The sequence below is a fragment of the Bacillus sp. UNC322MFChir4.1 genome (assembly GCF_000746135.1).
GTDB lineage: Bacteria > Bacillota > Bacilli > Bacillales > Bacillaceae_G > Bacillus_A.
In genome coordinates this window covers 57,672-101,181 of sequence record NZ_JQKQ01000024.1, presented here as the reverse complement: position 1 = coordinate 101,181, position 43,510 = coordinate 57,672, and the positions used below count along the sequence as shown (strand labels likewise).

Sequence of the window (43,510 nt, the reverse complement as noted above, 5' to 3'; positions counted from 1 at the left end):
GGGCCTATAGCTCAGCTGGTTAGAGCGCACGCCTGATAAGCGTGAGGTCGATGGTTCGAGTCCATTTAGGCCCACCATATTCCGCAGTAGCTCAGTGGTAGAGCTATCGGCTGTTAACCGATCGGTCGTAGGTTCGAGTCCTACCTGCGGAGCCATGGCCCGTTGGTCAAGTGGTTAAGACACCGCCCTTTCACGGCGGTAACACGGGTTCGAATCCCGTACGGGTCATTATAAAAAGAGTCAGCAGAATGCTGACTCTTTTTTGTAAAGAAAAATAATATTATGTATTATACCTTCCATATTCCTTCTTTGATTAATGAGCTCCTTATACATATGTTTATTTGGCTACTTTTGTGCAGTAAGAAGTAGTTGAATATAGCAATCCTACTGATGGTCGTTTCACGCTATGATAACAATTAGTATATTTTTTATTATAAATAATGAAGGATTTTGTATGGTTTTGTGTAATTAGGAAAGAATATAGTACATTATTTTATTACTAATTTATTATTTTAGCTATACTTAGGTTACAGTTTAAAGTATTTCTTTTACTAGCCTCAACTTACTTATTGCTCTGTATTTTTACAAGTTGTTTTCTGAAATCAGAACGATAAAGTTATATTTACTCTCCGTAATTCTAATGTTTTTAGAATTGATCATTATAGCAACGAATATCCAATTTATTTTATGGTTAGTAGTTAAGCATCTGATTGGGATTTTAAACAATGATGTTTCGTTTCCTTCGTTTTCTACATTTGTTTTTAGTGAGAGATGGTGTCAGGTTTACCTTTTAAGGAACTTGCGAATTGAAATGTAGAGGGTTGGAAATGCTAAGGTGTGTAAAGGAGGGTAAACGATTTATGACAACTGTTCGAGAATTGATGAGCACAAATATTGTACAATGTACACCATTAGATAACGTATATGAAGCGGCTGTAAAAATGAAAGAAGAAGATATAGGAATGATTCCTGTCGTGGAGAATGATCAAGTTGTTGGTCTAGTAACAGACCGCGACTTGGTTGTGCGGGGAATTGCAGAAAAGCATCCAGGTTCCAATCAAATTACAAATATTATGACAACAAAAATTATTTCCGTATCACCTGATGACGCTATTGAAAAGGCGACTGAGTTAATGGCACGTTACCAAATAAGAAGATTGCCAGTAGTTGAACATGGGCAACTTGTTGGAATGCTATCACTTGGTGATTTAGCAACGACTAAATATGCAGATGATCAGGCAGGCGAGGCCTTAAGCGAAATATCAGAACAAACAGACTAAAGAAAGCAAAGATGTAGTGAAGGATAAACTATTTACATGGACTCCATTCGTTTCATTCATAATCTGTGGGGGCTTCCCCGCAGATTAAATTAACTTTTTATATAATCACTTTTGACGTTTTTGTTAATAACTATTAATATATGAAAAAAATGGTATACTTATGAATATAAGTATTATATGTTATTTTGAATATAGTGATATTCATAATTAATTTAATAGCATTCAAATATTTTATCATACATATAGAAAATGGGGGGGAATTATATGGAGATTATGCAAACCGAGCCTAATTGGAACTTGGTTACGGATGCGTATGTGGAGCCGAAAAATTTTGCTGATTTACTTTCTTTGCTTATACCAGAGTATCCAAAGGGAGAAGGAAAAGAACGAACGATTCTGGCTTGGAAAGAAAAAGAATTTTATAAGAAAGAAAATTTAATTCCTTTTATTTTATATGGAATGAAAAAATTACATGATTTGCCGAAGTTTCATAAAGATGAAATGCCAACTTTAGTCCGAATTATTCGTTTATGTCAACAAGTAGGATGGTATCAACAGGCTTATGATTTTATGGTTGCAGAAGGATTAGAGGAATTCGTGCAAACATCGCTAGAGTACGAATCATGGGATGTATTTACACAAGTGGTTGCTTGGAATTATTTAATTATAAAACAGAAAGTTACGGAATTAGAAAGTAATGATGCTTTTATTTGGGAAAGAATTAAATTTAATGTAGAGTGTATTGAAAAGTATAAGACACTTTTGTCTCATAAAGAAATGATGGAGATTATGTTTCTGTTTCTTTGTAAAGAAGCAAAGGGATTATCAAAAGAGCAGTTAGATGAAAATTTAATGAAGTTGGCGATATATTGCAATACATATATTTGTGATGTATATACGTTAGATTTATTAAAAAAATATAGAAAATGTACAGATTTCTTAACATATTATGAACCAAGCCGTGCTGCTGTAGCATGTCAACGTGCAGTGATTGCACAAATGTCTGATCGCCTTAATCCGTTGAAGACAATTCATGTTGATGATTATTTATTTGTTATAAAAGAGATAATGGAGCATATATCCTTTGAATTTATAACAAAATATGAGCACTTTATTGGGAAATTACTATCATATATTCCATTTTTTGAAATGATTCAAGTTCCACAACAAATGTATTATTGTGAAGAACTTATGTTTATATGCAAAGGAATCGGTTATAAGGAGGAACTACTACGCAATTATATATTTGTTCAATTACCAAATTGTTTCCCATCCTTTATTAAACAATTTTTAAAGAATAAGCGTTATGCATCAATACATGACATTTTATTTTATTGGTGCAGTGATGAACAACGTATGAATCTAGAACATAAATATAATTTAAACTTTATTTATGAGCAATATGCATGCGGTTAAAATAGTTTTATATTTATACTAGTAAAAAACTTTTTTAGAGGCGGTCACGGTCTTTTCCTGCCACGTGCGATCATGTTTTATTCTATATTGCGGTGACTTGTATGTTGAAAAATTAAAATGATATATAGTATGTTTATTCTTATATAAGGATCTGGCTAAAAAGTCCACTTTTTAGTCAGATCCTTTTCCTTTTCGGTACGATTCAGCTCAGTAAATCGACTATTTTTATATCGAATATTGTCGAAGGGTCTTTATATCATGTCGAAGCGCCGATATATTCTAAAAAGTGGTCGATATATCGTGAAAAGCGCCGATATATTGCAAAGAATGGTCGATAATGTAAAAAAGGATTCCACATCATGTGGAATCCTTTTTTAGTAGTAAAGAAAGTAATGTCAAAGAATTGCGGCGTTATTTTCCTATTTTCCACGTTTTTTCATGTTGTTGCTTTTGTTTACGATATTCTGGAACGTATATATACTGAGATACTATAAGAAGAATAGTTATAAAAAATACTGGAAACATTGCGGAGACATGGAAGCCATTATAAATAATGCTTGTTAATAAAGAACCTATAATGAATAGTGCGGTATATATGTGTGAAATATGTCGCTTTAGTCGGATCTTGAATATTTCCATAATCACTTCGCAAGCAACAAACGCAATAATAATGTTTAATAATACAATGTTTGTGTTATAAATTAATAAGCAAAAAATTAACCCGAAAAATGCTAAATACTCAATAAGTAACGAAATATTACGTGCCATAATGCGTTACCTAACTAAGAAAGGAAGTGGATTTACAGCATTTGTTTTTTTAAGATTCCATTCCCCGTTATGTAATTCAAAATGTAAGTGTTGACCAGTTGAATGGCCTGTATTTCCCATATAACCGAGCAATTGGCCTGTTGCCACTGTATCTCCTGCTTTGACAGCTCGACTTTTCATGTGAGCATATACAGTTGTGTATAACTTCCCGTTTATATGATGAGCAACAAATACAACATTTCCGTAACTTGTAGAATAATATGATTTAACGACAGTTCCAGGTGCTGAAGATTGGATTGAAACATCTCCTGTTGCTGCAAAATCTATACCATAGTGCATTGCTCCCCAGCGTTCTTCAAATCCTGAACTTATTTTTCCTTGAGTAGGATATTTAAATACAGCTGGAATAGATGGTGTAGCTTGCTGTTTGGGTTGTTGTTGCTGCTGTTGTACTATATAATGCTGTGCGACATAGCCATATCCTGATCCATAGCGAATTTTATACCATGTTCCCAAATTCTCAACGACTTGTACTTGTGTTCCATGTGTTAAAGAACCGATAATAGCTGTATTTGTTCCTGCTCCGCTACGTACTTTTAATGTAGGAGTGGCAACAGAATAAGAATTTCCACCTTGTACAGTAATTCCTTTTACTAATGGTTGATCAGCGTTAGATAAAAACTCTTTCTTTACATAGCCGATTGTTCCATTATGTACAATTTTATACCATCCTTCTCGTTCCTCTTGAACAGTAACAAATTTCCCATTTGGTAATACAGTAATAATTTTAGATTGTGTATTTGGTTCAGTGCGAACGTTTAATACATCTGTATTTACGATATACTGATTCCCACCATCGTGTGGTTTTGTTAAAGAAATTGCTTCTTTTTTGACATAGCCAGTTTTATTGTGAGCGTAAATTTTATACCATTCATTCGTTGTTTCAAGAATTGTAACGGGAGTGTCACGTGTAATGCTGTCAATAACAGAATCTGCCCCATTAGGACTATTGTACATTTGTAATGTTTCTGTTTTTACATAACCAATTTTGGTTTTTGCTGTTTGCTCTGCTGCTGCGGTATGTACATTAGATTCTGCTATAGAGGGAAGCATAGCGGCAACTGTTACAGTAGTTGCTGTTATTGCTGCGACTTTTAAATTCATATATTCATAGACCTCCTTATGTAATAAGCTATTATGAATGAAATCATAATATAAAGCTGTTGAGTTTGTAATATATTTGTTGATTCAAGACAAGTAAATATTTTTTCTCTATATACAAGTTAAAAAATCGACTTAAGGAGAGCATCTGGATGAGCTCCTACCGCACAAGCTATGCTATATTCTGCATAGTGGCGACTTACATGTCGAAAGATTTAAATGGATATATAATAAAAGGATAGCAGATTTATAGCCGTTCTGGAAATAGATAGAAGAAATTCATTTTTTTCTGAACTTACAGTATGTTTTTGAAATATTTTCGTAACTACTCATCCATACATTTCATTTAGAAGTTTGGTAAGAGGTATTATTCTAGTGAAAATAAAAAAGGCCCTAACTACTCCTATACATAGCCAATCCCTCCCAGGCCATGAAGAAATGCTTTTCTGTCTTTTTTTCATAGAGGGACTGAGTAGTTACATATTTTCTTTTGTTTAATTCAAAATGAAAAGAGTTGCCGATGAGATATGGTGATGGTATACTGACTATGTTAAATGAATATACTGCTAGGGGAGCTAGTGTTGCTAGCTGAGAGTAGACCGATAGTCTTTGACCCTTGAACCTGATCTAGATGATGCTAGCGTAGGGAAGCAATTTGGACGATATAAATAACGTCCCCGTTTCTTTATGCATAGAAACGGGGATTTTTTCTTAACAATTTTATAGAACACCACTAGGGGTGCTTAAAAGCTGAGAGAGGTAAAAACCTTAACCCTTATAACCTGATCTAGGTGATGCTAGCGTAGGGAAGTGGAAACAACAAATGAGTTTTTCTTTTGTTTGCTGTGGCCACTTCTTATATGGAAGTGGCTTTTTTATTTGGAAACATACATACAGGAAGGGGAAGCGGAGATGACATTTTGTGAAAGACTATTTGAAAAGGTGCAACCTATTTGGGAGAAGAGTCACAATCATCCATTTGTAACAGGGATGGGAGATGGAACGTTAGAGAAAGATAGATTTCAATATTATATTGTTCAAGATTATTTGTATTTGTTAGATTACGCAAAGCTATATGCAATTGGTGTTGTCAAAACAACAAATCCAAAAGTGATGGCGAAATTTGCTGAACAAATTGATGGAATTTTAAATGGGGAAATGACGATTCATAAACAATATGCAAAACGCTTAGGAATTTCTGTTGAAGAGATGGAATCCGCAAGGCCATCAGCTATGAATCTAGCATATACAAACTATATGATGTCTGTTTCTCAAAACGGTACACTGGCTGAGCTAATTGCAGCATTGCTTCCATGTATGTGGAGTTATTGGGAGATTGGAAAGCGTTTAAATGCGATTCCAGGAGCACGCGATCATGAATTTTTTGGTGAGTGGATTCAAGGATATAGCTCTGAGGAATACGGGAATCTTTGTGTATGGTTAATTGATTTATGTAATGAAATTGTAATTGGGAAAACAGAAGAAGAACGAAATCGTTTAGAAGAGATCTTCTTATATTCCAGCCGTTTTGAATATTTATTTTGGGATATGGCATATCGTAAGGAGATGTGGGGGTTTGAAGAGCAAGAACATACTACAATTTCATAACGTTTCTTTCCATTATGATGAGAAACCGATTATAGAGGGTCTTAATGCTGCAGTACAAGAAGGGGAATTCATTAGTATTATTGGGCCAAGTGGCTGCGGGAAAAGTACATTGTTTCGGCTTATTACGGGACTTGAGAAAGAAAATGCTGGCACGATTGATGTAATGGGAACAACTCCTGTTGGCTATATGCCGCAAAAAGATATGTTACTCCCGTGGCGAACCATTATTGAAAATGCAGCTTTGCCTCTTGAATGCCAAGGAATGAAGAAAAAAGAAGCGCAAATGAAAGCACTAGAGCTGCTGGCGCAGTTTGGACTGCAAGGATATGAAAAGAAGTATCCAAAAGATTTATCAGGCGGAATGCGGCAACGCGTATCGTTTATTCGGACGTTGTTAACGGGAGGCGACCTCTTACTATTAGATGAACCGTTTAGTGCACTTGATGCATTAACGAAGGCATCTCTGCAAGAATGGTTGTTTGAACAATGGAAACATTGGCAAAAAACGATTTTGTTTATTACACACGATGTTGATGAAGCGCTGTATCTTTCTAATCGTATTTTTGTCGTAACAGAGCAGCCAATTACATCATTAACTGAGCGAGTTGTACCCCTTGGACAAGAGCGCTCTCGAAAGGATTTGCATCGCCTGGAAATGCTGGCGTTAAAAGATGAACTTATTGGCATGTTGCAAAGACAGGTGCTTGTATGAAGCGAATTATAGATTATGTTCCGGCTATTATTGTAACTGCTATTTTGCTGATTGGATGGGAAATAGGGGCACGGATTCTTGATGAAATGTACATTTTGCCGTCTCCAAGTGCCATTGTTCGAAAAATATGGGATTTGCGGGATATATTGCTTACGGTGCATTTACCAGCAACGCTTTCTGTTACAGTGATCGGCATTGTCATTTCTATCGTATTAGGCGTTGGGTTAGCGATGTTGATGAGTATGAGCTCATTTGCTGAGAAGGCATTTTATCCGCTCTTAGTTGCTTCACAAACGATTCCCGTTACAGCTTTAGCACCATTATTTGTTTTATGGTTTGGTTATTCGATTTGGAGCAAGGTTGTTGTCACAGTACTGATTACGTTCTTTCCTATTGCAGTGAATACGTATGATGGCCTTTGCAGTACGAAAAAGGATTGGGAAGAGCTTTTAATTACATATGGTGCAACAAAAAAAGATATATTTTTCAAATTGAAATTGCCGTCTGCGCTTCCCTATTTTTTTTCAGCTTTAAAGGTAGCTGTGCCATTTAGCGTGATTGGGGCAGCAATTGGTGAGTGGCTCGGGGCACAAGCGGGGCTAGGCTATTTTAGTAAACGAATGATGACACAAATGGATGGTGCGGGTGTGTTTGCGCCAATTGTTTTATTGTCATTACTCGCTATTTTCTTTGTATTACTCGTTTCGATATTTGAGAAGAAATTGATTAGTTGGAGGAAGCATTCATGAAACTAGTAAAACGCATCTTTGTGTTTACATTATTAATTGCGATGATTGCTGGGTGTTCTAGTAATTCAGCATCAGAAAAGAAAAAAGGTGAAAAAGAAGTAACTGTTATGCTCGATTGGTACCCAAATGCAGTGCATAGCTTTATTTATGCAGCAATTGAAAAGGGCTATTTTAAAGAAGAAGGTGTGAAGGTACATATTAAATTCCCTTCTAATCCAACTGATCCATTAACGTTAGCAGCAGCAGGAAAAGTAACGGTTGGATTGTATTATCAGCCTGATGTTGTAATTGCGAGAGCGAATGAACACATTCCAGTGAAATCTATCGGTGCCGTTGTTCGTTCTCCTTTAAACCACGTTGTCTCGCTAAAATCAGCAGGTATTTCTTCTCCTAAAGATTTGGAAGGAAAAACAATTGGATATTCAGGGACACCGCTAAGTGAAGAATATGTAAAAACGATGATTAAAGGAGACGGGGGAAACCCAAATAACGTAAAAGTAGTCGATGTTGGTTTTGATTTAGTACCGGCTCTTACTACGAAAAAAGTAGATGCTGTTACAGGGGCATACATTAACCATGAAGTTCCAGTCATGCGTCATGAAGGTTACGAGCCAGCATATTTTAACCCAGCGGATTACGGTGTACCGAACTATCATGAACTTGTATTTGTAACAGGCGACAAAGCATTGAAAAAAGATAAAGAAACATTACAAGCCTTTTTACGCGGGGCGAAAAAAGGTTATGAATTTATGAAAAAAAATCCAGATGAAGCATTAAACATTTTATTAAATCATCAAGAAAAAGAGAATTTCCCGTTGATTCCAGAAGTTGAAAAAGAAAGTATGAAAATTTTATTAGACAAAATGGAAACGAAAGATGAACCATTTTTATCAGATACAGCAAGTTCGTGGGAAAAACAAAACAAGTGGTTAAAAGAAAAAGGAATGACAAAAGAAATGGTTCCGGCAAATGAGTTGTTTGAAAACATTTTAAAGTAGGCGAATGGATATGAAAGCTGAGCTTCACGTTATATCAAATGGTCGTATGTCATTTGAAGAGTTAGCGAATATAGCAACTGATATTGAAAGTGAAATAGATTATTTGCACATTCGTGAGCGAGAGAAAAGTACGAAAGAGTTATATGAAGGTGTGGAAAAGCTCTTATATAATGGGTTTCCTTCTTCTAAACTTGTCATCAATGATCGGATTGATATTGCAATTTTATTCAATATTAGACGTGTACAACTTGGATATCGCAGCGTGGATGTAAAGTCTGTTAAAGAAAAGTTTTCTTATTTACATGTTGGTTACTCCGTTCATTCATTTGAAGAAGCTGTATTTGCTTTTCAAAGTGGCGCAGATTCTCTTCTATATGGACATTTGTTTCAAACGAACTCTAAAAAAGGAGTTCCGCCAAGAGGATTAGCTGGGATTACTGAAATAGCAAAACGCTTAACAATCCCAATCAACGCTATTGGAGGGATTACTCCTAATCATACAGCAGAAGTACTTGGCACCGGGGCTAATGGTATTGCAATTATGTCTGGAATTTTAAGTGCCGCAAAACCAAATGAGCAGGCCAAATTATATAAGGAAACGATACGAAAGTGGGCGAGAAATCATGAAAAAAATATATGATGTTGCCATCGTTGGCGGCGGTGTAATTGGAAGTTCGGTTGCACATTTCCTTGCTGAAAGAGGTTATAAAGTTGCCATCATTGAAAAACAAAAAATTGCTTCTGAAGCCTCTAAAGCAGCAGCAGGATTATTAGGTGTCCAGGCGGAGTGGGATGAATACGATCCGCTATTTGAATTAGGCAGGAAAAGCCGCGCAATGTTTCCGAAACTTGCAAGTCTATTACGTGATAAAACCGGAATTGATATCGGATATGAAGAAAAGGGGATTTATCGCATTGCTCAAAATGAAGAAGAGAGTGTCCGGCTTCTTCATATTATGAAATGGCAGCAGCAAACAGGAGAAGAGTCCCATTTTATCTCAGGAGAAGAACTACGAAAAAAAGAACCCTATTTATCTACTTCGATTATTGGCGCAGTTTACCACCCAAAAGATGGTCATGTCATTGCCCCGGAGCTGACGAAGGCATTCGCTCACTCCGCTGCGATATCTGGTGCGGACATATATGAAGAAACGGAAGTGTTTGATATTCAAATGAAGAATCAGCGTGTCACAGGATTACTGACATCAGAAGGTGCGATCGCCTGTGAAAACGTAGTAATTGCTGGAGGTTCGTGGAGCACAAAACTATTACAATATTTTCATCATGAGTGGGGGACATATCCTGTAAAAGGTGAAGTCGTTGCGGCGCGCAGTCGTAAGCCGCTTCTACAAGCTCCTATTTTTCAAGAGCGATTTTATATCGCACCGAAGCGCGGCGGACGTTATGTCATCGGGGCAACAATGAAACCTCATACATATAACAAAGCGGTGCGCCCTGAAAGTATTACTTCTATATTAGAGCGTGCATATCGGATTTTGCCAGCATTAAAGACAGCAGAATGGGACGGAGCCTGGGCAGGGTTACGTCCGCAATCGAATCATAATATGCCGTATATCGGCAGGCATGAAGAGATTACTGGTTTATACGCCTGTACGGGCCATTATCGAAATGGAATTTTATTAAGTCCCGTTTCAGGAGAATATATGGCTGATTTGATAGAAGGAAAGCAAGAGAATCGTTTACTAGATTCGCTGCTTTCACAATCTATATAAATCAATCTAAAACCTCTTTCTTTCTTTTGGAGGGCGAGAGCAAGAAGCGGTTAGGGCCTATTAAAACAAAGGGAGAAAGCAAACAGCGGTCGTGTTTTGCTTTGCATAACCGCGATGTATATTTTTCGTAAGGAGATGAAAGCTTGAACTTAAAAATTAACGGAAGACAAGTAGATGTACCAAGTGAGGTTAAAAGCGTAGCTGATTTGCTTGTTCATTTAGGATTAGAAACGAAAATTGTTGTTGTAGAACGCAATCAAGATATTTTACAAAAAGAGGATCATCAAGATACATCTGTTTTTGAGGGAGATCAAATTGAAATTGTAACATTCGTAGGAGGCGGTTGATTATGTTAAAGATTGGGCCATTTACTTTTCAGTCTAGATTGTTATTAGGAACAGGGAAATTTTCCGACTTTGATGTGCAAAAGAAAGCGATTGAAGTATCAGAAGCAGAAATTTTAACGTTTGCGGTGCGTCGGATGGATATTTTTGATGCAGAGCAGCCCAATTTACTAGAAAAAATTGATGTAACAAAGTATACACTTCTTCCAAATACAGCGGGAGCAAAAACAGCAGAAGAAGCAGTGCGCATCGCGAAATTAGCGAAAGCGTCAGGGTTATGCGACATGATTAAAGTAGAAGTAATTGGTGATGATAAAACGTTATTGCCAGACCCAGTTGAAACGTTAAAAGCGTCAGAAATGCTATTAAAAGAAGGGTTTATCGTCCTGCCGTATACGTCTGATGATGTTGTGTTAGCACGTAAATTACAAGAGTTAGGTGTCCATGCAATTATGCCTGGTGCATCGCCAATCGGCTCTGGTCTTGGGATTGTAAACCCATTACATTTAAGTTTTATTATAGAGCAAGCAACTGTTCCCGTTATTGTTGATGCGGGCATTGGTAGTCCAGCTGACGCAGCATTTGCGCTGGAATTAGGTGCAGATGGTGTGTTATTAAATACAGCTGTTTCGGGAGCAAAAGATCCTGTGAAAATGGCAGAAGCAATGAAGCTTAGTATCCAGGCAGGAAGATTAGGCTTTGAAGCAGGACGTATTGCCCGGAAGCGCTGTGCGATTGCAAGCAGCCCGTTAGAAGGAATGAGCGTTCTTGAATAATCGATATTCTCGTCAAGTGTTGTTCTCTCCAATTGGAGAAGAAGGACAGCAAAAAATAAGAGAAAAACATGTACTGATTATTGGAGCAGGAGCACTTGGTAGTGCAAATGCAGAGATGCTCGTTCGCGCTGGAGTTGGCAAAGTGACGATTGTTGACCGTGATTACATTGACTGGAGTAATTTGCAGCGTCAACAGTTATACTGCGAAGATGATGTGCAAAACCATTTACCAAAAGCAGTGGCAGCTAAACGGCGCTTACACGCCATTAATAGTGATGTAGTTGTAGAAGCTTACGTACAAGATGTAACAGCGGAAGAGTTAGAACAACTGATCACAGGTGTAGATATTATCATCGATGCAACAGATAATTTTGAGACGCGTTTTATTGTAAATGATATATCCCAAAAGTATTCTGTTCCATGGATTTATGGAGCTTGTGTTGGTAGTTACGGTCTTTCTTATACAATTTTACCAGGAAAGACGCCGTGCCTCTCTTGTTTATTACAATCGATCCCGCTCGGCGGAGCGACATGTGATACGGCGGGAATTATTTCGCCTGCCGTATCCATTGTTGTATCACATCAAGTTGCGGAGGCATTAAAAATTTTAGTAGAAGATTATGAGGCACTTCGTGATGGACTTGTTTCATTTGATGTATGGAAAAATGAATATTCATGCATGAACGTACAAAAATTGCGAAATGAGCACTGCTTATCGTGCGGAGAAGAAGCCGTTTATCCGTATTTAAGCAAGGAGAATACTTCTAGGGCAGCTGTTTTATGCGGTAGAAATACAGTACAAATTCGTCCGCCGCATAAAGAGCAGCTTCATTTGTCTATGTATCAAAATTTGCTGCAAAATCGGGTAACGGATTTAACAGCAAACTCTTATTTACTATCATTTTCTGTTGAGAATAAACGGTTAGTGGCATTTCAAGATGGCCGTGTGCTTGTGCACGGAACAAAGGATATAGCGGAAGCAAAAACGATTTATCATCGTTACTTTGGGTAAAAAGGGTGAGGGAAATGAAAGTGAATAAAGCATTAACGATTGCGGGCTCTGATAGCGGCGGCGGAGCCGGGATTCAAGCAGATTTAAAGACGTTTCAAGAACTCGGTGTGTACGGAATGACAGCCATTACAGCGATTACGGCCCAAAATACGCTCGGTGTACAAGGAGTGTATCCTGTTCCTACAGAAGGAATTGAAGAGCAGTTACATTCTATTGGGACGGATTTAACGCCTGATGCGGTAAAACTTGGAATGTTATTTAGTAGTGAAATTATTAGAGTCGTAGCTGAAAATATTAAATCATTTTCATGGAATAATATTGTGCTAGACCCTGTAATGATTGCTAAAGGCGGAGCGTCATTATTACAACAGGAAGCTGTTACAGCATTAAAAGAACATTTGCTGCCGCTTGCAACGGTAATTACGCCAAATGTCCCTGAAGCAGAAGTATTAACAGGAATGAAGATTGATACGATTGAAGATAGTAAAGAAGCTGCGAAAATGTTGCATGATTTAGGGGCGAAGTTTGTCGTCATGAAAGGCGGGCATGCAGCATATCAAGGGAATAAAGTAATTGATTTATTGTTTGATGGAAATAAGTTTATGGAATATAGAAGTAAACGGATTGCGTCTCTTCAAACACATGGAAGTGGTTGCACGTTTGCGGCAGCTGTAACAGCCGGACTCGCGAAAGGTTATGAAATTGAAGAGGCAGTTCGGGAAGCGAAGAGCTTTATTAGTATAGCGATTGAAGATGAGTTGAACATTGGAAGCGGTCACGGACCAACGAATCATTTTGCATATGGACGTAGAAATATGCGTGTATAAATATGTATTTTTGAAGAAAGCCAGTTGGAAAAATTGGCTTTTTTCATGTTTACTTTTTCCAAAATCAGGAGTAATATATCAGCCAGAATCTATTTTTTTGAACGCTGAATCTGAAATTTGGAGCGGAGGAACCAATTTTGTGCATTGTCACTTGGGGTGAATCTTTTTTGAAGGTAGGGCTACTCTCAAAGCCCGAATCCGACAGCTAACTCCGTAAGCGTGTTGAGAGAGGATGGTGCAAGTGAATACATCAATTCATCGATCCGACTAGCATAAAAAGAATTTTAATCGATAGTTAAAAATTCTTTTATGTGAAGGAGAATCCAGTGCATGGATGAGGAAAAAGAGTACATGCTCATTTGTGTAGGTGAAGTTGCGAAAGTAAAGAGTTTGCATGATTTAATACCTTTTCAAAGTGAAATGGTTATTTTTACAGCAAGTGAATATGTGGCAAGTGAAGTGAAAGCATGTGGATTTCAACAAGCATATTGTTGCCCAGATGACCCGAGCATGATTGTGAAAGTATGCAAAGCAGTTAAAAAAATCATTTTGCTAGGAGATGAATTATCCACAATTAGCTTCTTCGCCGAACGTATTCGCTCTTCATTTACCGCGCCTATTACAGTCGTCACGCGAAATAAACAATATCCTAAGCACCTCTATAAAACGATTGGAATTCAATTAGTGGTGTTTACAACTTGTGATAACATTTCGTTTTTGACTTTAGAGTAGGGCGGAGGAATCGGATATGAAAGTATTACTTTGCCGTGAATTAGCAAAGCGCTGGGCGTTATCGTTAGAGCGAGTACAGGAGTTAGCTGAACATGATCCATTCTTTCCGAAGCCATATGTAATTCTTCCGCCAGAAGGTATCTGTTTATATTTAGAACAAGATATTATTGAATATGAGAAGCAACATGCGGAATTGGTGAGAGTATGTATTCGGGGGCGTAATTTACGGTCTTTTTTATGATTTAGCCCCTTTCTTTTTAGGGTGGGCGAGAGGTTCTGGCCGTGCATAGTAGCGGCCAGGGCCTTTTTTGTGCCACGAGCGGGGTTTAAAACAAAAGGAGCAAGCGAGTACGAGGTCTTGGCCGTTTATAGTAGCGGTCAGGGCTTTTTTTGTCACGTGTGAGGTTTAAGACAAGGAGAGAAGAGCAGGTTATGTTGTGTTTGATTTATAGAGATAATCTTCTGTTTTTTACTTGTAAAAGAACGTATACATAATGAAAAAGGAAGAAAATGAAAGAAAAAAGATGATAAAGATGTATTTATCCTTGATGTAAGCGTTTAAAAGGGGGGATATTTTCATATTTTAGTTATTTTCCCTCTTTACAAGTAAAATTTAGAGGAGTATATTTACATTCATAAATTGTTCATAAAATTTCCAAAAAACAACCTGATATCGCTGAGTCCAGAAATGGAGCGGGGGAACCAATTTTGTGCATTGTCACTTGGGGTGAATCTTTCATGATGAAAGTAGGGCTACTCTTTAGGCCCGAATCCGACAGCTAACCTCGTAAGCGTTTGGAGAGGAGGTTTACTTTTGTGTTGTTCATTTTCGAACACTGAGTAGATCCTCAGTGTTCTTTTTTATGCTTTTGATGGTAAAATTTTACATTTTAGTGAGGGATGAAGAATGTTAGATATCGCTATGATAGCAATTTTAGTTGTGTTAGTTGGGACAATGATCGGTCTTGTAAGATGGTCGGATAACGTTGTGAAAGAAGGGAAGAAGCAATGAGTATTGCAGTATCCATTATTGTTGGCTTACTTACTGTGTACTTAGTTTATGCGCTATTAAATCCAGAAAAGTTTTAATTAGGGGGAAGGGTTTATTATGATTTGGATTGCCGTTTTGGTCACAATGTTATTATTTGTTCTTGTTGCAAAGCCAACGGGGATTTATTTAGAGAAGGCGTTTCAAGGGAATCGTAAATTGGATAAAGTGTTCGGACCTTTTGAAAACATTATTTTTAAAATTTCCGGTGTGAAGCCTTATAACCAGAGCTGGAAGCAATATGCATTGTCATTAGTTGCGCTTAATGGATTTATGATTGTTGTTGTATATTTCATACTTCGTTTGCAAGGCGTATTGCCATTAAATCCAGCTCATGTTCAGGGGATGGAACCTACACTTGCTTTTAATACAGCGATTAGTTTTATGGCAGATACAAACTTGCAGCATTACAGCGGTGAAAATGGTGTATCGTACTTATCACAATTAATTGGAATTACGTTTTTAATGTTTACAGCACCAGCGACAACATTAGCAATTGTAATGGCTTTTATAAGAGGTTTAGCAGGGAAAGAACTTGGAAATTTCTTCGTAGATTTTACACGTGCTTTAACGAGAGTTTTTCTCCCAATTGCATTTATAGCAGCGCTTGTCTTCGTTGCACTTGGTGTACCGCAAACGTTAGAAGGAGCAGCTACAGCTCATACAATTGAGGGTGTGAAACAAAGTATATTACGTGGCCCGGTTGCTTCTTTCGTTTCTATTAAGGAATTAGGGAACAACGGCGGAGGATTTTTCGGTGCAAACTCAACGCATCCATTTGAAAACCCAGGTCAAATTAGTAACATTTTACAGATGATGTTAATGATGCTGTTACCAACGGCTCTGCCATTTACGTACGGAAGAATGGTCGGGAATAAAAAACAAGGACGCGTTCTTTTCGTTTCTTTATTCATCGTATTTTTAATGGGATTTACAACGATTGTGACGTCAGAGTTACATGGAAATCCAGTGTTAAATGAAATGGGGATGCAGCATAGTCAAGGCAGCGTAGAAGGAAAAGAAGTTCGCTTTGGAACAGTCTTTTCGTCACTGTACGCAACGGTAACAACGGCAGCGGAAACAGGTGCTGTTGATACAATGCACGATACGTTGACACCAACTGGCGGTTTAGTACCACTTGTCAATATGATGTTAAATACAGTATACGGCGGGGTTGGTGCTGGATTTATCAATATTATTATGTACGCAATCATCGCGGTCTTTATATCGGGGTTAATGGTCGGACGTACACCAGAATTTTTAGGGAAGAAGATTGAAGGAAAGGAAATGAAATTGATTGCGGTAACGATCCTATTTCATCCTTTACTTATTTTAGGGTTTTCAGCACTGGCTCTTTCCACTCATCTCGGAACAGATGCAATTTCAAACTCTGGCTTTCATGGTTTGACACAAGTTGTATATGAATATACTTCTTCGGCAGCGAATAATGGTTCTGGCTTTGAAGGGTTAGGAGATAATACAGCATTTTGGAATATTACGACTGGTATCGTGATGTTTTTAGGACGTTATTTCAGCTTAATTACAATGCTCGCTGTAGCGGCTTCATTAAAAGAGAAGACGGTAGTACCAGAAACAATCGGAACATTCCGAACAGATAACGGTTTATTTGGCGGTATTTTCATAGGAACAATTGTAATCGTTGGGGCATTAACGTTCTTCCCGATGTTAGTGTTAGGACCAATTGCAGAATTTCTTACATTGAAGTAATGGAGGAGACATGATGAAACCTGTAGTGGTAAAAGATAAACAACCGAATCAATCGGTTATATCGGTCGTAGAAGATGAAGTAAGACAAGCAAAAACGATGGATCGTGACATTATTACAAATGCGATAAAAGAAGCTTTTGCGAAATTGAATCCACGAGTAATGGTGAAAAATCCGATTATGTTTGTGGTGGAAATTGGGTTTTTTCTAACATTAATTTTATCATTTCTACCTAATGGATCTAGTAGTATTCCAGGGTGGTTCAATATAACGGTTTCTCTTATTCTATTATTCACTGTTTTGTTTGCTAATTTTGCAGAAGCATTAGCAGAAGGGCGCGGGAAAGCGCAAGCTGATTCGTTAAAACAATCGAAAAAAGATGTATTTGCAAATGTAATAAAAGAAAATGGAAGTGTCGCTAGAGTTTCAGCAACTGAACTGAAAAAAGGTGATGTTGTTCTTGTCAAACAAGGTGAAATGATTCCGAGTGACGGAGAAGTTATTCGCGGTTTAGCGTCTGTAGACGAATCCGCAATTACCGGGGAATCCGCACCAGTTATGAAAGAGGCGGGCGGCGATTTTTGCTCCGTTACAGGCGGAACAATGGTGGTAAGTGATGAAATTACAATTCGAATTACAAGTAATCCTGGTGAATCTTTCTTAGATAAAATGATTTCTTTAGTAGAAGGGGCATCTCGTCAAAAAACACCAAATGAAATTGCTCTTAATACGGTCTTAATGAGTTTAACGCTTATTTTCTTAATCGTTGTTGTGACATTACCAATCTTTACGAATTATCTTGGCTTCCAAATTGATACATCTATACTCGTTGCGCTTCTTGTTTGTTTAATTCCAACAACAATTGGTGGTTTGTTATCGGCCATTGGGATTGCAGGGATGGACCGTGTAACGAAGTTTAACGTGCTAGCAATGAGCGGTAAAGCGGTAGAAGCAGCTGGTGATATTAACACCATTATTTTAGATAAAACAGGGACAATTACATTCGGTAATCGTATGGCACATACGCTTTTACCAGTAGGAAATGAAACAATTGAACAAGTAGCAAAATGGGCAGCGCTTAGCTCGGTGTTAGATGAGACGCCAGAAGGACGTTCAGTTATTGAATACGTACAATCTAAAGCACTCTCTTATAACGGTACACTTGCTCAGCAAGGTGAGTTTGTTCCATTTAAAGCTGAGACACGTATGAGTGGTGTGGACTTAACGGATGGTGTAAAAGTACGAAAAGGTGCGGTTGGCGCTGTGATTGAATGGGTACAATCGCAAGGCGGTACAATTCCGAAAGATTTAAATCAAAAAGCAGATTTAATTGCAAAAGAAGGCGGTACACCGCTTGCAGTTGCAGCTAACGATCGTATTTACGGATTAATTTATTTAAAAGATACTGTAAAACCAGGGATGCGCGAACGATTTGAACAGCTTCGTCAAATGGGGATTAAAACAGTAATGTGTACAGGTGATAACCCACTTACTGCCGCAACAATTGCGAAAGAAGCTGGTGTGGATGAATTTGTGGCAGAATGTAAACCAGAAGATAAAATTGCGGTAATTAAAGCAGAACAAGACAAAGGAAAGCTTGTTGCGATGACAGGTGATGGTACAAATGATGCACCAGCTTTAGCGCAGGCCGATGTTGGTCTGGCAATGAATAGTGGTACAGCAGCAGCGAAAGAAGCCGCAAATATGATTGATTTAGATTCAAACCCAACGAAAATTATTGAGGTTGTAGGGATTGGTAAGCAGCTATTAATGACACGCGGTGCGCTAACAACATTTAGTATCGCTAATGATATTGCGAAATACTTTGCAATTATCCCAGCGATGTTTACATTGGCAATTCCGCAAATGGAAGCACTGAACGTGATGAAATTACATTCACCGTTATCAGCGATTTTATCAGCGCTTATCTTTAACGCGATTATTATCCCGGCGCTTATTCCACTAGCGATGAGAGGGATTGCTTATAAACCGATGAGTTCTAATGCATTGTTAGGACGTAACCTACTTATTTACGGACTTGGTGGAGTCATTGTTCCGTTCGTCGGTATTAAGCTGATTGACATGATTGTCGGATTGTTTATTTAAAGAAAAGGGGAAATGAAAATGTTTGAAAAACAAAAGATACTTTCACCTGTTATTCGTATAACCTTTACATTTCTTGTTATATGCGGGCTCATCTATCCACTGCTAGTTACAGGAGTTGCACAAGCATTTATGAAAGATAATGCAGATGGAAGCCTTATCTATAATGACAAAAATGAAATCATTGGTTCGAAATTAATTGGTCAAAATTTTACAGACCCACGTTATTTCCATGGACGTGTCTCTAGTATAGAATATAAAGCAGAAGCATCTGGATCGAATAACTATGCACCATCTAATCCAGATTTAGTAAAACGTGTAGAAGAGAGTGTGGAAAATTGGAAGAAGGAAAATCCAGCCGTTCCTGTTACAGAAGTTCCGATGGATTTAGTAACGAATTCAGGTTCAGGATTAGACCCAGACATTAGTCCACAAGCGGCTTACGTACAAGTAGATCGCATCTCTAAAATAACGAATATTCCGAAAGAAGAAATTAATAAACTGATTGAATCGCAAGCAGAAGGAAAAGCACTTGGATTGTTTGGTGAAGATCGCGTTAACGTGTTGAAGTTAAATATAGAATTACAAAAAATGATGTAACAATACTACCTCAATCGCTTAGATTGAGGTAGTATTGTTTGGCTAGAAAGGGTGCATTTTGATGTATGCGGATGACTATAAGCCAACGTTTCAAAGGCGAACGCCAGAAGAATATTTAGAATACATTCGTCAACTAAATAGAGGGAAGTTAAAGCTGTATGTCGGCGCAGCTCCTGGAGTCGGAAAAAGTTATAAAATGCTTTTTGATGCAAGAGAGATGCGAAAAGAAGGCATCGATGTTGTAATTGGTCTCATTGAAACGCACGGCCGAAAAGAAACAGAAGAGGCGATTGCTGAGTTAGAGGCTGTTCCGTTAAAAGAGATTCATTACAAAGAGAAAGTGTTTCCGGAATTGGATGTCGAAGCAATTATAAAACGGGCACCGCAAGTTGTCATTGTGGATGAGTTAGCCCATACGAATATCCCTGGTTCGAAACATAAAAAACGCTATCAAGATGTCGAAGAATTATTGGATGCTGGCATTGATGTTCTGTCTGCATTTAACATTCAACATTTAGAAAGTGTTCACGATATTGTTGAGCAAATTACAGGGGTCAAAGTAAGAGAGCGCGTTCCTGACTTCATTTTACAAAAGGCCAATGAAATTCAACTTGTTGATGTAACGCCAGAAGTACTTCGAAAACGATTGATAGACGGAAAGATATATAAGGAAGAAAAAATTGGGCGGAGCTTAAATCACTTTTTTACACTAAATAATTTAGGGGCGCTCCGCGAATTATCACTTCGAGAAGTTGCGGATGATATGGACGAGAAAATTAGTCAATTTACTGAGGAACCAATTGGAGTGAAAGAAAAAATTCTTGTTTGCGTGCAGTACAGTTCCACAGCAGAAAAGCTCATTCGCCGCGGATGGCGCATGGCAACCCGTTTAAATGCAGAATTATATGTACTAAATGTAGAAAGAGAAACGATTGAATCTATATCAGAAGGAAAGAAACAAGTGATTGAAGAATGGAAAGCGTTAACGAATCAATTTGATGCAACCTTTTTATTAGAAGAAGCAAAAGGTAGTAAACCGGCCGATATAATCATTAAAGTAGCAAAAGAACGACAAGTCACCCAAATTCTGCTTGGACAATCAGCAAGAACAAGATGGGAAGAAATTCGCAAAGGTTCCATTGTAAATGAAATTATGAGACTGACGAAGAACATTGATATTCATATTGTGGCGGATCAAAGAGGGTAGGGAAGAGAATCTCTAAAGGTGGTTTTTAGAGATTCTTTTTTATGTTCACTGAATTCTAGATTTCTTCTTTTCTTGTATGAAAATGAATGAAATTCTTCATTGCATATAAGAGAAATAATAGAAAGACTACGGATCCTGAAAAGAAAATCCAAAAGTAATTTTGATCAAATACTAGAAAACTGCCAAGGAGCGGGCCTACTCCCATTCCGAAATACCGAATAAAGTTATATATACCAATAGCAGTTGCACGTTCATCAACAAATTCTTCTGTTAATAAGGTTGTATGAGTTGGCATTGATAATCCCATGCTGAATCCGTATAGAGAAGTGACGATGATAAGGATAGGGATCGTAATGTTATAGGTAATAGAAAATAATAAGATACATGCAATATGAAAGAAACTTGTAAAGAGTAAAGCATGTTTTGTCTGGATTTTCTTTTGTAACATTTTATAACAATAACTACCTACCATCATACATAATGACATGGGAACAAAGATGAGCCCAATTGTATGTGGATGAAGATGAAATAAAGTTTTTAACATCGATGGTAAAAAGACAAGGAAGCAAAAATAAAGATAAAATTGCATAAAACCAATTACGACAATGGTAAAACCAATCTTATTTTGTAAAACTCGAAAGTAGTGTTTCGTTGCTTGTTGTTTTATAGAAGAAACTGGTTTTGTTTCTGGAAGTAACACAATGTTTATAAGTAATAAAATGATACTAATCGCTGCTAAAAAGAGAAAGATAGAAATGTGCCCATTTCTATTTCCTAAATAACCTCCCATTAAAGGACCAATAGCAGGTGCCAGTGCTAAAAGTGTTTGGTACATGCTCATTGCTTTGCCGCGCTCATTTCCTTCATATAAATCTCCAATGATGGTAGCTGAAACAACTGGGATAGCTGCTGTTCCAAAGGCTTGAATGGCTCTAAAGACAAGAAATACGTAAATGTTTGGTGAAAACACACAACCTATTGAGCCAATGAAACTCATCGATAGCCCTGGAATAAGGATGTATTTTCTTCCTTTTGTATCAATAAGGGGACCGTATACAATTTGCATAATGGCAAGTACAAAAGTAAAAACGGAAACAGTCAGATTGACCCAATATAATGATGTGTGAAATGCCCCTTGAATCATTGGCAAGATGGGGGTATACATATTTTGTGCGAGAGAACCTAATAAAGCGCTAATACAAATGACATAGAAGATAGTTGTTCGGTTTGTTGTAGTTGCCATCAATACTCCTCCTTTTTAGTTTCCTTGGAAACTAAAATAATTTTAACACGATTTTCTTTTTTGTAAATAGATAATATGGGTTTTGTTTTTAATCTGAAATTCTATGCGGTATAATTGTTTCTAAGGAAACGTAAATTGTGTTTGGAGGGAAACAAATTGAACCGAACAGCTGAGCAAAAACAAATACTAGTCGATATTCAAGCACTTATTCATAAGAAGGAAGAATATAAGAAAGAAGTACAGGAACAGTTTTTAGGGGAAATGGGGATAAATGATATTTCATTATCAGAATTACATGTGATTGCCTGTATCGGACAACAAGGCCTGATGAATGTAACAGCAATTACTGAAAGTATGGGGATGACAAAAGGAGCTATTTCTAAAATTTGTACAAAATTATTTAATAAAAACTTTGTTGAAAAGATGAAAATGTTGAATAACCAAAAAGAAATATTTTTCCGTTTAACAGACAAAGGAAGAGAAATATATTATGCTCATGAAACGTTACATAATGAAGCGGAAGAAGAGTGGTTATCACTTTTAGACAAATATACAAAAGAAGAGCTGGAGGTTATTCACCAATTCATAGCGGATGTAACGATGCATATAGGAACGAAGGGGAAATAACGGGAAGTAATATGGTTAAGAGGGAAGGTGTTTTTTATGTTAACAATGATAAAAAATAACGTATCGTTGATTGCAGGAATTAGCCTATTAATATTGGTTGTGACGAATTCTTTGCTAAAAAATGATGTAGCGGTAATTTGTATAGATTTAATTTTAGTTTCAATTAATTTAATTTTGAATTTTATATCTAGAGGTTTTAAAAAAGTGAATTAGCAAGAAATATTTTCTTTCAGTCAAGTCGTCTGAGTATGGTTTTCTAATCGTTTTTTATATAATAGAAAGAGATAGTTAACAACGTGAATCATTATACAGTATATATAAAACGAGGAGAGAGAGCCATGCTTGAAAATACGGGTTTAGTATTAGAAGGCGGCGGTATGCGCGGCGTATATACAGCTGGTGTTTTAGAATATTTTATGGAGAATAATTTGCATTTTCCATATGTGATTGGTGTATCAGCAGGTGCGTGTAATGCAGCGTCGTATCTTTCAAAACAAAAAGAGAGAAATAAAACAGTAAACATTGAATATGTGACACATCCAAGATATTTATCGTATAAAAACTTTTTGAAAAAGCGTCAGCTCTTTGATATGGATTTTATCTTTCATGAAATTCCATTGCAGCATGTGCCGTTTGATTTTGAAACGTATTTTAATACGGAGCAACAATTTCTTGTTGGAACAACGGATTGTGAAACAGGACAACCTGTCTATTTTGAAAAAGGCCGTTCACAAGAAGACTCATTAACGGTATTACAGGCATCAAGTTCATTGCCTTTTGTCGCACCTGTCGTAGAATTTTCCGGGAAAAAGTTATTGGATGGCGGCATCTCAGATCCGATTCCTGTTCGAAAAGCGCAGGAAGACGGTTACAGAAAATCAGTTGTTATTTTGACAAGGAATAAAGGATATATGAAGAAAAAATCAAAATTTGGTTGGATTGCAGGGAAAGCATATAAAGAATATCCTAAATTAGTAGATGCAATGCTAACTCGCTACGAAGTTTATAATGAGACTCTTCATTATATTGAAAACGAAGAAGCAGCTGGAAATATATTTGTGATTCGGCCGACAGAGCAATTACAAGTGGATCGTATGGAGAAGAATCCAGACAAATTACAGCGCTTGTATGATCAAGGATTTCGAGATGCTGAGAAAATGCATGGAGATTTGGTGCAATTTCTTAGTAAGTAAAAAAGGTGACTCAAAATTGTGAGTCACCTTTTTTTAATGCGGTATAAACACTAACTGATAAGCAAACAAAATAGCAAATACATATACAAGCGGATGAACCGCACGGAATTGTCCTTTTGCTACTTTCATAAGCGGGTATGAAATGAAGCCAAGCGCAATACCTGTTGCAATGCTTGATGTAAGCGGCATGCTTAAAATTACTAAAAATGCTGGGAAAGCTTCATCGAATGCATCCCAATCAATATGACGAACTGCGCCCATCATTAAGCTACCAACAATAATTAATGACGGCGCTGTAATAGCGGAAACGCCAGATACTGCACCAACAAGTGGTCCGAAGAATGCAGTTGCTGCAAATAATATTGCAACAGTTAATGTTGTTAAGCCTGTACGACCACCAGCCGCAACACCAGCAGAAGATTCAATATAAGCGGTTGTTGGTGTTGTACCGAACATAGAACCAATCGTTGCTGAAATAGAATCTGAAAGAAGAGCGCGTCCAGCATTTGGAAGTTTTCCATCTTTCATAAGGCCACCTTGCTGTGAAACGCCAAGAAGTGTACCTGTTGTATCGAATAATGTTACAAGGAAGAGCGAGAAAACAACGCCGTATAATCCGTAGTGAATAACATCAGACACTGCTGTTATTGGATTGGAAACAATTACGCCTTCTGGTAAACCAGGCAGAGAGGTAACTCCGCTTGAAAACGATAATTGTCCAGTAAAGTAAGCGATAATTCCTGTTAAGAACATACCGATAAATAATGCACCGTTCACGTTTAAAGACATTAGTACTAACGTAATCGCAAGTCCAGCTAATGCAAGTAAAACAGACGGAGAGTGAAGGTCTCCAAGTCCAACTAAATTGGAAGGATGTTTTGTCACAATCCCTGTTAAACGCAAGCCGATAAATGCGATAAATAAACCGATACCAGCTGTAATAGCATGTTTTAAGTTTTCAGGAATTGCTTCCATTAATTTTGTACGGAAAGAAGTTAATGATAGCAAAATTAAAATCATACCTGCTACGAATACAGCAGAGAAAGCAATTGCGAATGTCATGCCTTCATGAGTTTTTACAACTGAGTAAGCAAAGTAAGCATTTAATCCCATACCTGGTGCAATTGCAATTGGTAAATTTGCGAAGAATGCCATGCATAATGTTCCGATAACAGCAGCGATGATTGTTGCTGTAAATGCTTGTTCAAATGGAACGCCTGCATCACCAAGGATGACTGGGTTTACGACAATAATATATGCCATTGTTAAGAAGGTAATAATACCAGCTGAAATTTCAGTTTTAATAGAAGTTTGATGTTTTGAAAGGTTAAACATAAAAACATCCTTTCTTTTTACGAATAATTGTTACAACAGTTATATATAATATTCGTTATTTTGTTTTTTGGCAAGGGATTTATCGAAAAAAATTCATTTTTTCGGTGTTTTATGTTGGAAATTCGAATGTTAAACACATTTTCTATGTATATATTTCGTTTTTTGTAAGAATTAAGTATATTTTTTGATTTCGTACATCATAAGAAAGACATATGATAAGGAGGTTTTACAGTATGACGGAACAACCGAAGAAAACACTCCCCCCGCAACATCAAGAGAAACAGCCGGGAATTGAGAAAATCATGAATCCACGCCCGAAATGTATAGATGAGAAGTATGTAGGAAGCGGGAAGCTTAAAGGGAAATCCGCATTGATTACGGGAGGAGACAGCGGAATTGGGAGAGCGGTAGCGATTGCTTTTGCGAAAGAGGGGGCAAATATCGCCATTGCATATTTAGATGAACATGAAGATGCAGAAGAAACGAAGCGCTGGGTTGAACAGCAAGGTGCACGGTGCGTGTTAATTCCGGGAGATATAAGTGATGAGCAGCATTGTCAGCAAGTTGTAACGGAGGCTGCGGCGCAATTGGGTGGTTTAAATATTGTCGTGAATAATGCCGCGCAGCAATATCCGCAGCAAGGTTTAGAGTTTATTACAGCAGAGCAACTAGAAAAGACGTTTCGGATTAATATTTTCTCGTACTTTTATATAACAAAAGCGGCACTTGCTCATTTAAAACAAGGGGATGTTATTGTGAACACCGCTTCCATTACGGCGTATGAAGGAAATGAGCAGCTTATTGATTATTCAGCAACAAAAGGAGCGATTGTTTCTTTTACACGTTCATTGGCAAAATCTTTAGTTCCCAAAGGCATTCGAGTTAACGGCGTTGCCCCAGGGCCAATTTGGACACCGCTGATCCCGTCAAGTTTCGATGAGAAAAAAGTATCTGAATTTGGCAGCAATGTTCCAATGAAACGGCCAGGACAACCGTATGAATTAGCACCGGCGTATGTCTATTTGGCTTCAAGTGATTCTACTTATGTTTCCGGGCAAATTATTCACGTTAACGGAGGCGTAATTGTTAACGGTTAGGGAGTTTTTATGTCGGGATGTGTCGAGGAGTCTTTATTTTGTGTCGAAGCGCCGATATATCAAAAATAGCGCCGATATTTTTGAGAACTGGCCTTAAGGTCAGCTCTCGTTCATAAGAATTGGATTTATCCCGCATTAATGGGCAGTAACACTCCCACCTCAAAATTCAGCAAAAGCAAAGAAGTTAGGTGGGAGATAAACTGCCCGTAAAAGCCCGATTGGTTCAACTAATAATCAGTGGGGGATGAAAAAAACCCCCCACTGATTAAAGTTTCACTTTATAGTAAAAACTAAATGAACCATAGTATTTTCATGATGAGATTTTGAGGTGACAATGATGAAAAAAGCATGTTCACTTGCATTATTGTTTCTTTTCTTTTTTTTATGTGTACCGATCACTTTTGCTGAGAAGGCAGATCATTTATTGCTTATCAATTTAACAACAAATCAATTATCTTTTTTTAAAGATGGAAATTATGTGCGAACTTTTCCGATTACAACTGGCAAGAAACATACACCTACACCAGAAGGATCGTTTTGCATTATTAATAAATATAAAAATAAAGAATATCATCGAAAAAAAATCCCGGGTGGTGCACATAATAATCCACTCGGAACTAGGTGGATGGGCTTAAATAAAAATGAATATGCCATTCATGGGACGAATCGTGAATGGTCGATTGGCCAGCGTGAATCAAACGGGTGCATTCGTATGCATGACCGGGATATTCAATGGTTGTATGAGCGAATTCCACTACAAACGAAGGTAATTATTACTCGTTTTCATACATCACCTGAATATGCGGCGCATCAACTTGGATACCGGGTTGTTAGCTGGAACGGACGTGTGTTAGAGGAGGAACAGATCGGGAAGATTACAACGATCGATCAGACGAAAATATATTGGCAAGAACCGAACGGGAAATTTACAGAAATTCAAACCGTATTACCGAATGAAGTATATCCTGTGTATTCGATAGGAAAGAACGGGCTATATTATATAGGAAATAATTTGTATATTATGGATGGCAAAGAAATAACGGTAAAATATGAGCAGGTTCCTTACTCTATATTAAGTAACATATATAAACGAAAATATGAGGTGAAATAAAGGATACCATTTGGGCATGGTATCCTTTTTTTATTGCCAGTAAAGGCCCAATTTGGAAGTTTCACTTTATATCGCACTTGAATCCCTCTTTGAATAGAATGTTGTAAAGATGAGGGGGAGTATAGGGTGGAAAAGGAAGATGGTAAATTTGCATTTAAAATCTTTTTAATTACATTATGCTTATTCGCTATATATTTGTTTATTTCATTTATCTTTTCGATGTACATTCCGTATGTAGACTTGTTGTTATTAGTAGGATTTGTATGGGCATTTGTTGAAGCGAGGGAGTGTGAAGATAGTATATATCGCTGGGTTACATTAATTGGAACGGCCTTTATTCTTATTGTATATATTGCAATAATGCATGATGCTTGGAAGTAAGGGAGCGCATAAAAAGAAAGCCCATCTCATACAGTACGAGATGGGCAGCGGTTTAGTGTTTGGGCTGAAATGTATGACAACATGTTTCTACGCTTGTTGTTGCCGAACTTTCTACTGCTTGTCCAGATAAAATTGTATCTGTATATGACTCGTCTTCTGAGTGTGTATCCTCTTGAGAGTCCGGTTGTACGAAGATGGCAGTTGCTTGACAAAAGTTTCCTTGTCCCCAAAATGAGCAGTTAGAGACAGAGCATCGTACTTCTGGCATAGAATCCCCCTCCTTATACAAGTAGTGTGAGATTTTTGGGCACACTTCATGTATACAGAGAGTTTCCTTTTCTTGTTACTTTTTCATGTTTGTAAACCACTTTTTAAAGTTTTCTTTCGGCTGTTCTCCTTCAATGCGGCTTACTTCTTTACCTTCTTTAAAGTGAACGATCACTGGTGTACCTGTAATTTTAAATTCATCCCACACAGCATCTGGTTCATTTTCTAAGTCGATCACTTTCATATCAATGTTCATATCTTTTGCCATTGGAACAATAATTGGTGATACTCTTTGGCAGTGTGGACAACTTGTTTTATAGAAATAAATTGTTTGATCTTTCTTTTCTTGGATATTTTTTCGAAGATCATCTAAAGAAATTTTATTTGTATAGTAATCGGTTTTTGTTTCTTCTTTGTTCTCCATGTTTGATACAGCAAAAATAGTAATTAATAAAGCGATGACAATACCGCCAAAAAGAAACATTTTCTTCATTACTTCATCTCCTTGTTTGTTTTAATAAAAGAAAACTACAAATTGAAATGATGATAAACGCAATTAGTGCTAAAAATGGAATTGTGATGAAGCCAAACCAGTTAATATATTGTCCTGTACATGGAACTCGTCCGCATACTGCACCGGCTTCTGAAAAAGCAGGAACCTTTTGAATAGCATAATGGTATAGCGAGATACAAGCGCCGATGCTTGCGATTGGAAAAGAATAGATGGCGATGCGATAATCTTTACGCGCCACTGCAATTCCAAGAAATAACACAAATGGATACATAAAAATACGTTGGTACCAACATAATGTACATGGTTCGAATTTCATAATTTCGGAAAAATATAAGCTTCCGAGTGTAGCAACAAACGCAGTTCCCCAAGCGGTAAATAACAGAGCTTCTTGTTTTTTTTTACGGTCCATTTTTTATACCTCTCTTATAATAGTTACACACAAAATTATAGTACGAGAAGGAGAAGAAAGGAAAGTAAAACATTCGACAAAATAAAAGTTTTTTGCGCTGAAAACTCGGAAATAAAAAAACAAGGTGAGATACACCTTGTCTGTTAAGGGATTTTAGTGGTTTACAGCTTTCGTAGAATTCATAAAAAAGTCTTGAATCGCTTCTTTATTTTTTTGTGAATGAAGTTCTAATACTGCCCCGGCATGTTCGTATGTTTTCGGTTCGTATCCGTTTGCGATTGGGACTCGCATCGTTTCTACTTTTTCAATAGGATGAGCGAGAACGTTACTGCCGAGTGAGAATAACGTTTGCGTATCCATGCTCGTTTGAATATAAGGGAGAAGGTCATGAACGATCATAGGTAATTGGAAGACGCCGTCTACAGATTGCACTTTTTCGGTAAAGGCTGTTTGCAATGCTTGCAGTACTTCTTGCTGGCGCCCTACACGTCCAAAGTCACTTTCGGCATCATGACGGAACCGTGCATATTTTAATAACTCTTTTCCGTGTAATCGCTGAGGACCAGGCTCTACATGTAATCCCATATCATTGATGATTGTCTGCGTGACGTTTACGGAAATTCCTTCTGGTGCGACAGTATCTACAATTTTTTCAAATGCAGCAAAATCCACTGTCACGTAATGAGATACATCGATTCCGAAGTTATGTTGAATCGTTTTTCGTAATAATTCAGGACCGCCATAATAGTAGGCGGCATTAATTTTATTATACTTTTTATTGTATGTAGGAATCTCTACGTAGCTATCGCGCATAATAGAAGCAAGCTTGACCGTTTTTGCTTCTTTATTATACTGTGCGATCATAATTGTATCAGCTCTAGCTTGTGATTCTCCGCGTGAATCGCTGCCGATAAGGAGTACGTTCAGTAATCCTTTTTCGTTTTTCGCTCCTTGAAATTTAGGAGCTGTTTGCTTTGGTGATTTTTGACAACCAGCTATCAATAGTACGATAAGTAAAAGTAAGTAAATGTGTTTTTTCACATCATCACGTCCGTTTGCTTCATTTTCATAATATGTATTATGAACAACCTGTTGGTAAAATATACTAAAACGCTATCCCAGTGCATCGGGATAGCGTCTTATCGTAGTAGGAGTTTAGGTTGTTACATATAGATTTGTTCTGCATATGATTTCTGCGTAGCATGATCAATATATTGAAACAACAGTTGAAGTTGTTTATCAATTTCTGGTAAATCTTTGCCGTATTGATACGCGTGTAGGAAGTGTTCAATTCGCTTTGAAAACAACTGATCTTCTGTTTGTACCATAAGTACAAGCAGCTTCTCCCAATTGCAACAATATGTGTAATAAAGTGCTTTATCGTAGTCGGTGTATGTGTGCATTGTGTGCCTCCTTTTAATGAGGAGTTATATATAGTGTGTGACAGAAAGAAGGAAATACACTTGAAAGAATTTGTTAACAGAGCGAGGGCTTGGCACAAAAAGACGAGGGAGATAATCCCTCGTCTTTATTTCGCTTAAATGGGGAATATGTTAATACATCATAAAAAATCAGCTTTTTGGCATCGGAGTAGGCGTCGGTTTTGCATAGCCTTCTTTATATTTATTATCAATGTATTTTCGAATTTCAAGCGGTGATTTTCCTTTTTCTTGTAACCTTGCCGATTCTAATGCGATTTCAAGGCAATTTACACAAGTTGTTGCATGAGAATCCCAAACAACTTGGCCATCTTTTTTGATTTCACGAATGAAACAGTTTTTATTGCTTTTATGTCCTACGCTCTCACCGCATCCACAGTAGCATGGAATCCATTGAAGTAATTCAGCGTGTTGTCCTGCCACAGCATAAATCTTTTTAATTTGCGCATCATTTCCAGATAAGAAAGAAGGAAGTGTGTCGATTCCTTTTGTTGTTTCGGCAATATCTCTTTGCTCTTCTGTATGATGTTGATGTGATGAACTCGTTTCTTTTACTGGTTGTTTTTGTTCAGCATTGTTACAGCCAATCATTGTAAATGCGAGTATTCCTGTCATACAACATAATAAAAGCGGCTTTTTCATTTAGATTCCTCCTTTAGATTCCTCCGAAAATGGACAGGTATATAAACATATATTAAGCGCAGCTTAATTTTAGAAGTAAAAAAGAAGGAGCGAATATACACTCCTTCCTTATCTTGCTTTTTTCATTTTTAATTCTGCTTTTAATTTCTTCATTTCTGTTTGTATATCCTCTTTTTTCACGTTTAATTTTTCAGCAATTTGTTTTACATTCATACCATCTTTCTTCATTTTTAACACATCATTTAAAGGCGTGTTACTTTTTTGTGAAATAATGTTGAGCACTGCAAGTTGGAACAATGATACTTCATAGTCACGCATTGTTTGTTTCACTTGATCTGGCGTCGATTTTTGCATGTCTGCTACTTTTTGAAACAACTTCACTTTTGCCTCTTTACTCAGATGATGTTTATGCAGTTTCTTCTTATCAACGCCAAAGTGCTTAGCAGTCTCTTTCCAATTCTGGTTTTGCTTATAGTAGTCTAATACAGTGTTAATATCTTTTCCGCTTAACTTAGCAATGCGAGCTGCTTTCCCAATTTCACGCTTTTGATAGCCTTTTTCCGTTAATGATTTGTATTGCTCTTCAGAAATGAATTTATGGTGCTTCGTAGCTGTTTGTGAGCTATCCGTAGAGGCGTATGCAGTTAGCGACGTTGCTCCGCATAATAGTGATACCGCTAACATTCCTGTTACTAGCTTTTTCTTCATAGTTAATCACTCCTATATATAGTTGATTGCTTTTGTTATAGCTTATCCAAAAAGTATGACGAAACTATGAACAAATTATGTTTTAAATAGGTACAAATTGAAAAAACGACGTCAAAAACCCTTTCTGTTTAGGGAGGAAGAGAGCATCTGGCCATGCATAGCAACGACTAATAAGTTTGAAAATTAGAATGGATATATATAAGGAGAAGTAGAGAGTTGTTTCTATGGGATAAGAGCTTTAAAATGAAGAAAAAGATTTCAATGAATGGAGAAGATGCTGCGATGCATGTATTAATTGTAGAGGATAATGAGAGTGTGTGTTCCATGCTTGAAATGTTTTTTATGAAAGAGAACTTTCAAGCCACATTTGTCGCAGATGGTTTAGAAGCATATGCATTGTTTCAAAAGAAAGAATGGGATTTGCTTATTATAGATTGGATGATTCCAGGGATGGACGGTATAAAACTATGTCAAAAAATAAGAGAAAGCAGCGACGTTCCGATCATTATGTTAACCGCAAAAGATAGTGAAGCGGATCAAGTGCTAGGATTAGAAATTGGAGCAGACGATTATGTTACAAAGCCGTTTAGTCCGCTTACATTAATCGCAAGGATGAAGGCAGTTGTCCGTCGTTTAGCAAAAAATCAGATGAAAAGTGAAACGAATCATTTTCGTATTAATGAAGAAACGAGAGAAGTATTTTTAGACGGTGAGAAAGTAAACAATTTAACGCCAAAAGAATTTGAATTACTCGTCTTTTTTACGAAGCACCCGCGCCAAGTATTTCGCAGGGAGCAGCTGTTAGAACGCATTTGGGGCTATCAATTTTACGGAGATGAACGAACGGTCGATGTACATATTAAACGGCTTCGCAAAAAAATTAGAACTGACTCGCATATATGGATTCATACTGTGTGGGGCGTCGGTTATAAATTTGATGAAGTGGTAGCTGGCTGTGAAAAAGATTAAATATTTTTATCAGCTGTTGTTTAGTTACGTTTTTGTTTTACTTGTTGCCTTTATTCTATTAAGTGTCATGTTTTTAAGTTTAGCTAAAAATCTTGCTTACGAGACAAAGGTAGAAGAGCTTACTTCTTATGGGACGAAAATTATTGATGAGCTTGAAAAAAAAGAGATGGATATTCATGTTGTGAAATTGAAACATTTTTCTAGTTTACTACGTGCACGTGACACGAAGTTTTTCATCTTTAATGAAAAGGGAGAAATTACGCAATCACCCGTTCATGTAAAGAAAAATCCATTGTTAAGTGCGGGAGAATGGAAGCAAATTCAACAGGGTGAAACAGTGAAAATAAAACGAGACGTGAACAGATTTGAACAGCCTGTATCAATTGTCGCGATTCCATATATGAGAAATGGTGAACTGCAAGGCGGCGTGATGTTAACAGCTCCTATTCACAGCACGCTTGAAACAATTACGGAATTGAATCGTTATTTATTCATTGCAGCAGGTGTGACGTTTCTAATTGTACTCGTAGTCAGTATTTTTTTCTCGCGCTCTTTAGTAAAACGAGTACAGCGTCTTCGCGGGGCAACCGCAATGATCGCAAAAGGTCAGTATGATGTACATATTCCTATCGGACAATATGATGAAATTGGCTTGCTCGGAAATGATTTTAATAATATGGCACAGCAGCTTCAAAAAGCACAGACAGAAATCAATCGTTTAGAAAAGAGAAAACGTCAATTTATCGCTGATGTTTCCCATGAATTAAAAACACCGCTCACGACAATAAATGGTTTAGTAGAAGGGATGAAGAATGACCTCATTCCAGAGGAGAAAAAGCAGCGCTGCTATGAAATGATGGAACAAGAAACGAAGCGATTGATTCGTCTCGTTAATGAAACGTTAGACTATGAAAAAATTCTTTCAAATGAAGTTACACTTCAAAAAGAAGAAATTGACGTAAAGGAAATCTTTGAAGTCGTTAGTGAACAATTAGAACTGCAGGCAGAAGAAAACAGAAATAAAATTGAAATCGATGTTTTGGCTCACATATTTGTTTACGCTGACTATGACCGATTGCTGCAAGTTTTACTAAACATCACAAAAAATAGTCTGCAATTTACAGAGAACGGAACGATTCGATTACGAGGAAAAGAAGAAGGACAAACAGTAACGATTGAAATTGTAGATACAGGAATAGGAATGAAACAAGAAGAAGTCGCTGCCATATGGTCGCGTTTTTATAAAGCAGATGCCTCTAGAACGAATAGCTATGGTGAATTTGGATTAGGATTATCAATTGTAAAGGAACTTGTGAAACTACACGATGGAACGGTAGAAGTAACGAGTGAACAAAATAAAGGAACAACGTTTATCATACGTTTTCCTAAATTATGAAAATCGTCTTACATAAAGTAAGGCGATTTTCTTTATATAGTCATAAAAAGAAACGGGTTTTTCTGTATTAAATATTGATTTGTATAAGGAAACTAGATTATAATTGAAATTGATAATCCTTATCAATTAAAAAGTATACATATAGATAGAAAATGATGAAGGAGAGGAAAAGATGACAACTTATACTTCCATCGCAACTGTTGTGAAAGAAAGAAGATCCATTCGTACATTTACAAATAAAACAGTAGAAAAAGAATTGTTAATAGAACTATTAAACGATGCAACATGGGCGCCGAATCATAAGAACCGCGAGCCTTGGCAATGTAAATTATTTATAGAAAACGGCCGCAAAACATTAGTAGACGCTGTGTTAAGCTCGTTTTCAGCAGAAGAAAGACAAAAGCGCGGAAACATGTTAACAGAACGGTTTATGAATACACCAGCTCAAATCGTTGTTTACATGGATGAAGACCCGCGCCAAGTGCAGCGTGATGAAGATTATGCTGCGGTATGTGCATTTATACAAAACTTCCAGCTACTAGCTTGGGAACATCGATTAGGAACGGTTTGGAAAACGGGAGGGCTCATTTACAATCCTGATTTTATGAAAGTAATCGGTTTAACGAAGGGACAGCGAGTTGTTGGTATTTTACATGTTGGCTATTTTGATAAAGTACCAGAAGGGAAAGCGCGTACGCCGATTGTGGAGAAGTTGGAGATTGTTGAGGGATAAAGCGAAATTTCCAGCAGTGAGGGGGCTTTAGCCTTCACTGCTGGTTTGAAATAAAGTTTGATTAAAAGTGTGCTGCAAACGTTGATTTTATTTCCGGATAGATTTAGTTTTTATCCCGCTATTCGTGGGCAGTAATACTCCCACCTCAAAATTCAGCGAAAGCAAGGTCGAGCTCTAGCGGCGCCCCCTCGGACGAGGCCAAAAGCGCCTCTCTGTCAGGGGCGTGGGCGTCCTACGATTCTGAACGAGCCGCTTCCGCTTTTCTTAAGAAGGCCCGTAAAAGCCCGATTGGTTCAACTAATAATCAGTGGGGGATGAAGAAAACCCCCACTGATTAAAGTTTCACTTTATAAAAAAGACTGATTATTTTCTAACAGTGTTATTTCACAGTCACGCCTGATTCTTGAAGAACAGTCCATCATTATTAGCAAAAGAACATGCTATTAAGGCTCATCTAGTTATTGAATTCATTAACTGGAAGAAGTATTCAGGTTTATGAGTCTTATGTAGGTTATACCATGAACGCAATGTATCTGGTGCAAATACATCTAAAATTTTCAGTACTTCCACCGCAAATTCTAGAGGGGCTATTCCTGATGCAGTAACCAAATTCACATCAGATACTGCAGGCCCCATCTCATAAAAATTTTCTCCTTTATAATTAGGACAGACCATTTTAATATACTCTAAGTTATTACTTGTATGCTTTCTAGAGTTTAGGTATCCAATATTCGCCAGTCCCTCAGTTGCACCACAAATTGCAGCAACAATAGTGCCAAGCTTTAAAGCTTCGCCAATTTTTTTTAAGATAGGTTGGTGAATATCTTCTCCCCAAGTAGTTCCTCCAGGTAAAATGATAAGATCTTTACTCTCGAGAGTACACTCATCAAGGGAAATATCTGGTTTTATATTCAATCCTCCCATTGTAGTAATAATTTCTTTAGTAGTTCCTACTGTAACTACTTTTAAAGGTGCTAAATCTTTTTTGAAATATCTTCCTGAGTTTAGTTCAGCAATTAAATATCCATATTCCCAGTCTGACATTGTATGAAATACATAAAGATAAACTTTTTTTGTTTGCATCCAATCACACTCCAATCACTATTGATATAGCCTATTATAAAATAACTTCCCTGACAGCTAATGTCAGGGAAGTTATCATACTTGATGAAATTGTATTAATTCCGACAGAACTTCAATAAGTCTTTTCTTAAGACTTATTGGCTCAATAATTTGAATGGATTTGCCGTACGGTAAAAGTAAATAAGGTACATATGTATGTATTATATTTTTTTCAAGAAGGAATACAGCTTGATTCGAAGTTCGTTCATGTAAATAATGTCCTAAAAACCAATGTTGGCAAACATCATGTAACGTACTTTTATTTCCATTAATAACTAAAGAAATAATCTCCTTCTTATCTTCTATAGTGGGAAGAAGGTTTTTCAAAAAAAAGTCACGTGCTGAAAAATTTTCTGGCCGGTTAAACTTATTTCCAGTTAGCATTAGACTCTCAATTCTCTCTACTCTAAAACTGCGGATATCATTTCTAAGATGACAAAATCCAATCATATACCACCTATTATTCCAATAAATAATTCTGTATGGATCAACCAATCTATACTTTGATTGCTCTTCGCCATTTTTATGGTATTGAATTTTTACAGAATATCCGTCAGCTACGGCCTGCTCCAGCTCCTTCAAGAAAGGTTCCATCGAGAGGGAACTGATTCGATTTATTACTTCAAGACTGGTTAAATGTTGGTTTACCTTTGTTTCTTGCTCTTGGTTTGAATATTTACCTAGCTTTGAAATAGCTCTATTTAGTGCTTCTCCTCCATAATATCCGGCCTCTTCTGCAAAAACAGCAGCGTGAAATAGTGATGTTTGCTCCTCAGAATCAAAAAAAAGAGGAGCTTCAATAAAATTATTCAATAAAGTATATCCACCGTTATGTCCTGTGTCTGAAATTATAGGTACACCACTTGTCGAAAGTGTATCAATATAACGATACACAGTCCTTATATTCATCTCTAACTTTTCTGAAATTTGTTTTGCAGTAATTTTTTCACCTGAGCTAAGCATCCATAGAATTGCTAGTACATTGTCCATCTTAGGCATATAAAGCCACCTCAATATGGAATTTATTATTTATCATATAATTTTTTCCCCTTAATTCGTGTTAAGTAAATTTTACTGTATTAATCATTAGAATTTAACGTGTTTTCCTTGAATTATACTATTCTACCTTAGTAGTTTAATATAACTCTTTTGTGGATTAAGAAAAAATCCTGCCAATATTTCGACAGGATTTTTGAACAAACTTTAATATAAATGATTAATTTGTTTTTGTTATGCAAGTTCTGTTGGAAGAGTGAACGTACCATCTTCATGTTGATGTAATGTGTAGATATTCGTAATCGCACTCGTATGAATGACACCATAAATGTGAGGATATTGTTCTCCGTTTGCAGCGAATTCGTACTTAATTTCAGCTTCCACACGATCGGCATCAATTGCTAACAATATAAGAGAAGATTCTGATGCAAAATGTTTATGAACAACTTGTAATGATTGACTCAGAAATGAACAGTGAATGAAGCCTTCTTCGTGTAAAGAAGGTTCGACAATTACTCCTTTTTCCTTTGCGTTCTCCCATAATTGTATTGTCATAACTTTCATGATTGTTTTCATAATATCGCCCCCTTTGTAATGACTGTTTTTCTAAAGAAAATTTTACATGTTTTTCAAGTGAATTGCATCTACAAAACAAAATAAATGGAGGGAGTTTCTATAATCTTCATGAAAGCTTGCTTCTATTCATACACTTTCATAAGGGAATGTGTAAGGAGGGAAAAAGATGAGAAGCAATGAGGAGAAAGCATTGCAATATGCAATTGCGGAAATTACGGAAATCGCCACAGGGTTTGGCTTAGATTTTTATCCGATGCGTTATGAAATTTGTCCAGCAGACATTATTTATACATTTGGTGCGTACGGGATGCCAACGCGCTTTTCGCATTGGAGCTTTGGAAAACAATTTTATAAGATGAAACTTCACTATGATTTAGGGCTGAGTAAAATATACGAGCTCGTCATTAACTCGAATCCGTGCTATGCCTTTCTATTAGATACAAACGCACTCATTCAAAATAAACTGATTGTTGCTCATGTATTGGCACATTGTGACTTCTTTAAAAATAATATTCGATTCTCTAACACAAAACGGGATATGGTCGAAAGTATGTCGGCAACGGCAGAGAGAGTGAAAAATTATGAGCATAAATACGGAAAAGCAGAAGTCGAAACGTTTTTAGATGCAGTGTTGGCTATTCAAGAGCACATTGACCCTTCACTTATGAGACCAAAGCTGTCGTGGAGTGCAGATGATCATGATGAGGAAGAACAAACAAGAAAGGCCCCTACGCCGTACGATGATTTATGGAACTTAGAAAATCGAAATAAGAAACGCGAATTGCCTAATGCACGGAAGAAAAGAAAAATTCCGCCGCAACCAGAAAAAGACTTACTTCTCTTTATTGAACAATACAGCCGCGAACTAGAAGAATGGCAGCGCGATATTTTAACGATGATGCGTGAGGAAATGCTGTATTTCTGGCCGCAGCTTGAAACGAAAATCATGAACGAAGGCTGGGCTTCGTATTGGCATCAACGCATCCTCCGCGAAATGGACTTAAGCTCAGACGAAGCAATCGAATTCGCAAAGCTAAACGCCGGAGTCGTGCAGCCATCAAAAACAAGTATTAACCCGTACTACCTCGGTATCAAAATTTTCGAAGATATTGAAGAGCGTTACGATAACCCGACAGAAGAAATGATACGACAAGGCGTAAAACCGAACTCCGGAAGAGAAAAAATGTTTGAAGTGCGCGAAATTGAATGGGACGTATCATTCCTGCGAAATTACTTAAACAAAGAACTTGTCATGCGCGAAGATATGTACTTATTCCAGCGCCAAGGAAAAGATTATAAAGTCATTGATAAGGATTGGGAAAATGTCCGCGATCAGCTCATCAATATGAGAACAAACGGCGGTTTCCCATATTTAATGGTCGAAGATGGAGACCACTTAAAGAACGGAGAACTATACATTAAGCATTACTATGAAGGAATTGAACTAGATTTAAAATATTTAGAGAAAGTATTGCCGTACATTTATCAATTATGGGGAAGAACAGTGCATATGGAGTCGATTGTGGAGAGTAAGAATGTTGTGTTTTCTTATGATGGGAAGATGGTGCATCGGAAGTATGTGTGAGGGCCGCTGGAATCAGCGGTTCTTTTTTATTTTTGAAATACCATTGGCGTTTATCAAAAAAGGAGAAGCCTTATTTAACCGAACGTACATTCTTGTTATTTTCTGTAAATTTGGTATTATTAATTTATAAGTGCAAAGGGGGAGATTAAAATGAATGAGAATGACTTAATTCTTTTGAATTTTGAAGAAGTTAGACGTAGAAGTATGAAAGTATGGAGAGCCATTCCTAACCACATGTTAAATTGGAAACCTGATGATGAAGCTTTTACATGTGCAGAAATGATTAGACATGTTCTGGAATCTGAGTATAGCTATTATCAAATAATCCAAAATTGTGGAAGTGTACAGAACCTTGATGAACCATATTCTTCGAGAAACTTTACAACCATTGAAGCGGAACTCGAATTTTCATTACCATATAGAGAAAAATTCTTAAACTTGATTAAATTTCTAACAAAAGACGATTTAGTAAACGTTAAAATTGACCGGTCAGATTTAAGTGATAAAGGATTTACAGGATATATTCGACCATTAGGTGATTTTTTAATGAGAGTAGCTTATCATGAGGCGGTGCATACAGGACAACTATTAGACTATATGCGGAATATGGGAATGGAACGTCCTGATATATGGGATTAATATTCGACGAACTAAGACTTTCTTAAAAAAGGAGAACCTTCTATGGGACTCTTATTTCAATATACAAAACCAAATACTGAATGAAATAACCAATTACATAAATAACTGGAGAGATCCAAATGAGTAAAGTAGGAATATATAAAGTAGATATCACACCCCCTCTAGGTATCGACTTCATCGGATACCATAGAGAAACAGGAATTCGTAATATTGATGAACACATTTATGCAACAGCATATGTGTTTGAAAGCAATCAAACAAAGACCGTATTTATAAGCATTGACAACATAGGAATGTTAATAGAAGATACTGTAATCATTCGGGAACAAATCGCAAATGAGCTAAATGTTCCATTAGAAAACATAATGGTTGTGTATACTCATACGCATTCTGGTCCCGAAACAGTTGGCGATGATGAGTTAATAATGTCTTATAAAACAATTCTCATCACTAATGTAATAAGAGCGGCTATTATCGCAAATGACAATATGCAAGCATCTGAAGTTGGGTGGAACGTAACGTTAGGGGAAATAGGGATAAATCGAAGAGAGAAAACACCTGATGGCAAAGCAAAAATGGGTGCTGATGTAAATGGAGTTGTGGATAAACGAATCGGAGTTCTAGCTATTAGAAACGATCAAACAAAGGATTTAACCGGAATCATTGTATTTTGTACTGCTCATCCAAATGTTTTAAAGGGAGATAGTGATATATTATCAGCCGATTACCCAGGTTTGGCAAGGGAGATCCTTGAAAGAACACTTAACTGTCCTGTAATAATTGTTCAGGGGGCCGCGGGAAATGTGAATGCCAAATATCGTGGTTCAATGGAATCATTAAAACAAATGGCTTACGTAGTAAGTGGAAATGTCTTAACGATGTTGCCAACAATTGCGTACAACTCAATTTCAAAGTTGAAAACTATTTCAAGCACATTACCAATGAAATTAAAAGATATTCCCGAACCCGATGGAATAAAGCAGATGGCACAATTAGCGGAAACACATTGGGGCGTAAATACTGACCAATGGCTTACGATCATGTTAGATAAATACAAACGAAATATGAGACAGTTAGCGATTGATTTAGAAATTCAGTTATTTCAAATCAATGAAGGTTCATATTCTGGAATACCAATGGAACCATTTTCAGAAACAGCCCTAGAAATTAAAGAAAGATTGAATAACGAACTTGTCTTTTTTGGCGGCTATACGAACGGTTATGTTGGTTATCTACCTACAAAAGAAGAATATACATACGGAGGATATGAAGTAGAACTCAATCCTGTGGTGTATGGACCGGTTACAAATTTGTGGATGCCTCCAGAAGAGGGGACTGCTGAGCTTGTAGTGGAGAAAGTTATGGAACTGTATAATTCTTAAAATCTAGCATAACAGCTTTATAGATATTAGAAGAGTGTAAGTAAAGCCACGCTAGTAATTAATGAAAAAGAAGAGGAGGTACGATTAACGTGACAAACGATTAATGGTATCTTCCTTTTTTTATGGAATCTTATATTTTATTGAATATTCAGTGAATAGTTGATAAAATTTTACATAGGAAATACTGGAAAGGGAAGAGGCGCATGGGTATTGGGAAAATTATTTACTACCACCGAAAAAAGCAGTGTAAGACACAAGAACAATTGTGCAATGGAATCTGTTCAGTTACACATTTAAGCAAAATAGAGAATAACTCAAAAGAAGCGAATTTAGATACATTAAAATTATTATGTGAGCGATTAGGAATATCCATAGAAGAGGAAGAGAAAAAGATTCAAGATTTTCAAAAGAAAATAGATGGTTTTTATGATGCGATAGAACGGTTAAATAAAGGAAAGGCGCACTCTTTATACAACTTTTTGAACAGTCATAAAGAGTATATAAGTTGCACAAAGTTTATTTTTTTATATGAATTATGTGAATTACGATACTATTTGTTTCTAGATCAATTAGATGAAGTTGAAAAAAGGTTTGAGAGCATTAACAAGTATAAAAGGAAATTTTCCCAATATGAAAGGTATTTATCAGATTTTTTATATGCTATATATTATTTTAAAAGGAAGGAGTTTACCAATTCATTAGAAGTATTAAATGATAGCAGTGAATCCGTTGAAACTTACAGCGATAAAATAAAAGAATATTATTATTACCAAGCTTTAGTACATAGTAAATTGAATCATTCCACTTTAGCTATTTATTTCGGTTATAAAGCTTTAAAGGTATTTCAGGAAACGAGTAATATTTATCGTATCTTACATGTTAAAACAATTATTGCAATTCATCTTATAAGAACAGGTGAATATAAGACAGCTGAAACGGTCTTATTGGAGATGCTAGATGATGCTGAATTGATACAAAATGTGTCAGAAACGGCAAGAACTTTGCATAATTTAGGTTTTTTGTATTATTCTCAGAAAAAACAAGTAAAAGCATTAGATTATTATCATAAATCGTTGCAGTTAAAGCAAAAATATACAGAGGACTACTACTTAACAATAGGAAATATTGCACAAATTCTTGTAGAAATGCAAGAGTATAAAAAAGTAGTTGAGATGTTAAAAGAGGAGCTTTGCATTTTTGAAAACAAAGAAAACCCTGAATATGTGAGGTTAAACGTGCTGTATCTACAAGCATTAGGAGAAGAGGAATCTTTAATTCACTATTTAATTCATCACGGTCTACCAGTTATGAAAAAGAATGATCAACTAGGAGAAACTTTAGAATATGCAGAGAAGATTGCTTCTTATTATGAAAAAAATGATCCTCCATTAGCTAATGAGTATCTTCGTATAAGTAATGCCATATTAAAAAGCTTATTAAGTAACAAAGGGGAATTACAACTATAAATAATTGAATATTTTGTATTTTAGGAGTGGTAGAGAGAGAAAGATGGAAGGGGAAGGGCGTTATGAAAACAATCACAATCCAAAAAATCACCACAGCAATCACACAACTCATTTTAGCTGTCGCAGGTATTCTTTGTTTAAGCTCATTACCGAGTTTGTTCAGAGGGATGGAATTTGATATAAATAATTATTTTAAAGCTCTTGGGGGCTTATGTGAAAAGCTATTAGATTTTTCTCATTTGACGTATGGGAAAAGTTTACGGCCGATATTTCCGCAAGTTTTTGAGTTTTATTGGCAGTCTTTGGGGCTGTTTATGCTGGCACTTTTCATTTCGGTTGTATGTGCTTTTTGTTTTACCTATCTGATTATTCGCTTTTTCTATGAGAAATTGAAAAGAATGAAGTTTGTGTTGGTTATATTAGAATCAGTACCTGATTTGTTCATCATTATGTGTTTTCAAATTTTGGTGCTTTGGTTATTTAAAAAAACGGATATTATGGTGTTTAATATTGCCACTACATGGAAGAATCAGTCCATTTTGATGCCTGTTGTTTGTTTAAGTATTCCCCCCACGATTATGTTGACTCGTATTTTTCTGCTGCAAGTAGAAGCAGAGCTGCAAAAAGATTATATTGCGTATGCTCGTGCAAAAGGGTTGAATTTCTATCACATATTTCGTCATCATGTGCTCCGCAATGTGTTGTTTACGATGTTTCATTATTCCAAAACGATTGTATGGTTTATGTTTTCAAATTTGTTGATGGTTGAGTATTTGTTTAATGTTCCTGGTGTTGTGTATTTTGTTTTGAAATATCCATTTCCAGAAGTGTTTGTTGTAACGCTTTTGTTGCTTTATATTCCATTTTTTATTCTTTACAA

The 43,510-nt window shown here is 36.7% G+C and carries 46 protein-coding genes, 3 tRNA genes and 4 riboswitches (1 of these 53 running past the window's edge); of the genes, 36 read left to right on the top strand and 13 right to left on the bottom strand.

The window, feature by feature from the left end; all coding sequences use genetic code 11:
* The 5 genes from BR72_RS11240 (at position 1) to BR72_RS11220 (ending at position 2,696) form a co-directional block, all read left to right on the top strand.
* Positions 1–77: transfer RNA gene (locus BR72_RS11240), tRNA-Ile, on the top strand.
* A gap of 3 nt (positions 78–80) precedes the next feature.
* Positions 81–155: transfer RNA gene (locus BR72_RS11235), tRNA-Asn, on the top strand.
* A gap of 1 nt (position 156) precedes the next feature.
* Positions 157–228: transfer RNA gene (locus BR72_RS11230), tRNA-Glu, on the top strand.
* Positions 229–860: 632 nt separating this feature from the next.
* Positions 861–1,280 carry a CBS domain-containing protein gene (locus BR72_RS11225; protein ID WP_035433048.1) on the top strand — a complete coding sequence of 140 codons (420 nt, stop codon included), beginning with the start codon at positions 861–863 and terminating at the stop codon, positions 1,278–1,280.
* Positions 1,281–1,544: 264 nt separating this feature from the next.
* Complete coding sequence (locus BR72_RS11220) at positions 1,545–2,696, top strand: DUF3965 domain-containing protein (RefSeq protein ID WP_035433046.1); 1,152 nt, start codon at positions 1,545–1,547, stop codon at positions 2,694–2,696.
* Positions 2,697–3,470: 774 nt separating this feature from the next.
* On the opposite strand, the gene BR72_RS11210 is transcribed toward BR72_RS11220, so the two are convergent.
* Complete coding sequence (locus BR72_RS11210) at positions 3,471–4,628, bottom strand: SH3 domain-containing protein (RefSeq protein ID WP_035433042.1); 1,158 nt, start codon at positions 4,626–4,628, stop codon at positions 3,471–3,473.
* A gap of 555 nt (positions 4,629–5,183) precedes the next feature.
* Positions 5,184–5,291: riboswitch (TPP riboswitch) on the top strand.
* A 59-nt stretch (positions 5,292–5,350) separates the two neighbouring features.
* Positions 5,351–5,451: riboswitch (TPP riboswitch) on the top strand.
* Between the two features lie 86 nt (positions 5,452–5,537).
* Here BR72_RS11210 and tenA point away from each other — a divergent pair.
* From tenA to kdpDN, 18 genes are all read left to right on the top strand, one after another.
* Positions 5,538–6,233 carry a thiaminase II gene (gene tenA, locus BR72_RS11205; protein WP_035433040.1) on the top strand — a complete coding sequence of 232 codons (696 nt, stop codon included), beginning with the start codon at positions 5,538–5,540 and terminating at the stop codon, positions 6,231–6,233.
* Positions 6,202–6,945 carry an ABC transporter ATP-binding protein gene (locus BR72_RS11200; RefSeq protein ID WP_035433038.1) on the top strand — a complete coding sequence of 248 codons (744 nt, stop codon included), beginning with the start codon at positions 6,202–6,204 and terminating at the stop codon, positions 6,943–6,945. Before tenA ends, BR72_RS11200 begins: the two co-directional genes overlap by 32 nt.
* Positions 6,942–7,694, top strand: a complete 753-nt coding sequence (locus tag BR72_RS11195) for an ABC transporter permease (RefSeq protein ID WP_035433036.1) — start codon at positions 6,942–6,944, stop codon at positions 7,692–7,694. Before BR72_RS11200 ends, BR72_RS11195 begins: the two co-directional genes overlap by 4 nt.
* Entirely contained in the window at positions 7,691–8,692 is a 1,002-nt protein-coding gene (locus tag BR72_RS11190) for an ABC transporter substrate-binding protein (RefSeq protein WP_035433034.1), read from the top strand. Before BR72_RS11195 ends, BR72_RS11190 begins: the two co-directional genes overlap by 4 nt.
* Positions 8,693–8,702: 10 nt before the next feature.
* Entirely contained in the window at positions 8,703–9,332 is a 630-nt protein-coding gene (tenI, locus tag BR72_RS11185) for a thiazole tautomerase TenI (protein ID WP_035433032.1), read from the top strand.
* The gene (thiO, locus tag BR72_RS11180) at positions 9,316–10,425 is read left to right on the top strand and encodes a glycine oxidase ThiO (RefSeq protein WP_035433029.1); all 1,110 of its coding nucleotides are present in this window, start codon (positions 9,316–9,318) and stop codon (positions 10,423–10,425) included. The genes tenI and thiO overlap by 17 nt, the downstream gene beginning before the upstream one ends.
* A gap of 143 nt (positions 10,426–10,568) precedes the next feature.
* Positions 10,569–10,772 (top strand): sulfur carrier protein ThiS, encoded by a 204-nt coding sequence (gene thiS, locus BR72_RS11175; RefSeq protein WP_035433028.1) that lies wholly within the window; start codon positions 10,569–10,571, stop codon positions 10,770–10,772.
* Positions 10,773–10,774: 2 nt separating this feature from the next.
* Positions 10,775–11,545 (top strand): thiazole synthase, encoded by a 771-nt coding sequence (locus BR72_RS11170; RefSeq protein WP_035433027.1) that lies wholly within the window; start codon positions 10,775–10,777, stop codon positions 11,543–11,545.
* Positions 11,538–12,557 (top strand): thiazole biosynthesis adenylyltransferase ThiF, encoded by a 1,020-nt coding sequence (locus tag BR72_RS11165; RefSeq protein ID WP_035433026.1) that lies wholly within the window; start codon positions 11,538–11,540, stop codon positions 12,555–12,557. Before BR72_RS11170 ends, BR72_RS11165 begins: the two co-directional genes overlap by 8 nt.
* Positions 12,558–12,571: 14 nt before the next feature.
* Positions 12,572–13,384: a bifunctional hydroxymethylpyrimidine kinase/phosphomethylpyrimidine kinase gene (thiD, locus tag BR72_RS11160; RefSeq protein ID WP_035433025.1), complete on the top strand. Its 813-nt coding sequence runs from the start codon at positions 12,572–12,574 to the stop codon at positions 13,382–13,384.
* Positions 13,385–13,476: 92 nt separating this feature from the next.
* Positions 13,477–13,620, top strand: a riboswitch (cyclic di-AMP (ydaO/yuaA leader).
* A gap of 94 nt (positions 13,621–13,714) precedes the next feature.
* A complete protein-coding gene (locus tag BR72_RS11155) occupies positions 13,715–14,116 on the top strand; it encodes a hypothetical protein (protein ID WP_035433023.1) in 402 nt (133 codons plus the stop codon).
* A gap of 16 nt (positions 14,117–14,132) precedes the next feature.
* Entirely contained in the window at positions 14,133–14,357 is a 225-nt protein-coding gene (locus BR72_RS11150; RefSeq protein ID WP_035433020.1) for a hypothetical protein, read from the top strand.
* A gap of 423 nt (positions 14,358–14,780) precedes the next feature.
* Positions 14,781–14,924, top strand: a riboswitch (cyclic di-AMP (ydaO/yuaA leader).
* Positions 14,925–15,023: 99 nt separating this feature from the next.
* Positions 15,024–15,128, top strand: coding sequence for a hypothetical protein (locus tag BR72_RS11145; protein ID WP_035433018.1), 105 nt, complete (start codon positions 15,024–15,026; stop codon positions 15,126–15,128).
* Positions 15,125–15,205 carry a K(+)-transporting ATPase subunit F gene (kdpF, locus tag BR72_RS11140; RefSeq protein ID WP_020062503.1) on the top strand — a complete coding sequence of 27 codons (81 nt, stop codon included), beginning with the start codon at positions 15,125–15,127 and terminating at the stop codon, positions 15,203–15,205. The genes BR72_RS11145 and kdpF overlap by 4 nt, the downstream gene beginning before the upstream one ends.
* 19 nt (positions 15,206–15,224) lie before the next feature.
* On the top strand, positions 15,225–16,892 hold the full coding sequence (gene kdpA, locus BR72_RS11135) for a potassium-transporting ATPase subunit KdpA (RefSeq protein ID WP_035433015.1): 1,668 nt from the start codon (positions 15,225–15,227) through the stop codon (positions 16,890–16,892).
* A 13-nt stretch (positions 16,893–16,905) separates the two neighbouring features.
* A complete protein-coding gene (gene kdpB, locus BR72_RS11130) occupies positions 16,906–18,996 on the top strand; it encodes a potassium-transporting ATPase subunit KdpB (protein ID WP_035433013.1) in 2,091 nt (696 codons plus the stop codon).
* A gap of 18 nt (positions 18,997–19,014) precedes the next feature.
* Positions 19,015–19,593: a K(+)-transporting ATPase subunit C gene (gene kdpC, locus BR72_RS11125; RefSeq protein WP_035433011.1), complete on the top strand. Its 579-nt coding sequence runs from the start codon at positions 19,015–19,017 to the stop codon at positions 19,591–19,593.
* A 61-nt stretch (positions 19,594–19,654) separates the two neighbouring features.
* A complete protein-coding gene (kdpDN, locus tag BR72_RS11120) occupies positions 19,655–20,800 on the top strand; it encodes a KdpD-like non-kinase potassium sensor (RefSeq protein WP_035433009.1) in 1,146 nt (381 codons plus the stop codon).
* Positions 20,801–20,855: 55 nt separating this feature from the next.
* Here kdpDN and BR72_RS11115 read toward each other — a convergent pair whose 3' ends face one another.
* The gene (locus BR72_RS11115) at positions 20,856–22,043 is read right to left on the bottom strand and encodes an MFS transporter (RefSeq protein WP_035433007.1); all 1,188 of its coding nucleotides are present in this window, start codon (positions 22,041–22,043) and stop codon (positions 20,856–20,858) included.
* Positions 22,044–22,199: 156 nt separating this feature from the next.
* Between BR72_RS11115 and BR72_RS11110 the strand changes: the two genes are divergently transcribed.
* Both BR72_RS11110 and BR72_RS11105 read left to right on the top strand, forming a co-directional pair.
* Positions 22,200–22,670, top strand: a complete 471-nt coding sequence (locus BR72_RS11110) for a MarR family transcriptional regulator (RefSeq protein ID WP_035433004.1) — start codon at positions 22,200–22,202, stop codon at positions 22,668–22,670.
* Between the two features lie 338 nt (positions 22,671–23,008).
* The gene (locus BR72_RS11105; protein ID WP_035433002.1) at positions 23,009–23,863 is read left to right on the top strand and encodes a patatin-like phospholipase family protein; all 855 of its coding nucleotides are present in this window, start codon (positions 23,009–23,011) and stop codon (positions 23,861–23,863) included.
* 33 nt (positions 23,864–23,896) lie between these two features.
* On the opposite strand, the gene BR72_RS11100 is transcribed toward BR72_RS11105, so the two are convergent.
* Positions 23,897–25,198, bottom strand: a complete 1,302-nt coding sequence (locus BR72_RS11100; RefSeq protein WP_035433000.1) for an NCS2 family permease — start codon at positions 25,196–25,198, stop codon at positions 23,897–23,899.
* A 233-nt stretch (positions 25,199–25,431) separates the two neighbouring features.
* Here BR72_RS11100 and BR72_RS11095 point away from each other — a divergent pair, with 233 nt between their 5' ends.
* The 3 genes from BR72_RS11095 to BR72_RS11085 all read left to right on the top strand — a co-directional run bounded on the left by BR72_RS11095 (position 25,432) and on the right by BR72_RS11085 (position 27,787).
* Positions 25,432–26,295 (top strand): SDR family oxidoreductase, encoded by an 864-nt coding sequence (locus tag BR72_RS11095; protein WP_035432998.1) that lies wholly within the window; start codon positions 25,432–25,434, stop codon positions 26,293–26,295.
* 337 nt (positions 26,296–26,632) lie between these two features.
* Entirely contained in the window at positions 26,633–27,406 is a 774-nt protein-coding gene (locus BR72_RS11090) for a L,D-transpeptidase (protein ID WP_035432995.1), read from the top strand.
* Positions 27,407–27,532: 126 nt separating this feature from the next.
* A complete protein-coding gene (locus BR72_RS11085) occupies positions 27,533–27,787 on the top strand; it encodes a hypothetical protein (RefSeq protein ID WP_035432993.1) in 255 nt (84 codons plus the stop codon).
* A 52-nt stretch (positions 27,788–27,839) separates the two neighbouring features.
* Here the strand turns inward: BR72_RS11085 and BR72_RS11080 are convergent, their stop codons facing one another.
* The 7 genes from BR72_RS11080 to BR72_RS11050 all read right to left on the bottom strand — a co-directional run bounded on the left by BR72_RS11080 (position 27,840) and on the right by BR72_RS11050 (position 31,766).
* On the bottom strand, positions 27,840–28,055 hold the full coding sequence (locus BR72_RS11080) for a DUF1540 domain-containing protein (RefSeq protein WP_035432991.1): 216 nt from the start codon (positions 28,053–28,055) through the stop codon (positions 27,840–27,842).
* A 75-nt stretch (positions 28,056–28,130) separates the two neighbouring features.
* Complete coding sequence (locus tag BR72_RS11075; protein ID WP_035432989.1) at positions 28,131–28,547, bottom strand: thioredoxin family protein; 417 nt, start codon at positions 28,545–28,547, stop codon at positions 28,131–28,133.
* A gap of 4 nt (positions 28,548–28,551) precedes the next feature.
* On the bottom strand, positions 28,552–28,977 hold the full coding sequence (locus BR72_RS11070; protein WP_035432987.1) for a disulfide formation protein C: 426 nt from the start codon (positions 28,975–28,977) through the stop codon (positions 28,552–28,554).
* 153 nt (positions 28,978–29,130) lie between these two features.
* Positions 29,131–30,018 (bottom strand): LCP family protein, encoded by an 888-nt coding sequence (locus tag BR72_RS11065; protein WP_035432984.1) that lies wholly within the window; start codon positions 30,016–30,018, stop codon positions 29,131–29,133.
* Between the two features lie 122 nt (positions 30,019–30,140).
* Positions 30,141–30,380 (bottom strand): YhdB family protein, encoded by a 240-nt coding sequence (locus tag BR72_RS11060; protein ID WP_035432982.1) that lies wholly within the window; start codon positions 30,378–30,380, stop codon positions 30,141–30,143.
* Between the two features lie 168 nt (positions 30,381–30,548).
* Positions 30,549–31,058: a PCYCGC motif-containing (lipo)protein gene (locus tag BR72_RS11055; protein ID WP_035432980.1), complete on the bottom strand. Its 510-nt coding sequence runs from the start codon at positions 31,056–31,058 to the stop codon at positions 30,549–30,551.
* A gap of 108 nt (positions 31,059–31,166) precedes the next feature.
* The gene (locus tag BR72_RS11050) at positions 31,167–31,766 is read right to left on the bottom strand and encodes a hypothetical protein (RefSeq protein WP_035432978.1); all 600 of its coding nucleotides are present in this window, start codon (positions 31,764–31,766) and stop codon (positions 31,167–31,169) included.
* A 282-nt stretch (positions 31,767–32,048) separates the two neighbouring features.
* Here BR72_RS11050 and BR72_RS11045 point away from each other — a divergent pair, with 282 nt between their 5' ends.
* The 3 genes from BR72_RS11045 (at position 32,049) to BR72_RS11035 (ending at position 34,864) form a co-directional block, all read left to right on the top strand.
* Positions 32,049–32,735: a response regulator transcription factor gene (locus BR72_RS11045; RefSeq protein WP_035433055.1), complete on the top strand. Its 687-nt coding sequence runs from the start codon at positions 32,049–32,051 to the stop codon at positions 32,733–32,735.
* The gene (locus tag BR72_RS11040; protein WP_035432976.1) at positions 32,722–34,131 is read left to right on the top strand and encodes a sensor histidine kinase; all 1,410 of its coding nucleotides are present in this window, start codon (positions 32,722–32,724) and stop codon (positions 34,129–34,131) included. Before BR72_RS11045 ends, BR72_RS11040 begins: the two co-directional genes overlap by 14 nt.
* Positions 34,132–34,303: 172 nt before the next feature.
* Positions 34,304–34,864 (top strand): nitroreductase family protein, encoded by a 561-nt coding sequence (locus BR72_RS11035; RefSeq protein ID WP_035432974.1) that lies wholly within the window; start codon positions 34,304–34,306, stop codon positions 34,862–34,864.
* Between the two features lie 450 nt (positions 34,865–35,314).
* Here the strand turns inward: BR72_RS11035 and BR72_RS11030 are convergent, their stop codons facing one another.
* The 3 genes from BR72_RS11030 to BR72_RS11020 form a co-directional block, all read right to left on the bottom strand.
* Positions 35,315–35,947 (bottom strand): type 1 glutamine amidotransferase family protein, encoded by a 633-nt coding sequence (locus tag BR72_RS11030; protein ID WP_035432972.1) that lies wholly within the window; start codon positions 35,945–35,947, stop codon positions 35,315–35,317.
* Positions 35,948–36,022: 75 nt separating this feature from the next.
* Positions 36,023–36,985, bottom strand: coding sequence for a helix-turn-helix transcriptional regulator (locus BR72_RS11025; RefSeq protein ID WP_035432970.1), 963 nt, complete (start codon positions 36,983–36,985; stop codon positions 36,023–36,025).
* Between the two features lie 231 nt (positions 36,986–37,216).
* Complete coding sequence (locus tag BR72_RS11020; RefSeq protein ID WP_035432968.1) at positions 37,217–37,558, bottom strand: DUF952 domain-containing protein; 342 nt, start codon at positions 37,556–37,558, stop codon at positions 37,217–37,219.
* 166 nt (positions 37,559–37,724) lie between these two features.
* On the opposite strand from BR72_RS11020, the gene BR72_RS11015 reads away from it, so the two are divergent.
* The 5 genes from BR72_RS11015 to BR72_RS10995 form a co-directional block, all read left to right on the top strand.
* Positions 37,725–39,143 carry a SpoVR family protein gene (locus tag BR72_RS11015; protein WP_035432966.1) on the top strand — a complete coding sequence of 473 codons (1,419 nt, stop codon included), beginning with the start codon at positions 37,725–37,727 and terminating at the stop codon, positions 39,141–39,143.
* A gap of 150 nt (positions 39,144–39,293) precedes the next feature.
* On the top strand, positions 39,294–39,782 hold the full coding sequence (locus tag BR72_RS11010; protein WP_035432964.1) for a DinB family protein: 489 nt from the start codon (positions 39,294–39,296) through the stop codon (positions 39,780–39,782).
* A gap of 119 nt (positions 39,783–39,901) precedes the next feature.
* Entirely contained in the window at positions 39,902–41,164 is a 1,263-nt protein-coding gene (locus BR72_RS11005) for a neutral/alkaline non-lysosomal ceramidase N-terminal domain-containing protein (RefSeq protein ID WP_035432962.1), read from the top strand.
* A gap of 203 nt (positions 41,165–41,367) precedes the next feature.
* The gene (locus BR72_RS11000; protein ID WP_035432960.1) at positions 41,368–42,630 is read left to right on the top strand and encodes a helix-turn-helix domain-containing protein; all 1,263 of its coding nucleotides are present in this window, start codon (positions 41,368–41,370) and stop codon (positions 42,628–42,630) included.
* 62 nt (positions 42,631–42,692) lie between these two features.
* Positions 42,693–43,510, top strand: the 5' portion of a protein-coding gene (locus BR72_RS10995) for an ABC transporter permease subunit (RefSeq protein WP_035432958.1). 49 nt of this gene lie beyond the right edge of the window; only the first 818 of its 867 coding nucleotides appear in the window; the start codon lies at positions 42,693–42,695; the stop codon falls past the right edge of the window.

Coding starts and splice junctions, on each gene's coding strand:
- BR72_RS11225 (WP_035433048.1), top strand. CDS start 861: ATGACAACTGTTCGAGAATTGATGAGCACAAATATTGTACAATGTACA.
- BR72_RS11220 (WP_035433046.1), top strand. CDS start 1,545: ATGGAGATTATGCAAACCGAGCCTAATTGGAACTTGGTTACGGATGCG.
- BR72_RS11210 (WP_035433042.1), bottom strand. CDS start 4,628: ATGAATTTAAAAGTCGCAGCAATAACAGCAACTACTGTAACAGTTGCC.
- tenA (WP_035433040.1), top strand. CDS start 5,538: ATGACATTTTGTGAAAGACTATTTGAAAAGGTGCAACCTATTTGGGAG.
- BR72_RS11195 (WP_035433036.1), top strand. CDS start 6,942: ATGAAGCGAATTATAGATTATGTTCCGGCTATTATTGTAACTGCTATT.
- BR72_RS11190 (WP_035433034.1), top strand. CDS start 7,691: ATGAAACTAGTAAAACGCATCTTTGTGTTTACATTATTAATTGCGATG.
- tenI (WP_035433032.1), top strand. CDS start 8,703: ATGAAAGCTGAGCTTCACGTTATATCAAATGGTCGTATGTCATTTGAA.
- thiO (WP_035433029.1), top strand. CDS start 9,316: ATGAAAAAAATATATGATGTTGCCATCGTTGGCGGCGGTGTAATTGGA.
- BR72_RS11170 (WP_035433027.1), top strand. CDS start 10,775: ATGTTAAAGATTGGGCCATTTACTTTTCAGTCTAGATTGTTATTAGGA.
- thiD (WP_035433025.1), top strand. CDS start 12,572: ATGAAAGTGAATAAAGCATTAACGATTGCGGGCTCTGATAGCGGCGGC.
- BR72_RS11155 (WP_035433023.1), top strand. CDS start 13,715: ATGGATGAGGAAAAAGAGTACATGCTCATTTGTGTAGGTGAAGTTGCG.
- BR72_RS11150 (WP_035433020.1), top strand. CDS start 14,133: ATGAAAGTATTACTTTGCCGTGAATTAGCAAAGCGCTGGGCGTTATCG.
- BR72_RS11145 (WP_035433018.1), top strand. CDS start 15,024: ATGTTAGATATCGCTATGATAGCAATTTTAGTTGTGTTAGTTGGGACA.
- kdpF (WP_020062503.1), top strand. CDS start 15,125: ATGAGTATTGCAGTATCCATTATTGTTGGCTTACTTACTGTGTACTTA.
- kdpA (WP_035433015.1), top strand. CDS start 15,225: ATGATTTGGATTGCCGTTTTGGTCACAATGTTATTATTTGTTCTTGTT.
- kdpB (WP_035433013.1), top strand. CDS start 16,906: ATGAAACCTGTAGTGGTAAAAGATAAACAACCGAATCAATCGGTTATA.
- kdpC (WP_035433011.1), top strand. CDS start 19,015: ATGTTTGAAAAACAAAAGATACTTTCACCTGTTATTCGTATAACCTTT.
- kdpDN (WP_035433009.1), top strand. CDS start 19,655: ATGTATGCGGATGACTATAAGCCAACGTTTCAAAGGCGAACGCCAGAA.
- BR72_RS11115 (WP_035433007.1), bottom strand. CDS start 22,043: ATGGCAACTACAACAAACCGAACAACTATCTTCTATGTCATTTGTATT.
- BR72_RS11105 (WP_035433002.1), top strand. CDS start 23,009: ATGCTTGAAAATACGGGTTTAGTATTAGAAGGCGGCGGTATGCGCGGC.
- BR72_RS11100 (WP_035433000.1), bottom strand. CDS start 25,198: ATGTTTAACCTTTCAAAACATCAAACTTCTATTAAAACTGAAATTTCA.
- BR72_RS11095 (WP_035432998.1), top strand. CDS start 25,432: ATGACGGAACAACCGAAGAAAACACTCCCCCCGCAACATCAAGAGAAA.
- BR72_RS11090 (WP_035432995.1), top strand. CDS start 26,633: ATGAAAAAAGCATGTTCACTTGCATTATTGTTTCTTTTCTTTTTTTTA.
- BR72_RS11080 (WP_035432991.1), bottom strand. CDS start 28,055: ATGCCAGAAGTACGATGCTCTGTCTCTAACTGCTCATTTTGGGGACAA.
- BR72_RS11075 (WP_035432989.1), bottom strand. CDS start 28,547: ATGAAGAAAATGTTTCTTTTTGGCGGTATTGTCATCGCTTTATTAATT.
- BR72_RS11070 (WP_035432987.1), bottom strand. CDS start 28,977: ATGGACCGTAAAAAAAAACAAGAAGCTCTGTTATTTACCGCTTGGGGA.
- BR72_RS11060 (WP_035432982.1), bottom strand. CDS start 30,380: ATGCACACATACACCGACTACGATAAAGCACTTTATTACACATATTGT.
- BR72_RS11055 (WP_035432980.1), bottom strand. CDS start 31,058: ATGAAAAAGCCGCTTTTATTATGTTGTATGACAGGAATACTCGCATTT.
- BR72_RS11050 (WP_035432978.1), bottom strand. CDS start 31,766: ATGAAGAAAAAGCTAGTAACAGGAATGTTAGCGGTATCACTATTATGC.
- BR72_RS11045 (WP_035433055.1), top strand. CDS start 32,049: ATGCATGTATTAATTGTAGAGGATAATGAGAGTGTGTGTTCCATGCTT.
- BR72_RS11035 (WP_035432974.1), top strand. CDS start 34,304: ATGACAACTTATACTTCCATCGCAACTGTTGTGAAAGAAAGAAGATCC.
- BR72_RS11030 (WP_035432972.1), bottom strand. CDS start 35,947: ATGCAAACAAAAAAAGTTTATCTTTATGTATTTCATACAATGTCAGAC.
- BR72_RS11025 (WP_035432970.1), bottom strand. CDS start 36,985: ATGCCTAAGATGGACAATGTACTAGCAATTCTATGGATGCTTAGCTCA.
- BR72_RS11020 (WP_035432968.1), bottom strand. CDS start 37,558: ATGAAAACAATCATGAAAGTTATGACAATACAATTATGGGAGAACGCA.
- BR72_RS11015 (WP_035432966.1), top strand. CDS start 37,725: ATGAGAAGCAATGAGGAGAAAGCATTGCAATATGCAATTGCGGAAATT.
- BR72_RS11010 (WP_035432964.1), top strand. CDS start 39,294: ATGAATGAGAATGACTTAATTCTTTTGAATTTTGAAGAAGTTAGACGT.
- BR72_RS11005 (WP_035432962.1), top strand. CDS start 39,902: ATGAGTAAAGTAGGAATATATAAAGTAGATATCACACCCCCTCTAGGT.
- BR72_RS11000 (WP_035432960.1), top strand. CDS start 41,368: ATGGGTATTGGGAAAATTATTTACTACCACCGAAAAAAGCAGTGTAAG.